Genomic DNA, 40,981 nt, shown 5'->3' on the forward strand with positions numbered 1-40,981 from the left:
CATGTGTGTGTTTTACACAGGTTTCCACTCCCCATGTGGGGGTGTCTGACTTTCTCCCCGCGGGCGGGGGGGGGCCGCCGCCCCCCCGGCCGGCCCCCCCCCCTCGACCTCGGTCAGTTGGTGTAGATGGCGGGGGAGCCGCTGACGCTGCTGTCGACCAGGGGGGCGTAGGAGGCCGAGAAGTAGCCGTTGGCGTTGCACAGCCCGGACCCGGAGACCTTGCTGAAGGGCTGGTTGGTGAAGGTCAGGCTGTTGGTGCCGTTGGAGCTCACCGCGGAGAGGCTGGGGGCCTGGTAGACGCAGGTGACGGAGCCCAGCAGGGTGGAGAGGACCACCGTGGTCTGGATGCTGCCGCCCGCGGCCGGGGTCACGGTGACGCTGCCGTCGGAGGCGGCGGAGGTGGTGTAGGGCAGGCCGTTGACGGTGATGCTGCGCACCCCGGTGACGCCGAAGACGTTGCTGGTGCAGCCGGTGAAGGTCTGGGCCGTCGCGGACTCGGTGGCGGTGCCCGGGGCGGCCGGGTTGTCGGTCACGGTGGCGGTGAGCGTCGAGCCGGTGCAGGTGATACCGGAGCTGCCGCCGCTGCTGGTGGCGAGGGAGGCCTTGGTGCCGCCGGCCAGTGAGCCGGTGATGACATCGCCGACGGCGACGGCGTTGCCGCCCGCGCTGCCGTAGGTGAGCACGGCGCTGTCCGCGGAGGCGGCGGTGGCCGGGAGGAACGTCAGGCCCGCGAGGGCGGCGGTGGCGGCTATGGCGACGACGGTGTGTCTGCGCATGGCAGGTCCTCTGGTACTGGGGGGTGGCGAAGAGAGCGGGTCGTCGCCTCCGCCATGGGGATGCGGAGGCGACGACCCGCGCATGGCAGCTCCCGGAGGGAGGGAGCGGCGGACCGGTGCGGGTGCTGACCCGGCGTAGGAGTGCCGGGCCTCTTGTTGCGGCCTTGCGGGTGCGTGAGACTGACGGCTCCAGCGGTCTGCACCGCAGGTCCGCGCGAGTGGAAAACCTGTGAAGGTTGTAAACCTGACGGGTATTCAACGTCAAGGTGGTGCACGGAAGTTCGCGAGGAAGGACGTGGCATGGCAGAAGCGCCGTCGGTGCCGCCCGCGCTGGTGCTGCCCGGTACCCGCACGGGACGCGACCCCGAGCGCTCGCTGCGGCGGGGACCGCGTCGTGCCGCGCCCGAGGTGGTCGCCGCCAACCAGCGTGACCGGCTCCTGGACGGTTTCGTCCGCACCGTCGCCCAGGTCGGCTACGCCCGCACCCGGGTCAGCGACATCTGTACGGCGGCGGGCGTGACCCGGCCGGTCTTCTACGAACTGTTCAAGGGCAAGGAGGACGCCTTCCTCGCCGCCCACCACCACGGCACCTCCCTGGTCTTCTCCGCCATGGAGGAGGCGCACGCCCAGGCCGCGGACTGGCCCAACCGGGTACGCGCCGGGCTCGGCGCGCTGCTCGGAATCCTCGCCGGGGCACCCGCATTCGCCGCCATGGCCATCGTGGAGATCGACGCGGTCGGCCCCGCCGGCCGGGAGGCGCGCGAAGCGCTCCTGGCCCGCTTCCGGCACTTCTTCACCGACCTGCCCGAACTCGAACTCCCGGTCCCTATCGAGGAGTTGATCGACATGGTCGTCGGCGGGGTCTACTCCGCGATATACCGGCGGATCGCGGCCGGCCGGACCGCCGAACTGCCCGCCCTGCTGCCCGGCCTGACGTACTCCGTCCTGGCCCCCTTCGTCGGCCCGGAACGCGCCGCCGCCTGCCTCGCCGACCCGCCTCCGACGGCCGGCCCCCGTCCGGCCTGCCTCGCTCCGGAAGCCTGACCCGCCGGGACGTCACATTCGCCGCCCCGAACTCCTCTCAGGTGAGAGGAAAGGGGAACGAACGTGAATATCGTCATATTCGGTGCGAACGGACCGACCGGGCGGCAGGTGACCGAGCAGGCGCTCACCGAAGGGCACACCGTCACCGCGGTCACCCGGCACCCGGCGGACTTCCCGCTGAGTCATCCGTCCGTGCGGGTCCGCGGCGCGGACGTACTCGACCCCGTCGCCGTCGAGCGGGCGGTGGAGGGGCAGGAGGCGGTGATCTCGGTGCTCGGGACGCCGTACACCCGTGATCCGGTCAGCGTGTACTCGGACGGCATCACCCACATCACCCAGGCCATGACGAAGCACGGCGTCCGGCGCCTGGTCTGCGTGAGCTCGACCGTACTCTTCGACGTGCCCGCACCCGGCGAGACCTTCTTCTTCCGCAAGGTGCTCGAACCCCTCATCGCGCGCACCGTCGGACGCACGGTGTACGACGACATGCGACGCATGGAGCGGATCGTGTGCGACAGCGGCCGCGCATGGACGGTCATCCGGCCCGCGGGCCTCTTCGACGCGGAAGCCGTCAGCGACTACCGGGTCGCCACCTCCCGCCTGCCCGGCCGGTTCACCTCGCGCGCGGACCTGGGCGACGCGCTCCTGCGTGAGGCGACCGGTGACCTTCATCCGCGTGCATTCGTCGATGTCCGCACCACGGAAGGCGTTCCCCGCATTCTCGACGTGATCCGGAAGGAGGCGTTCGGCGGAAGGAAATGAATCCGGGCAACGAAAGTATGCCTTTGCAAATCTTGTGCTCCTTTCCGCATCGGGTCGCTCATGAAAGCCTCCGACGGCACCAGCTCAAACACTTTACTCACTGATGCAATCGAGCCGCAGTCGAATACCTGTTGATCATTATGAGCAGGAATTTCGTTGGCAAAGTGCTGCGAGTTGTCCAGCAGGCCGCTGTTAACGTCTCTGGCGCCCGATCCGGAACGCAAGGAGCAGGCCAGTGCCCTCGAAGAACCCGATACAGTCACCGCATACCGCACGGCGTGAGCACGCCCGGCGCAGAGCCCGGTCGAAGTGGTCGCTCGCCGTCATAGGTGGGCCGGTGATCCTGGCCGTCGTAGCCGGATCGGTGTTCGCGGCGGGCGCCGGCCACCACCAGCAGGCGCAGGCCGGTGGGAAGCCGGCCTCGCAACCGGCGCAGGACGCCGCGCCCGATCCGAACTGCACGCTGGTGGTGCCCGGCCACCCGCTCACCGCCCGCGGCCTGGCCACGCCCTACAAGCTCGTCGCCACGGACCCCGGCAAGGGCCCCTGCCACGAGGCCAATCCCGACCAGGCGGCCTTCGTCGAAGCGGCCATCGTCACCAGAAGCGGCAAACTGACCGTCTATGACCCGCTGGTGATCGACAAGGGGACGAGGCCGGCCGCACCCACCGTCCGGCCCACCGTCCCGAAGGGATCAACGGTCGGCGTGTGGTTCGGCTTCAACGGCGACCAGCTCACCCTCAAGCCGAGCGGCGGCAGCCTCGCCCAGGGCAGGTGCGTCAACGGCGTGCCCGGATCCGTTTTCGGCCAGTTCGCCTACTGCAACGCCCCCGCCTTCTTCCGCGCCGCCAACGCCCAGACGGCCAAGAAGCACATCCGGATCCCCGCGCTCGGAACCGCCAGGGACGGGCGGCCCTGTCCGACCACCCGGGACTTCTCGGTCGTGGACCAGGACGGAAGCGACAACGTGGTCACCCACTACCTCGCCGACGCACAGGGCCGCATCGCCCAGAACAACGCCGCGAGCAGGGCGGCCCTGCGCAAGGCCGCGCAGTCGGGCGGCGCGTCGTTCACGGACCTGACCAACGGCAGCGACAACCTCCTGCTGACCCACTTCATCGACCCCGCCCTGGGCTGCACCCCGTTCACCGCCCCCAACCAGTCCAGCGACGGCCAGGCCTCCTCGGCCCTGCCCCTGGACGAGCTGTCCGCAGCGGCCCGTCAGCGGGCCCCGATCGCGCTCGTCCCGGAGAACGACCCCATGACGCTCGTCGACGACCACACCAGCGTCCGCAAGACCGACCGCTATCGCGCCGGGGTCGACATGCCCCCGATCGGCGCCGGCCACGGCGGCGACGGAAAGGCCTTCTGTAGCACCCTCTTCGGCGACCCCGCCGGAGTCCAGCGCGTTTTCAAGGACAAGGCGCTCTTCACGAACGCGCCCTCACCCGACCCGGGAACGGCCCCGAACCTCTTCGGATTCCTGGCCTCGCGGGCGAACCAGTCCTTCACCAACCTCGGCTGCGACCGGCTCCTAGGCGTCGCGAACCCCGTCGGTCTCACGACGGGCGCGGAAGGTCTGGTGACCGACGCCGTGCTCGTACCGCTCGGCCAGACGCCGCCGTCGAGCAGCCCCGCGAACAGCCCGTCCCCGGCCGCGGCGCCGAGTACCGCGTCACCTTCGGCGAGCCAAGCCCCGGCGACGCCGGTCACGAGCACGCCCACTTCCTCGCCGACGCCCACCGCCAACGATGGCTCATCTGCGCCGAGTTCGACGCCCCCGAGCCCCTCGCTTACCCCCGTGACACCCTCTTCATCAGTGAACGTTCATTAGTTGTACGGTCGCCGTTCCCGTACCGGGTGATGGGGGTTGTCCCCCGGGAACCGCAGTGCGCGAAGAGCCGTCGACACCGGTCACCTGCCGGTACGGCGGCTCGACGCATTCTCGCCATGGGGAAGGCTGACACGCCGGGGATCCACGAGGTCAGAGTTCCTGGGGAAGGTAATGTGTTCGAGGCTCGAACGGCCCCGCGCAGGAACCTGGTTGGGGATCGCGAGGGGCGTGTCGTCCGTCTGAGCCGCCTGCACGCGACCTCTGAACATGGAGTTGATGAACGTGTCGACCGGCGGCAGACAGCTGCGGAGCCGGGCCGCGTCAGCGGCCCTCGTCTGTGCGATCACCCTGTTACCGAGCCCGAGTTACGCGGCCCCGAGTGAACCCGACCCGCAGAACGACAAGTCGATCGAGGACATCCACACCGAGCTGAACGGCCTCTACCGCGCGGCGGAGGTGGCCACCGAGGCGTACAACACCGCCGACGAGAAGGCCAGCGAGCAGACGAAGCGGCTGAACTCGCTCCGCAAGGACCTGACCCGCACGAAGAGCCGGGTCGACGACCTGCACGACCTCGCCGGCGCGGCCGCCCGGACCCAGTACCGCGGGGGAGACCTGGATGCCACGGGTATCCAGCTACTGCTCGGCGATCATCCCGACCAGGCACTGGACGAGGCGTCCCAGGCCCGCCAGGCCTTGCGGAACCTGGTCAACGTCTCCGAGAGCCAGAAAACAGCCCGAGCCGAACTGAGTCGGCAGACCGACGCCGCCGCCCGGAAGCTGCGAGAGCTGAGGAGCAGCCGCGCCGACAAGGCCGCCGCGAAACAGAAGATCGAGGAGAAGATCGCCGCGGCCGAGCGGATCGAGGCGGGACTGAAGAAGGACCAGACCCGCAAGCTCGACCAGTTGGAGAAGGAGGAGACGCAGAAGGCCAAGTCCGAGTGGACGGGCCCCGATTCCTCCGGCGGCAGGACCAAGGCGACCGGAGCGGCCGCGAAGGCGGTCGACTTCGCCATGGCGCAGATCGGCAAACCGTACGTGTGGGGTGCCGTGGGCCCGTCCTCGTACGACTGCTCGGGACTCACCTCGACGGCGTGGGCGGCCGCCGGCCACCCCATACCCCGTACCTCGCAGGCGCAGTGGCAGGGACTGACCCGGGTCAGCCTGTCTTCCGCGCAGCCCGGAGACCTGATCATCTACTTCAGCGACGCCACCCACGTGGCCATGTACATCGGAGGCGGGCAGATCGTCCACGCCCCGCGGCCCGGACGCACGGTCACGACCGCGCCGGCCGCCTCCATGCCCGTCCTCGGTGTCGTGCGCCCCGGAGCCTGAGCGGATGTCCCAGTCACTGACACCCCGTGGCCAGGGGAACCTGCCCGCGCTCAGCGCACCGCCGCTGATCCGCCTCGACGCCTATGTGGCCGAGGACGGGTCGACGGTGGTCAACGGCCATCTGCTGGAGATGGCCGGTACGCGACAGCCCAACGAGGCGATCCTCGACGCCATCGCCATGTTCGCCCGCACCCTGGGGGCCCCGGTGGCGGCCACGGTCATCGACCGCACCGTGCAGCAGGTGGCACGTCTTCGGGTGTACCCCGACGGCTCGAGCCGGACCATCGGCGACGAGGAGGATCTGCCGCCGGGGCACGAACGTACCGCCGCCGAGGAGGAGGCGTTCCCTCCGCTGGCCCGGGTCGAGCGGATCATCCAGCACGCGCAGCGCGAGGAGATGCACGCGGCGTACGTCCTCGCCAGGGCACTGCGGGAGCACCTCACGCTGCGCAGGGGCGCGGAGGACGAACTCTCGCTGGAGGCACGGGCGATCGAGGCCTACCTCGCCTATCTGCGGGGCGACTACATGCTCTCCACCGTCCTGGCGCTGACCGTCGCCCGCATCCGTTGCCGCACCGACCTGAACCGGGCGGCGCCCGAGGTGGCCCGCGCGACGGCGGCGTGGCAACGGCTGGAGGACGACCGTCAGGTGGCCACCCGGGGACAGGAGTTGCTGCACATGTGGGAGCGCCTGTCCGCCGAGGGACTGCTGCTGGAACCGTCGCATCAGGCGATGGCGCAGGCGGTGCGGAGCCGGCTCGAACGAGGCAGCCAGTCCGTTCCGTCCCCGGCCTCGACGCCGGCCCTGACCCCGGGCCGGGTCCCGGTCGCCCCCGAGGACAAACCCCTCAAGCCCACGCGACGGGGGCTGCGGCGTTTCACCCGCCGGGCCGGCCGGTCCGCGGAGCCCTCGCCCTAGAACACGAGACGCGGGACCTATCGGTGGTCGTCCGGGGGCGTGCCGGTCAGGAAGCGCACCACGTTGGAGCGCTGCCCGAAGTAGTAGGGCCGCACCCGGTACGACGCCTGTTTCTCGCTGGGCAGGGTGATCAGACCGAAGGAGGTGACGTCGGGGTCCAGCGCGGCGACGGGGAGGAAGCCGTGCCTGCCTTGCGGTCGGTCCTCCAGCAGGTAGCCCTGTTCGTCGTCGGCGTGATCGTGCCAGGTGAACCGGATGCCGTTGGCCTGGATGACGGCGGCCCGCAGATCGGTCGGCGCGGCCGCGTCGGTGCCGGACGTACGGCGGATCGAGGCGGTGGTGCCCGGTTGGCCACGAAGGGTGTGCGGAGTGGCCCAGGAGGGGTCGCGCGTCCGCTCACGCGGGGTTCGGGCGCTGTCGGGCAGGTCGACTTCGATCGGTCGGGACGCCGGGCCGTAGTAGGGGCGGACACGGTAGTAGAAGGGTGTGTGCGGCATGAGGTCGGGGTGGTGGTAGCTGTTCCGGCCCGGCGGCAGGTAGCCGAGGATGGTGTAGGGCCCTTTCGGGTCCGTCGCGAACTCGACGACATGCCCGGCGGCGCCGGGCTCCTCGCCCGTCCAGGTCAGTACGACGTCCACGGGCGAGGCCAGCGCCCCGGTGAGCTCGGTGCGGCCACGGTCGGAGGCGGGGCGCGCCTTCGTCGCCGTACCGTGCGATGGGGAAGTGTCGGCATTGGGGGAGGAGCAGGCGGTGACACCGGCGGTGACGAGGAGCGCCACCGCCAGCGTACGGACCAGGACGAGGCCGTTCATTTCTTCCAGAACTTCACGTCGCTCCACACGACGGTCGCCGGCCCGCTCCCGCTGCCGGTGCGGTAGGCGCCGATCTTGTCGTAGAAGCTGCCGCCGGGGCTGTCGTCCGTGTGTTTGAGGGAGCCGTTGATGTAGGTCCGGTGCTCCTTGCCGACCTGGTGCACGGTGTTGACACGGACGGTGGTGCCGATCGTGGCGACGTTCGCGATCGTGTCGCCGTCGTGTACGTCGTAGAGCCTGCCGCCGCGTTCGACCGCCAGCATGAAGTAGGGGCCGGCGTGTCCGCTGGTGTCGTTGAACGTCTGCTTGAGGCTGATGCGGGTGCCGCTCATGCTGGTGATGCGGAAGTATCCCTCGAACTGGTGGGTGCCGCCGCTGTACGTGGCGTAGCGGCGCTCGGCGCGCTGGTCGCCGCTGCCGGTGGAACAGGGCAGCTTGAAGGTCAGGCCGTCGACCTGGCCGCATCCGCGTTCCTGAACGGTGTAGGAGGGCGATTCGGAGGTCCAGCCCCCCGGCTCGACCTCGGCGTGCGCGGCACCCGGTGCGGCCAGCAGTAATGCGCAGGCGGCCGATAATCCTCCGGTCAGTTGGTACTTGTTCGGCATGTCTCCCACTTCCTCTGCGTTTGGCTCCCCTCCCCGCCCGGGGCGGAGGGCAAGCCGGAACCCGTTGGTCCGGACCAGAGGTCACGCTACGAGTGGGATCAAGGTCTGTCCATATCCGTGACCGCAGTTCTCATGCCGGAACCTCCGCGGCGCCGAGTTGCCGAAGCTGCGCGAGCACGTCGACGACGCCCCGGATCTCGGCGATGCGTCCGCCGTCGAAGCGGAAGATGAAGATCTCGCTGTAGGTGACGGACCTGCCGGTGGGCGCCAGGCCCTGGTAGTCGCCGAGGTGGGTCCCGGTCACCGTGTTCCGGGCGACGACCTTGTCGCCCTGCGCGATCGTCTCCTCCAGCGCTACGTGAATGTCGGGATACGCGCGCAGAAGCACCTCCCACACCCGCTTCAGGGCCTGTGTCCCCGTCACGTCCATCGGCACCGGCGTGCGGAAGTCCACGTCAGGCGCGACGAACTCGTCGATGGCCCTGGCGATCGTGGCCGGGTCGTGGCTGTTGACGGCCGAGTGGAAGCGGTCGAGCAGCGCCCTGTTGTTCTCTGTCTCGGTCACCGGCATGGGTCTCTCCTTCGCACTGTCTCGGACGGTGTCCCGGCACTACGACGAGGCAGCGGCCCCGAGTGTGACAACGCAGCCGGACGGGGCAGAGGAATGCTACGGTGCCCGCCGAGGGGCGGGTCCGCCCGCGACGGGGTGGGAGGGCACATGGACGTGCTGGCCCGACTGGACCGATACCAGCGACGCCACCGGCGCGCGGGCATGCCGCTCGCGGTCGTGTACAAGTTCTTCGACGACCAGGCCACGTACCTGGCCGCGCTCCTGGCGTACTACGGCTTCGTCTCCCTCTTCCCGCTGCTGCTGTTCCTGGTGGCGATCCTCAGCGCCGCCCTGCACGGCAATCCTCAGCTGCAGCACTCCGTGCTCCACTCGGCGCTCGGTGAGTTCCCGGTGATCGGCGACCAGCTCGGCCACAACATCCACTCCTTCCACGGCAGCGGTGCCGCCGTGGCGGTAGGTGTCACGGGCAGCGTCTACGGCGCTCTCGGCGTCTCCCAAGCCGTCCAGCACGCCCTGAACAAGATCTTCGCGGTGCCGCGGCACGCCCGGCCCGATCCGCTGCGCTCGCGCCTGAGGGGCCTGTACTTCCTCCTGCTCCTCGCGGCCGGACTCGGCGTGACCACGGCGCTGTCGGCCGCGGAATCCGCGACGGGCGCCTTCGGCACGCACCTGGCGATCGGCCTGCGTATCGCCGTCGGCGTGGCGGGCGTCGTCGTCGACGCCGCCCTGCTCCTGCTGAGCTTCCGCCTCATGACCCGGCGTCGACTGCCGCTGCGCTCGATGCGCGGCCCGGCTCTGGCGGCGGCATGCGCCTGGCAGGTACTGCAGTGGGGAGGCTCGTACTACATCGGGCATGTGCTGCGGGGTGCCACGGCGACGTACGGCATGTTCGGGATCGTCCTCGGACTGCTCGCCTGGATCTACCTGGCCGCGGTGGTCTACCTGGCCACGGCGGAGGTCATCGCCGTGCGACACCTGCGGCTGTGGCCGCGCAGCCTGATGACGCCCTTCACCGACCACGTCCACCTCGCGGCCGGCGACCTGCGCGCCTACCGCTTCTACGCGAACGCCGAGTCGTTCAAAGGATTCGAGAAGATCTCCGTCCGTTTCGGTGAACCTCCGCCGCAGCCCGTGGGTGACAAAGGACCGCTGTGATGTCGGCCGGGATCTTGGCGGTGAACCGGGGTAGTCGAGGGGGGAACCGAGGGAGGAACGCCATGACGACGTACGTCATCTCGGTGCCGGGGACGTTCACCGGCGCAGCAGGGCAGGAGACGCAGAGCGAGCTCGCCCGGGCCCTGCGGCCAGTGGACCCGCACCAGACCCACATGGGGAACGAGGAAGATCTCGACGCCCTCACCGTCAACGACGACGGCACCTTCACCGTCCGGCTCAGGATCGACGCGGACAGCGCTCCCGAGGCCGAACGGGCGGCCCGAAGCTACGCGGAGTCCGCGCTGAACGCCGTAGGCCTGGACGAGGGCAGCGCCCCGCTGGGACCGGCAGCCGTCACGGGCATCGACTCCGCCGGCTGAGCGCTGGCCGGCTGAGCCGTCGGCCGGTCCAGGGCCGTGGGTTCTCGCCGCCGAGAACCATCTCCGAAGGCCCCGGGCCGGTCGAGTCCGGCCGTCATGCCCGCCGACGCGCCAGCACGTGCCGCAGTGCGTCGGCCACGGACCGCGGTACGTCCACTCCCTGGACCAGGTTCAGCACATGGTGGGCCACCACCAGCGCGTCGACGCCGAGACGAAGGGCGACGTCGGCCAGGACCTCCCCGGCGTCCTCGATCGGCAGCGGCCCGAGAACGACCAGCGCGCCTTCCGCCATATGGATGGTGGAGCGCGCGGCGAGAGCGCGTCGGAGCCGGGCCAGCTGCAACTGCTCCAACCCTCCGCCGGCGGCCGGGGCGTGGGGCCGCAACTCCACGAAACGAGGGTGTGGTCTGGACGATCGCATGGCACCGCCTTGTCGGGACTGAGGACAATCCGATACCCGGCTTCCGCGAGGAAATCGCGAGGGGCGACGCATCTTCACACAGCGGTCATCTTCGTTGCGATCGCAGACGAGGTGCGTGTGACACGCGTGATCAGGGGCAACAGCGGGGTGTGCGGCGCCCTCACTCTCCCCGCCGCATTCGCTGCCGCGAAAAGTACGGCCCGGAAGAAGGTGACAGCGTGGCCGAGGCCCTGCCCGACGAAGCGTCCGAAGCGGGTCCGGTGACAAGGCGGAAGACGGTCGCGGAACTGCCCCGACAGGTCCGCGACGAACTCGCCCGCCGACTGAGGCGGAACAAGCGGGCCTTCCGTCCCGACGATGTGCAGGTGGTCGAACCCCCTCTGCTGCGGCGCGCGGTCGGCGCCTCCGCGCTCGGCAACTGCATGGAATGGTTCGATTTCGGCGTCTACAGCTACCTGGCCGCGACCATCGGCAAGGTCTTCTTCCCCGGCGCGTCCCCGGGAGCCCAAGTCGTCTCCTCGTTCGCCACCTTCGCCGCGGCGTTCGTCGTACGGCCCCTGGGCGGGCTCGTCTTCGGACCGCTCGGTGACCGCCTCGGCCGGCAGAAGGTGCTCGCCACCACCATGATCATGATGGCGGTCGGCACGTTCGCCATCGGCCTCATCCCCAGCTACGCGACGATCGGCATCGCCGCGCCGATCCTGCTGCTCCTGGCCCGCATGGTGCAGGGGTTCTCCACCGGGGGCGAGTACGGCGGCGCGACCACGTTCGTCGCCGAGTACTCACCCGACCGGCGGCGCGGATTCCTCTCCAGCTGGCTTGACTTCGGCACTTTCGTCGGATACGCCCTCGGCTCCGCCCTGGTCACGCTGCTGAACCTCGCGCTGAGCGACGATCAGATGCTCGGCTGGGGCTGGCGCGTGCCGTTCCTGATCGCGGGCCCGTTGGGTGTGATCGGTCTGTACATGCGGCTGAAGCTGGAGGAGTCGCCCGCGTTCCAGCAGCAACTGGACGAGCACGAGAAGGGTCTTGCCCAGGAGTCGGCCGGCAGCGAGTTCAAGGCCATCGTCACGCGGCACTGGCGGCCGCTGCTGATCTGCATGGGTCTGGTGCTGCTGTACAACGTCACCAACTACATGGTGACCGGGTTCCTGCCGACCTATCAGACGGAGACCCTGCACCGGTCCGGCGGTTCGGCCGATCTGCTGGTGCTGATCGGCATGGTGTGGATCGTCCTGCTGATCACCTTCATCGGCCGCTTCAGCGACCGGATCGGACGACGGCCCGTCTATGGTGTCTCCGCGGCCGCGATGATCGTGCTGGCGGTTCCGTCCTTCCAGCTCATCAAGATGCACGGGACCTGGCCGCCGATCCTAGGCGTGCTGATCCTCTCCACGCTGCTGGCCTGTTTCGCCGCACCGAGCGCCGCCACCTTGCCGGCCCTCTTCCCGACCGCCGTGCGCTACGCGGCCATGGGGATCGGCTTCAACATCGCGGTCGCGGCCTTCGGCGGTACGACCCCGCTGGTGACCGAGGCGCTGGTCAACCTCACCGGCGACGACCTGATGCCCGCGTACTACCTGATGCTGGCGGGCGCGATCGGCCTGGTGACCGTCAAGTTCCTGCCCGAGACGGCGCAGGTGCCGCTGAACGGATCCCGGCCCATGGTCGGCTCGCGCGAGGAGCAGCAGGAACTGATCTCCACGTCGAAGGAGTTGTACGGCGCCGCGTCGCGCCGCCCGCGGGTCGAGCACTCGACGCCGTCCGCTCAGCCGCGTATGCGCTGAATCCGAGAAGGGCCTTGCCGCACCACGGGGGAACGGTGCGGCAAGGCCATGTCACCCGATTGCCCGGCACGGCCGAACTCATGCGCGCCGGCGGTCGGATCGCCGGCCGCGCGTCACCGGAAGGCCGCGATGTTGCCGGCCGCCCACTGGGCGAAGGCGCGGGGCGGGCGGCCCAGGAGCCGCTCGACGTCCGGGCTGACCCGGCGCAGACCGGCTGAGGGTGCGCCGAGGATGTCGAGGGTGCGTTCCACGACGGGTTCGGGCATGAAACGCACCATCGCCGCCCTGGCCTCCGAACGGCTCTGCTCGACGAAGCTCACCGGCTCGCAGATCTCCGAACTCGGCCGCAGTCTGGCGCCGTTGTTCGCGGCACTCTCCGAGTGGTCGCCCAACCTGGAACATGTCGAGCGGGCCCGCCGGGCCTACGACGCCAGGGATTAGGCCCAGGCCGGGGCGTCGTCCGGCTTTTGCGCCGACGTATTTGCCAACTCCTGACCCAGAAACTCGTGTTGGCCTCGTTGACATGCCGCAAGCGCAGGCGTTTCACTCGACACTCGTGAATGGCAACGTTGTCAGGCCGGTTGGCCGGAACCGTTGCCTGTCGCCGGCGCCGCGTTCTCGCGGCGCCGGCGACCGATGTGCGAGCACGAACTGCTGCGGAGGCAACCGATGGTGAGACCCCGACGTTCAGCTGCACCACGCGACCGAAGAAGACTCCGCCAACGGATGGCGGTTCTCTGCGTCCTGGGCATGGCGGCCCTCCCGCTCACGGCCATGGAGAGCGCCCATGCCGCGGGCACCGCGACGCCGGCCTTCGTGAAGGATCCCGCGTCCCTGGTCAATCCCCTCATCGGCACGTCCGGTGCCGTGGACACCTTCCCCGGCCCCGACATGCCGGCCGGCATGGTGCAGTGGGGCCCCGACACCTCGCCCCACCGCCCCGACGGCGGCGGCTACGAGTACAACGACAGCAAGATCTCCGGCTACAGCCTCACTCACGTCTCCGGCCCCGGCTGCCCCGTCGCCGGCGACCTGCCGATCCTGCCGGTGACCGGCGCCCTGTCGGGCAGCCTGGGCGACACCTCCGTCGGCTTCAGCCACGGCGACGAGCAGGCCGGCATCGGCTACTACCGGGTCACCGACGCGAGCGGCGTCAAGACCGAGCTGACCGACACCACCCGGGCCGGCCTGGGCCGCTTCACCTTCCCGGCGGGCCAACAGGCGAACCTGTTGTTCAAGCTCAGCGGCGGCTCCACCCAGGTGGACGGAACCCGCGTCCAGGTGGTGAGCGACAAGGAGATCAGCGGCGCGATCGACAGCGGTCACTTCTGCGGCGCCAACAACAGGTACACGCTGCACTTCGACATCAAGTTCGACCAGCCGTTCACCGAGAGCGGCACCTGGGTCGGCAGCACCATCAACCCCGACGCGACGTCGCTCAAGGCGGGCAAGGTCCGGCAGACCCCGCAGGCGGCCAGGACAGCGCCGCTGAAGGAGAAGCACTTCACCGTCCCGGCGAAGCCCGCCCCCACCCTCCACGGGAGCACCGCCAAGACGTCCGGCACGCCGTCCCCGACGCCCAGCGCCGGCACCGCCCCCCGCTCCTCGGCCACGGCCGACGCCGCCCAGCCCCCCACCACGGGCGCGAACGGCATGTACCTCACCTTCGACACCTCCGCCAACCCCACGGTGAACGCGAAGGTCGGCATCTCGTACACGAGTGACGCCAACGCGGCGTCCAACCTCGCCTCCGAGATCAGGACCTGGAACCTCGACACCGTCGAACAGGCCAACCACAAGGCCTGGAACGCCGTGCTGAACAAGCTCCAGATCGGCGGCGGCACCGCCAACCAGCAGACGCAGTTCTACACCGCGCTCTACCACGCGCTGCTGCACCCGAACGTCTTCTCGGACGCCAACGGCCAGTACATGGGCATGGACAACCAGGTCCACAAGCTGGCCAAGGGCCAGCAGGCCCAGTACGCCAACTACTCCGGCTGGGACACCTACCGCTCCCAGACCCAGCTGATGGCGATGGTCGAGCCCAAGGTGGCCGGCGATGTCGTCACCTCGATGCTCAACGGCTACGACCAGACGGGTCTGCTGCCCAAGTGGGCCTCGAACAACGGCGAGAGCTATGTGATGGTCGGTGACCCGGCCGCCGGCATCATCACCGACGCATACGCCTTCGGCGCCACGGACTTCGACACCGGCAAGGCCCTCGCCGCCCTCCAGCACGAGGCCACCGTCCCCAACAACGACCGCCCGGGGGAGTCGGTACGGGACGCCAAGGGCTATCTCCCGCTGGACGAGAACGACTACGGCTGCTGCAACTTCTACGGCCCCGTCTCCACGCAGCTGGAGTACGACTCCGCCGACTACGCGCTGGCCGCGTTCGCCAAGTCCCTGGGCAGGACGGACGTCTACACGAAGTTCGCCACCCGCGCCCAGGACTGGATGAACGTCTTCAACCCGCAGACCGGCTACCTGCAGGCCAAGAACAAGGACGGCCAGTTCGCGGGCGGCTTCACCCCCGGCACCTCCAACGGCTTCGTGGAGGGCACCTCCGCCCAGTACACGCCGATGGTCCCCTTCAACCTCAAGCAGCTCATCCAGGCACGCGGCGGTGACCAGGCGTACTCGTCCTACCTGGACAGCCTGCTCGACAACATCACCAACCCCGGCAACAGCGACGCCGACCTCAGCAACGAGCCCAGCGTGGAGATCCCCTGGGAGTACGACTACACGGGCCGGCCGTGGAAGACCCAGGCGGCGGTCCGCCAGGCCCAGCAGGACCTGTACTTCAACGCTCCCGTCGGCTCCTTCGGTAACGACGACCTCGGCGCCATGAGCTCCTGGTACGTCTGGTCCGAGCTCGGCATGTACCCCGAGACCCCGGGCACGGACACCCTGGCGCTCGGCAGCCCGGTCTTCCCGGTGGCCCAGGCGACCCTCGCGGGCGGCAAGACCGTCCGGATCAACGCACCGCAGGCCGCGCCCAACGCGCCCTACGTGCAGTCCCTGAACGTCAAGGGCAAGGCATGGAAAAACGCGTGGCTGACCTACGGGCAGTTCAAGGGGGCGGGCAGCCTCGACTTCACGCTCGGCACCCAGCCCAACACCTCCTGGGCGTCGGACCCGTCGGCGGCACCGCCGTCGGACACCACGGGCGGCAACCGGGTGCTCGCCGCGACCGGCCCCTCCAGCGACGGGCTGGTGCTCCAGCCCGGCGCCTCCGGTGACGCCACCATGGATCTGACCAACCTCGGCAGCCAGGCCGTCACGGTCGACTGGAAGGCCACGGCGCCCACCGGCGTCACCGCGGATCCGGCGTCCGGCTCGCTGACCGTGCCCGCCGCGGGCAGCGCCGAGACGAAGGTCCATGTGACGGCGGGCACGAGCGAGGGGACCTACCCGGTGACCTTCGCGCTGACCGACCACGGCACCGGCGCGACCCTGAGTGGGGCGACCCTCCGCGTCGCCGTCGCCAAGGCCGGGGCGCTGTGGCCGTACAACACCAACGAGGGCGTCTATCCCGACGGAGCCACCTTCTCCGGCGGCTTCGACAACGGCGGCTGGGCGTACTCCCAGAACGCGCTGTCGGCGGCGGGCGTCACGAGCGGCTCGACCCTCACCGTCGACGGCATCTCGTACACCTGGCCGACGGTGACCTCCGGCCGGCTGGACAACCTGGAGATGGCCGGCCAGACCATCCCGATGCCGGCCGGTACGTCGGGTGCCTCGCTGGGTCTGCTGGGCGCGGCGACCAACGCGCCGACCGACGGTGTCTCGGGCACCGTGACCGTCACCTACACGGACGGCACCACGTCGAAGGCGACGGTCGGGTTCTCGGACTGGACGCTCAACGGCGGCTCCAGCAAGCCGATCGCGGGTGACACCACGGCCGTCACGACGGCCTACCGCGACACCGGCAGCGGAGGCCGGGACGGCGTGAAGACCTACGTCTTCGCCACGAAGGTCGCGCTGGATCCGTCGAAGCAGGTGGCGTCGATCACGCTGCCGGTGACGGGTTCGACGGGCACCGACCACCTGTTCGCCTACGGTTTCGGACAGTAGGGGCACTGCCGAGACCCGTCATGCCGAGCCGGTTCCCGGACGTCCGGGAACCGGCTCGGCCAGGCGCGGTTCCTGCGTGTCTCACGGCTCGCGGGTGACGTGCGGCCCAGGGGTGTGGTTCTCCGTGTCGTCCGGGCGCCGGCCCGCATGCCCGTCCGCGGTGTCCGCGGGCGATCGAAAGCAGGCGATGACGGACTTGCCGTGGCGGCAGGGCCGGAACTCCCACTCGTCGGCCAGGGCGTCCACGAGGAACATGCCGCGTCCGCCCAGGCGCTCGGTGCTCGCCGTGCGGGGTGTCGGCGGATCGCTCGAACCGTCATGAACGCTGATGTGCAGACACTGTTCGTCCCAGGTCATGACCAACTGGGCGCTGCTGTGCGCGTGCACGTGCGCGTTGGTGACCAGTTCGGAGACCGTCAGCAGTATGGCGTCCACCGTCTGCGGAGCGGAGGCGGTCCACCCCAGTGTCCTGAGATGATCACGTGCCCAGTCCCGGGCTGCCTTCACTTCGCTGGACAGCGGCAGCGAGCGGGCCCAGCCCACTGCTCGGAGCGAGGAACTTCCTTCCACCGTTGCCCTTCCTCTTTCCCGGGGGCGTGCGCCACGCACGTCCGTCCTGAGGGGATCGCGCCGAACCCGGTCAACGGTGGCCACGAAGCCTGCCCAGCAGCCGCTGCGCCTGGGCCCGGCGCCGCGGATCGGCGGCGGCCCGCCGTGCCTGTTCGGTCACGCGTCGGCCCTGAGGGCTCCTGGCGAACTGTTTGATGCGCTCCATCATGCCGGGCATGACGCTCCTTCCCACGGGGGGTCTTGTCCCTTTCTGTCGGCTCGGTTACCCCCGACGGAGCGGCTCAGCCCTGGCACACGAGTCGGAACCGCCTGTCGAAACACAGGTGCAGGGCGGGTCGGCCGGGGTACTGGGCGCCGCATGGCGATGCACACTGAGTCCTTCACCCCCTGGCCCGTTGCCCGGCAGTTGCGGCGAATGCGGACCCTGTACGCGGCGGGCGTGATGTTGTGGGCGGCTTCGAGTGCCTGGACCGGGTGGGTGTCTCCCGGCAGTCGGCCGATGTGGACGTCCTTGCTGCTGCTGGCGGTCTTCGCCGGCCTTCTCGCGACGGCCAGTTGGTGGCTGCGGCGTGTGGAGTCCGCCGAACCGGCATCCCGCAGCGTCTCGTTCCCAGGGACCGGTCCGCTGCGGGGAACTGACGAGCCGTGATGTGGAAGAGATGTTTGTTCGAGCGCGGACGGTGCACGCGGAGAGCTGACACAACCTTTACATGCGACGAATCGGAGACGCACTGTGGGCATCATCGCGTGGATCCTCATCGGCCTGCTCGCCGGCGCCATAGCCAAGGCCCTGATGCCGGGCAAGGACCCCGGGGGCATCATCGTCACCATGCTCATCGGCATCGTGGGCGGCCTGTTGGGCGGCTGGCTCGGCAAGGTGATCTTCGGGGTGGACTCCATCGACGGATTCTTCGACCTCTCCACCTGGGTCGCCGCGATCGTCGGCTCCCTGATCCTGCTGGTCCTCTACCGCCTCGTCACCGGCAACCGGCATTCGCACCGTCACGCATGACGCTCCGGTGACGTCCGGGCCGGGCGCAACCGCGACAGCTCCTTCCCTTGACGAAAGGGCAGGAGCTGTCGCGTTTTTGGCGAGAGTTCCTGAGTTGCGCACCTTTGCATCGTTTACGGCCAATGGATCGCCGGGGCGAAGTAGAGTGCCCTCACGGCGTCTTGGCCCTGGGGGTTGACGATCTGGGCAGGTTCTGCTGCCCGACGCCGTGAAGATGTGCGGAGAAAGGGGCGTACATGAGCGCCTACTTGTGTCCTCCCGCCGTGTTGCACGGCGAACACGCCGTGGAGACCGGTCAGATCCTGGCGGAGGTGCGTGGCCGACATCCGCACGCGCCCTGGCTGTCGCGCATCAACGGCATCGCCGCGAGCACGGGGATCACCTCCCGCGGATGGATGCTGCCGCTCGAGACGGCCATCGCGCCCAGTGGCGGAAGCGGCCTGCGGACACCGGGAGTTGAGCCCGCCCGTGCGGCACTGGCCCGTGACGGGTTCAGCGACCGGGAAGTGAACCGGGTGATCGCCGCCCTGGAGGCGATACCGGCACAGCAGACCGTCGAGGAGCGCACCGCACCGGCCTGGGCGGCGGTGCAGGCCTACGGCGAGCGGGCCGCCCGCGAGGCAGTGGAGACCGCCGGACTGCAACCCGGGGATGTCGACTGCCTGATCACCAGTAACTCCACCACCCCGGCCCTGCCAGGGCTCGACCTGTCGTTGCTCAACCGCCTCCCCCTGCGCAGGGACGTGTTGCTGCTGCCGGCCACCCAGTGGGCCTGCATCGCCGGGACCCGATCGCTGGCGCTGGCCGCCGATCTCGTCGCCGCGGACCCCGACCGGGCGGTGCTGGTGGTGATATCGGAGGCGCTGAGCACCACCTACCAGCCGGCCGACGACACGCTGGAGTCCCTCATCGTCCGGCTGCTGTTCGCGGACACCGCCGTTGCCGCGGTGGTCACCGGCCGCCCCCGAGCAGAATCGATCCTGCGCCTGGACGCGGCCTGGCATCACACCCTGCCCGGGACCACGGACCTGCACCGCTTGGACACCCGGGCCGACGGGACCCACTTCGTGATGGACCGCCGAGGACCGCGTGCCGTCCAGGAGACGGTCGCCGCGATGTGGGCATGGCTGCGCGTACGCCACCAGGACGACCGGCGCCCGTGGCACCCCGATCTCCTGCTCGCCCATCCCGGCGGGACGCGGGTGCTGGAGTACATGGAACAGACGATGCCCGACGGCTGGCCCGCGGGACTGCTGGCCTACAGCCGGGCCGGGTACACCACGGGCAACCGCGGCGGTGCCGCCGTACTCGACATCCTGCGGCGCGCGTACGACGCCGGCCAGAAGTCCGGCAGTCGCACCGTGCTGTACGCGGCCGCGCCTGGGCTGACCGCCACGGCCGTGGAGGGGGAGTGGTTGTGAGGCGGGGGCCTGGACCCGCCCCGCTCGTCCCGGCGGCCGCCCTACACGTCGAGTTCCGCCCAGACGGCCTTTCCTGCGTCGGTCCACCGCACGCCCCAGCGCGTGGTGAGCTTGTGGACCACGTGCAGGCCGCGCCCGCTGTCAGCGAGCAGCCCGGCGCGGCGCAGACGCGGCCGGCCGTTGCCCACGTCGCCGACCTCGCAGGTGAGGCGGTGGCCGGCTTTGACCAGCCGTATCGTGACGGGCCCGGTGCCGAAGAGGACGGCGTTGGTGACCAGCTCGCTGATCACCAGCAGCGCGCTGTCCCGGCCCTGGTCGCTGATGCGCCATCGCCGCAGCAGGGCGGCGACCAGAGCGCGGGCGCGGGCGGCGGTGTCGTCGGCGGCGGGCAGCCGCCAGGTCGCCGTGTCCCGGCTGCGCCGGCCGGTCGTGCGGGCGAGCAGCAGGGTCACGTCGTCGCGCAGGCGACCCTGCGGGGCCAGCTCGGCGACCACGCGACGCGCGGCCTGCTGCAGATCGTCCCAGGGGTGCACCTCACGCACCGCTTCCTTCAGCCGCCCGATTCCCTCATCGATGGAGTCCACCGGGTCCTCCACCAGACCGTCGGTGTACAGGGCGAGGAGCGAACCGGGCGGTGCGGCGAACGACTGCAGGTCGAACGGCTCGCGCACCGCGAACTCGGCACCCAGTCCGGGGTGCGGCTGTGCGGTGACGGTGGTGGCTGAGCCGTCCGGGTGAACGAGGATCGGGGGCAGGTGCCCCGCGTTGGACATGACGACGCGGTGGTCGACGGGATCGTAGACAGCGATGCAGCACGTCGAGCCCAGCGCGCTGTAGCCGGCCGCCAGGCCCGCGTCCGTGTCGTCGAGGAGCGTGACCGTCTCGTCGAGACGCTCCAGGACCTCGTCCGGGCCCAGCCCCGCCGACAGCAACGCGCGGGCCTCCATGCTCAGCTGACCCATGGCGGCCGCGGCCCCCAGACCGTGCCCGACCACGTCACCGACCACCAGCGCGGTACGGTCGCCCGGCAGCGGGAAGCTGTTCACCCAGTCCCCGCCGACGCCCGCGCTGTCGGGGGTGGTGGGCTGGTAGACGCTGGCGACCTCGATGGTGTCGCTGCCGGTCCGCGGCAGCAGTCGGCGCTGCAGCGCCAGGACCTGGGCGTGCTCCCGCTGATGCTGGCGGGCCAGATCCACGTGCCGGGCGGTCTTGGCCACGAGTTCCTGCAGGTCGAGCAGCTCGCTGTCACGGAAGGGATGCTCCTGCCGGCGCCAGACCTCCGTCACCCCCAGCACGATGGGTCCCGGAGTGCCTTCCGGCCCTCTGACCACCAGCGGTATGCACGCCACGCTCGCGGGCAGGTTGCCGGGCACCAGAGCGCGCACCAGCCGGGGATCGCCGAGCACCCGCTCGATCGCCGCACGGTCGGGAATGACGATGGCCTGCGGCGCGTCGTCGCGCGTCACCGCGCCTACCAGCAGACGGCTCGCCTCGCGGGGGAGGTTGTCCCCGCGCGTCAGATACCCCTCGGGCCAGGCCCGGTCCGGCGCCAGGGCCGCCCGACGCAGCCGGATGCGCTCGTGAGCCTGCTCGATGACCGCCTCTCCCGTCCACACGGCGAAATCGAAGTCGACCGCGGCCACGTCACCCCAGGCCAGCAGGGACTGGGCCAGGGACTGCGCCGTCTCGCCGATGTCCAGGGACGTCCCGATCGCGGCGGCGGAGGCGTACAGATGCAGCCGTCTGGCCATGGCGATCAGGGAGACCGTCAGCCCGCCCTGTGACGCCGCGGCAGGCAGGATGCTCATCGAGACCAGCAGGTCGGTGCCGTCGTCCCGCCGCAGGCGCTGCACCCGGGCGACGTGCGCCTCCTGTGTCTCGATGACGTTGCGCAGCCTCTCGGTGACGGTCGGTACGTCCTCGGGCGGCAGCAGCGCGGAGAAGGCCGTGCCCGGCGCGGCGGTGACACCGGCGAAAGGGGCCGCTTCCAGATTGCAGCTGGTGATCGTCAGATTCCGGTCGAGGTTGACCACCGCGAGGATCTGTTCCTGGCCTCCGCCCTCACGCCCCTCACCTGCGGGTCCCTGGCCGCGGCGGGCGTTCTGCGAGCCGGCGGGGCCCCGGGCCGCCGTGGCTCCCGCCCGGGGGACGTAGTCCGCCAGGGCACCGCTGACCATGTCGAACGGTGAGTCGGGCGAAGAGGAGGATGTGGGGTCCATGCGGCTCACTCAGCTCGCTGACTCCGGCACACGCCGGAGAGGCATTCCCGAGTACGTGCGATCGAGCCCCGAGATCCCTCACCGCACACCTCTTGGATAGCACAAAACGCCGTCCTGACCGTAGGGGGAACCGTCGGTGGAGGAGCCCGGGCGGGGAAAACGCGCACGCCCTGATGTCTCTCAAGGAAATGATCTCCCGGCGGCCCTAGTCTCGGTCCCGTCACCGAGGAGGACATCTGATGCGCAGCGTGACCTATTCGATGAGCATGTCGCTCGACGGCTACATCGTCGGACCGGACGGCCGTTTCGACTGGACGGCACCGGACCCGGACGTCTTCCGCTTCTGGATCGACGAGATCCGAGACGTCGGCGTCCACCTGATGGGACGACGGCTGTACGAGACGATGCTGTACTGGGAGACGGCCGAGCAGGATCCGTCGCTCGGCGAGGCGGAGCTGGAGTGGACCGCGCTGTGGAAGCCGCTTCCCAAGGTGGTGTTCTCCTCCACGCTGCAGGAGGTGCAGGGAAACGCCCGCCTGGCTTCCGGCAGCGTGGCGGAGGAGATCGAACGGTTGCGCAACGAGCCCGGCGAGGGCGAGATCGCGATCGGAGGGGCCACCCTCGCCGCCGAAGTGGCCGCCGCGGGTCTGATCGACGAGTACCGGACCATCGTCTACCCGGTGCTGGTCGGCGGAGGCATTCCGTACTTCCCCCGGCACGAGCGCCGGGTGGACCTCGAACTGGTCGAGACCCGCACCTTCAGCTCCCGGTTCGTCTACCTGCGCCACCGGGTGGTCCGCTAGCCGCCGTCCCCGTCCCGGCCGACACCGACCTGCACGGGTCTTATCAGCACCGCTGTCAACGACATACTCTCGCGCCACTCGCACACCCAACGCGAGCACGTAGGTGTCATCCGGCTTGCAGGGAAACGGAGTTGACATGGCAGCCGCTTCGAAGAGACGACGGCTCGGATCCATACGGCGGCGGGTGGGCGCGGCCGCCGCTCTCGCCATCGCCGCCGCGACGCTGTCGGGGGCCCCGCCGGCGTCGGCCGGGAGTTCGCAGGGGCATCGCATTCCGACGGTCGGGTCGGGGGACGCGCGGTTCGAGATCCTCTCGCCGACGCTGATCCGCACCGAGTACGCGGGCGACGGCGAGTTCACCGATGCCCCGACCTTCAACGCGATCGGGCGCGGCGGCTTCGACCCGGCCGCCTACACGGCCACCACGTCCGGAGGTTGGCTGACCATCAGGACGAGGGCGCTGACCCTGCGCTATCAGGTGGGCTCCGGGCCCTTCAACGCCCGTAACCTGTCAGTGCGCTTGACTGCCGGCGGTACCCCGGTGACCGCCACCCCGTGGCAGCGGCTGACCTGCGAGGTCGGCGCGCTGTGCGAGGCGGAGAGCCTTCAGCTGAACGGGCTGTCCGTGGCGGCCGACCACGCCGGTCACACCGGTACCGGCTTCGCCGCGGGCTTCGAGGGCACCGGCAGTTCGGTATCCGCTGACATCGATGTCAAGCAGGCCGGTGCCTACCAGTTCGGCCTGCGGTACGCCAACTCCCGTGGCGCGGACGGCCAGACCCGCACCCGTACGCTGACCCTCACGGTGGACGGCGGCGAGTCCCGGACGGTGACCCTGCCGACCACGGCCGACTGGGACACCTGGACCCTGGCCACCGCGCACCTCGACCTGACCGCCGGCCACCACACGATCGCCCTGACCCGGACCGCCGCGGACAGCGGCGACGTCAACGTCGACAGCGTCGCCCTGGTCCACCCCGGTGACGCCTATCCGCCGGTCGACAGCACAGCGATCACCGACTGCCTGCTCGGCACGAGCTGCGAGGCGGAAGCCGAAAGAATCGGCGGCAGCGCCGTCAGCGCCACCGACCACACGGGATACGCGGGCAACGGCTTCGTCGCGGAGCTCAACAAGGGCTCGAGCCTTGCCACCCATGTGGTCGGCGTTCCGGCCGACGGCACCTACACCCTGCGGGTGCGCTACGCCAACGGCACCGGCAGCGACGGCCTCCACCAGACCCGTACCGCCTCGGTCTCCGCCGGCAGCGCCACCGCCCCCCTGACACTGCCGGCGACACAGGACTGGGACACCTGGGCGACCGCCTCGGTGCCCATCGCCCTCAAGGCGGGCGACAACGACGTCACCCTCGACTGCCCCGAGGCGGCGAGCTGCCACGTCAACCTCGACACCGTCTCCGTGGCCGCCCGGCAGCAGGCCGCACCGGCGCCGCACCTCGCCCTCGGCGGCTACCGCCGGGGCCTGGACGGCGTGAACGGCGACGGCAGTGCCCCGGTCGCCACCCCCGGTCTGCTGCACCGGGACGGCTGGTACCTGCTGGACGACACCCCCTCGGCGCTCTACGACACCGCCTCCAAGAAGGCCACCCCCCGGCCCTCGCACGGCGGTTCGCCCTACCAGGACGGCTACCTCTTCGGCTACGGCCACGCCTACAAGCAGGCACTCACCGATCTGGCCACCCTGACCGGACCACCCCAGTTGCTGCCGCAGTGGGCCTACGGCGTGTGGTACTCGGAGTACATCGACCGCACCGCCGCGGACTACGAGCACACGATCCTTCCTGCCTTCCGGGCCGAACACGTGCCGCTGGACGTGCTGGTGACCGACACGGACTTCAAGGCCGTCAACACCTGGAGCGGTTGGGAGATGGACCCGGCCAAGTTCCCCGACCCGAAGGGCTTCTTCGACTGGTCGGCCGCGCAGGGGCTGCACAACACCCTCAACGTGCACCCGAGCATCCTCGCCTCCGACCCGCAGTTCGCCCGGGCGCAGGCCACGGCCAAGGGCAAGCTGACGAAGGGCGGTTGCGCCTCGGCAGCCTCGGTCGACGACAACTGCTACACCTTCGACTTCGGCGACCCCGACCAGCTCGAGGCGTACCTGGACCTGCACCGGACCATGGACGAGCAGGGCAACGACTTCTGGTGGCTCGACTGGTGCTGCGACTCCTCCCAGTCGTCACTGCGGGGCGTCACACCGGACGCCTGGATCAACCAGCAGTACGCCGGCCTCACTGGCGAGACCAACAGCCGCGGATTCGTCCTCTCCCGCGCCTACGGCTCCCTCCAGGCGGGCGGTTACAGCGGCCAGCAGGCGCTGCCGACCGGACCCTGGGCGGACAAGCGCACCACCGTGCACTTCACCGGCGACACCGCCTCCACCTGGGGCACGCTGAAGCTGGAGGTCGGCTACACGCCGGGGGAGTCCGCCGCGACCGGGATGGCGGCCATCACCCACGACATCGGCGGGCACAACGACACGACAGGGCTGACCGGTTCGGAGACCTACACCGACGGCGGCCAGACCCGTACCACGCACAAGCTCCCCGACGACCTGTACGCGCGCTGGGTGCAGTTCGGCGCCTTCCAGCCGATCGACCGGCTGCACAGCAACCACAGCGACCGGCTGCCCTGGCAGTACGGCACACCGGCACGGAAGTCGGCCGCCAGGTTCCTCAACCTCCGCGAGAACCTGGTGCCGTACACATACGCACTGGCCGCGGAGGCGAACCGGACCGGTGTGCCGATCGTCCGTCCGACCTACCTGGAGTATCCGGACGAGGCACGGGCCTACGAGACGGCCACCAGCGAGTACTTCTACGGCTCCGACGTCCTGGTCGCCCCGGTGACGACACCGGGCGCGACGGCGACCACCAGCGTGTGGTTCCCGCCCGGCCGGTGGACCGACTACTTCACCGGCAGGACCTACCAGGGCGGCACCACCCAGGACATCACCACCGGTCTGGACGCCATGCCGGTGTTCGTCAGGGCCGGCGGCATCCTGCCGGCCCGCACCCATGACGTCACCGACAACGACCGCAACCCGCTCACCGACGTCACCCTGACCGTCGCCTCCGGCGCGTCGGGCTCGTACCGCCTGTACGAGGACGACGCAAGCACCGGGCGGAGGGGACACAGCGCCACCACGACCGTGCGGTACGAGGACAAGGGCACACGCCACACCGTGTCGATCGGCCCGGCGCGGGGCTCCTTCCACGACCAGGTGCAAAGCCGACGCTGGACCCTGTCCCTTCTGGGCACGACCCATGCGCCGGCCAAGGTGAGCGCGACCGGAGTGCGGCTGACCCCGCGCGACTACCGCTGGGACGGCTCCACCGGAACACTCACGATCACCCTTCCCCGGCACACCGTCCACGGCCCGATCACCGTCACCTACCAGGACTCGGTTGCGAAATCCCTTTCCACGAGGGGAGAGAGGAGTTGACGCTTTTTCAAACGGTGTCATTTACAAGGGAATTGCGGACAGGCACCCCACAGGAAAAGGCTCGCCACTTCCCTTCCGCGGTGTAACTTCTACCCGTCAGTAGGGGCTTGAACAAGGGTGGATCTGTGGCTGCCTCTCCGCGAACCGAGAAATTCGCCGCATACCTGCGGATGCTGAAAGAGCGCAGTGGCCGGGGATACGACCGCCTCGGCAAGGAGGCGGGCGTGAGCGGTTCCAGCCTGCACCGGTACTGCTCCGGCCTCAGCGTCCCGGCGGACTACCGGGTGGTGCACGCCTTCGCCAAGGTGTGCGGTGCGAGTGCGGAGGAGCTGCGCGAGCTGCATCGGTTGTGGGCTCTGGCGGACAGTGAACGGGACACGCCGGAGCCCACTGCCGAGGAGGAGACGCAGGCTGGTCCCGCACCGGAGGACGTCACGCCGCCGACGGCCACCCTCGATGAGGAGCCGCGACGGTCCTGGCTGCCCCGGCAGCTGTCACCCCGGCTCACGATCCTGGCTGCCGTGGTCGCGGTGATGCTGGTGGCCGGCTTCGTGTGGCTGCCCACCCAGGACTCCGCCGGTAACGCTCCCACCGGGGACAAGGTGCTGGACTCCCCGGGATGCGCGACGGTGAGCATGGGAGAGCACGACGAGTGCGTGCGCGAGGTGCAGAGCCTGCTGGTGCGGGCCAAGGGAAAGCTCGCCGTCGACAGTGACTTCGGGCCGGAGACGCTGCGCAGGGTGACCGCCTTCCAGGTGCTGGCGGGCGTGACGGCCAGGGGCGTGGTCGACGAGGACACCAAGAAGGCACTGTACGCGCAGAAGGTGAGCATGGTGACCTGGTCGCCGGACCGGGTGGCGAAGCGGATCCGGGAGGTGTTCGTCGAGGACCCCGGCACCGCCGTGGCCATCGCCCGCTGCGCCTCGTTCCTCGACCCCCTGTACGTCCTGCCCAACACCAACGGCAGCCGCAACTGGGGCGTCTTCCAGATATCCGACGCCCGCCTGCGCGACCTCGGCGGCACACCGCTGCGGGCGTTCGACCCGGACTGGAACATCAAGGCCGCCCACCGGCTGTGGGCCGTACGGCACGACTTCCACGACTGGCCCTCCTGCCAGGCGGCCCTCAAGAACACGCCGAAGAGCTGAAGCGTGGAGCTCCGGGCGCCGCCGCGGCGACACCCGGAGCTCCACTCCCCCGACAGCGGCGTCAGACCGTGCCGTCCTCCCACCACCAGTCACGGCCGAGGTCGGCCCGGCTGTCGACGTGCTGGTGGTCGGTGTTGTACGTCTCCAGCCCGGAGAACCCGCTGGTCTCCGCCTTCTGGTAGACGGTCTTGTTGGCCACGCCGGGCACGTCGAGGTCGGCCGCGGTGCCGTACAGGTGCATGCTGTCGCTGGCGCCGCCGATCTCTGCGTTGTGCGCGATGCTGCGGAAGCCGGAGTTGACGGTGATCGGCTTGTCGCCCAGCTTCTTGCGCAGCGCCTCCAGCTTGTACATGCAACGGCGGACGTTCTCCTTCACCTGCGAGGCGCTGAGCTTGCCGCCGTTGAAGGTGCCGTCCGACTGGTTGACGAACTCGCTCCAGTTGAAGTGGAGCGTCGAACCGTCCGACTGCTCCAGGGAGTTGAGCTTGGCCTGGGTGTTGGGCCCGACGCTGCCGTCGACGGAGAGGCCGTACGCGGCCTGGAACCGGCGCACGGCCGCCGCCGTACCGGGGCCGAAGTCGCCGTCGATGCTGACCCGGCTGTGGCTGGCGCTGTCCGCCGCCCAGCCGGCGACCCGGATCTGCAGCTCGGTCACGTCGGCGCCGCTGTCGCCCTGGTTGAGGGTGCGCGACCACGAATAGGCCTGCGCGGTGCCGGAGAACAGCAGCTGGCCGAACGCGACGCCGGCGCCGGCGGCCAGCGTGCCCCGCAGCATGGTGCGGCGGTTCATGGGACGGAAGGAGGAAGCCATGGTCGTCCTTTCGGGAACGTGAGCGGTGAGAGGCGAGCGGTCAGTAGGCGATCTGGAAGGTGACGTTCTGCGCGTCGATGTCGTAGGCGTGCACGCGCAGGACGAAGTGGGTGCCGTCCTTGACGTCGGTGGCGACGGTGGCCCACTCGGTGCCGTGCGTGGTGTACGCGTCGTCGTTGTTGCACTTGCTGGTGTGGTCGACGAACACCACACAGGCGTCCAGGAAGATGCCCTGAGGACCGTCCGTGAGGAGGCGCATGTTGATGTCGTTGCACCGCGAGGTCGTGGTGTAGGTGCCGTACTCCTTGGCGGCCGCCTGGTAGTGGTACGTCAGGGTCTTGGCCCCGCCGTAGCAGCTGGTGGCGGCAGCGGCCGAGGGCTGCGCCGAGGCGGGCGCGACGCCCGCCGCCAGCAGCGCGGCCGTGGTGAACAGGGCCGAGGCGAACGTCCTTGTGCTGATCATGGTGGTCTCCGTGGATGAGGGGGGTCAGTAGGCGATCTGCATGACGGCGTCGTCGCCCTCCAGGGGCACGCCGGCGGGCACCGTGAACTTGCTGTCGTCCAGGACGTCGGTGGCGATCGTCGTCCAGCTCCGGCCGACCCTGGTCCAGTGGTTGCAGGTGCCGTACTTCGCGAACTTCACGCAGGCGTTGACGTAGTCGGCGGTTCCGCCGATGACGCGCATGTTGATGTCGTTGCAGCGGCTCGTGGTCCAGTAGGGGCCGAACTCGAGTGCGTCGCCGTAGTGCACGGTGACCGCCCCGCCGTAGCAGGAGGTCGCCGTGGCGGCCGGAGCGGCCGAGGCGGAGGCGGTCGTCGGTGCGGTGAGGCCCAGGGCCATGAGCAGCGCGACCGGAAGCGCGCGTGCGAACCTGGTGGTCATAGGGGTTCTCCTGTCGCGGGCGGGGTCAGCGATTGGCCAGACGGTCCAGGTCGGCCTGGGTGCCGTTGAACACGTCCGCGGTCGCCGGTGCCTGGATGCCCGGGAACAGTGCGGCGTCGGTGTACTGCCACATGGCCCAGGTCGTGGAGCCGTTCGGCAGCGGCGGCTGGGTGATCGACTGGCGGTAGTCCGCGAGTTGCATCGGGTAGCGGGCGAAGGCGGTCGTCGAGCCCAGGCAGTCGTCCAGGAAGGACTTCTGGGTGTAGATGATCGGAGTGCGGCCGAAGGCGGCCTCGACCCGGTCGAGCCATGCCTTGATGTCGGCGACCGTGCCGTAGACGGGGCAGCGTCCGCTGCCGTCGTCCATGCGTTCCAGGTCGAAGATCGGGGGCAGGTCGCCCGCCCGCTGCCCGGTGTAGCCGGTCGCGCGTACGGCGGCGATGAACCGGTCGGCCTGCGCGGCACCCGTGTCCGGCGAACTGCCCGTGTAGAAGTGGTACGGCGCGACGGCCAGCCCCGCCGCCCGGGCCGCCGGAAGGTCGGTGGCGAGGTACTCGTCGGTGACGTTCATGCCCCGGGTCGCCTTGACCGTCGCGAACTCGACCCCCGAGGCCCGTACGGCCTTCCAGTCGATCGGCGCACCGCCCGGGTGCTGGTACTTGGCCGTGTCCAGGCCGTCGATCGAGTATCCGGCCGGGCGCGGGGGAGTGCAGTAGGTGTTACGGCTGGACCAGTCCACCAGCCTGGCCCAGGTGTTGGGGCCCACGACGCCGTCGGCACTGAGGCCGGCGCAGTGCTGGAGCTCGATGACGCGGCCCTCGGTCCCGCCCCCGAAGTCGCCGTCGATGGTCAGCGGCGGGTAGTGGAACGGCTCCATGGCCAGGTTCAGCCGGCACTGCAGCTCCTTGACCTCGACGCCGTTCGCGCCCTTGCGCAGCGTCGGCCGCGTGTCGGTGTGCCCGCACACGGTCGCCTGCGCCGTGCTCGACGTGCCCTGGGTGGCGCAGGTGTGCGGCCCGGCGGACCAGGTGTTCAGCGCCGCCCAGGTCTGCGGACCGAGGACACCGTCCACGCCCAGCCCGGCACACCGCTGGAACTCCTTGACCCGCGTCTCCGTCGCCGGCCCGAACGAGCCGTCCGCCGCGATCGGCGTGTACCGGCTCGGTTTCGTCGCCAGGTTGAGCTCGCACTGCGCCTCGACCGCCGCGTCCCCCGTCGATCCCCGCTGCAGTGTGGGCTGTTCGCTCGTGTGCCCGCAGACCGCGACCGCGGTGGCGGCGGACCCTGCCGCCTGCACGACCGCGGAGCCGCACAGGGGCAGGACCGCTGCCACGGCGAGGGTCAGACCCCGCAGAAGCGTCCTTCGTCCCATCTGGTGTTCCCCCTCTGATGAGTGGCCGGGAGCCCCCGGCGCGGATCATGCTGGCAGCGCCCGTCCCCAACGAGACCCCGTCACCCCCGGATTGGGACGCCGGGATGGTCTCAGGGGTGTGAGCTGCGAAGACGGGTCCGTGGTGGGACGAATGTGGGACGCCGACGGTGACAAACGACGCCGGGGTTCCGTCACGATCGGTCACCCGCGCTGACAGAAATGGTCCAGCGGGTTCCGTCGAGCGACAGAAGATGTGTCTTCTCTGTGCAAGCGGGAGCTGGAGGGGTACCTGCGACTGGCGGCCGGTCGGCGGCCGTGTCCGGCGGTGCTGGTTCTGTGAGGCAGGGGGAGATCGAGGTGGGGTTGCGTGAGGCGCACGGTGCCCGGCCGTCCGGGCGCTTCGCCCGGATTCTGGCGGACCGTTACCGTGTGGACGCGCTGATCGGCTCGGGAGGCGCGGCGGACGTCCACCGGGGGTTCGACCTGCGGTTGCGGCGACCGGTGGCGGTCAAGATCTTTCGTGCCGGCACCGGCTTCGACACGGAGGAGGACTTCCGCAGCGAGGCGGTCATCCTGGCCCGGCTGCACCATCCGGGGCTGGTGACGGCGTACGACGCCGGACGTCACGACGGCGAGGCGTTCCTGGTCATGCAACTCGTCGACGGACCCACCCTGAAAGCCCGCCTCGCAAAGAGCCCCCTGTCGAGTGAGGTGACCGCAGCGCTCGGTGCCCAGCTCGCCGACGCCCTCGCGCACGCCCATGAAGAGGGGATCATCCACCGGGACGTCAAACCGTCCAACATCCTTCTGGACGCCTCAGGCCGACCTCATTTGACCGACTTCGGGATCTCCCGGCGTCTGGACGCCACCACCCGGACCGCCACCGGCACCCTGGTCGGCACGGCGGCCTATCTGTCCCCCGAGCAGGTACTCGGCCGGCCCGTGGGTCGCCCCGCCGACATCTACGCGCTCGGCCTGGTCCTCCTCGAATGCCTCACCGGCAGGCTCGAATACGACGGCACGCCCCTGGAGGCGGCCATAGCCCGGGTGCATCGCCCGCCCGCCCTCCCGGACTTCCTGCCCGCCGAACTGGCCACCCTGCTGCGTCAGATGACCGCCCTGGACGAAGAGACCCGCCCCACGGCACACGACTGCGCCCGAACCCTGGCTCAGCTGGCTGCGGTGACGCACGCCGCGGAGCGGACCGCGTGCCCGGCCGTGAGCAGCGTCGTGCCCGCGGCCGCGGAGTACGCGGACGCCGGGGATACCCACCACGGCCTCCTGCCCGACGCGAAGGGGCTTGGTCTCTCCTGGGCGGCACTGCGGCCCGCCTTCGCTCGCAGCCGCCTCAGGATGTGCGGATCCGCGGCCGCACTGGCCGCCGTCGTCACCGCGGGTCTCGTCGTCACCGAAGGCTTCTCGCAGCACGGCGCCACCGGCGAAGCGGCTCCGTCGGCCAGCAGTCCGGCCGTGCCGTCATCCCCCGGCGCTCCCACAGGCGATGACCACAGCTCCGCCACACCGACGCGCTCGTCGACCCCGTCCACCTCGGCCCACCCGATCCGGGACGCGGCTCCGGGCGGCGGCGCTCACCCCTCGTCGGATGGCGGCCCGGGCCGGCATCCGGGCGACCGCGCCGCTTCGGCATCCGGGAAGGGCACACCGGCCGATGCCACGGCACGGGGCAAGAAGAACTCCCCGAGTGATCTGCCCGGGCAGGCCAAAGGAGGGAAGGACAAGAAGGACAACAGCGCACATGGGGATCGCTAGTGGGCCGTCCCCGTCCTCGGGTGCTCGCGATCCTGAGCGTCGGGGTCGCGCAGGCCGACCGCGTCATGCCGCCAGAACGGCTCGGCGTAGACCAGCGTCCCCGTCATCCATGGCTCATGCTCCGGGAACCTGATGACCTGAAAGGCAGCGTCCGGTATGCGCAGGGACGGCTTTCGGAAGCCCAGACCACCGCCGGGCACGAATCCGAAACGCGAGTAGTAGCCCGGGTCGCCCTCCAGGAAGACGAGAGGAACGGCCCGTTCGGCGAGGATCTCCAGTCCGTGCCGGACCAGGGCCGAGCCGATACCGCGCTTGTGGAACTCCGGGATGACGGCCAGCGGGCTGAGGACGTGCACGTCCACCAGCCGACGAGGGGCATCGAGAAGACTGCGGGTGAACATCACGTGCCCGACGACCTGTCCGCCCTCCACGGCGACCAGTGAGAGACCGTCCTCGGGCGTGACGGTGCTCCGCAGGGTGTCGACCAGGTCGGCCACGACGAGGCCATGGTCACCGAACGCCCGCAGGTGAACGTTCCGTACGGCCGGTGTGTCGGTGGGACGTTCTGCGCGAAGATCCATGCCCGCAGGGTAAAGGCCCCTCGGGGCGGCTCGCACACGGTTTTGGAGCAGGAAGGACACGCGGCCCGACGCCTTCCGTCGGGCCGCCCGTCGGTCAGGCGTAGTAGTGGATCGTGCCGTGCAGAGCGGGTCCGCCGCCCTCACAGTGCTGTACGAACGTGGCGGCGAACGCCTTGATGACTCCGTCGTCGCCACGGGCGAGCTTGGTGATCGTGAACTCTCCCGTGACGGTGTTGCAGCCGCGTCCGTTGCCATACACGTCGAGTCCTGCCACGGAGGGGGCGTGGCTGCGCTGCGCCTGGTAGGTCCGTCCGGCCACGAACTGTTCGCCGTCGGGCGGGGTCAGCTCCGCGGTCCAGTACTCCCGCTTGCCGGAGACGCCGTAGCGGACGCCGTCGCCATAGCCGCTGAGCGAGAAGGTGCTGGTGGCGCCCCGATGTGTCTGGCTGGTGCCCTGGCCTATGTAGTCGCCGGCATCGCTGGTGTAGGCGTAGGAGAGCGGGTGGGCACGGTACTTGAGGACGCCCTTGAGGGCGGGGGCGTCAGCGTTCTCGCAGTGCTGGGTGTACGTGGCGTCCAGGACCGTGATCGCCCCGGACGCGTCCGTCTCGATCTGGTTGACCGAGAACTGCCCGTAGACCTCGTTGCAGCCGCGGCCGTCTCCGGAGACGTCGAGCCCGGGTGACCGTCCGGTACGGAACGGGGCGCGCTCCGCGTTGCGGTAGACGCCCGGGTGCAGTTGCTCTCCGGTGGGCGCCGCGAGGTCGACGTCCCACCATTCGTCGGCGGTGCTCACCCTGAACCGCACGTAGCCGGCATCGCCGTCCGCGCTGACGGTGGCCGTGGACGGTGTGTAGGTCGCGCTGCCGCCCTGGCCGATGTAGTCGCCGGACTGGCTGGTGAAGCTGTACTTGGTCACGGCCGCCGGCGTACCGGCGGCGGCCGACGCCGACCCGGCCACGCCGACACTGAGACCGACCGCCACGGCCAGGCTCACTAACGCGCCCAGCAGCGACCGCGGAGAAACCGCGCGTCTGCGCACAGTCATGTTCCCCTCCTCGACACGGGCACCCCCCTTGAGTGCCCACGCCCCGGTTATAACAGGGCCAACTGACATCGATGTCTCAACAGCCCTCCCGGGACATGGCGACCACGCCGCGCCCGGCCATCTCCTGTGGGCTGGGCCGTGGCCGTCGTGGCGGGGAGTCCGGCGTTCGGGAGGGCCGAGGTGGGTTCGGGAAGCAGGCGGGCTCGGCGTTCCGCGGCGGGGCGGGATGGGTCTGCCGGTGGACCACCACCTGGCCCACGACGACCACACCCAGCAGGACGATCACCACGAACGGCGCGAGCCGGTCGAGGGGGCGCACGACCGGCGACTGGACCGCGTTCGCGGCAGGGCTTCCCCCCAGGCGCTAGGTGGCGCCCCACCAGATACCTCTCGAAACCGAACAAGCCGACAAACCGTCACGCCACCGAGTGGCCGAACTACGGGGCGGACAGGGGCCGTTGAGTCGCTCCCCGGGAGCGTTTCGAACACGACGGCCTTGACGGCCATGACGGAAATCACCCGTGCGCCGACAAGGCGCTCAGGCACCGTCGATGGTGATCTCGTCGGACAAGTACATCGCCCCTGTCGAAGGACCCGGCCTCATCCGATGGGGCCATAGCGGAGCGAAGACGTACCGCCTGCGTACGCGGGCGCGTTGCCTCCAGCATGGACCCCACCGTGAGCACCGGGCTCCTCGTCCCCGAGGACGAGGAACAGCGGACGTCGTACGGCACGTGCCTCGCGGCGCCGCAGGAGGATCCGCCCATCTACGCCGCGCTGATCAGGGAGTGGCGGGCTCGCGGTCGCATGGTACCGGGGGCTCGTGATTCCCAGCGGACGCTGCTCACGGCCATCAGTCCCGCGATCACGGTGCACCATCCGGGCCCGGCGCGTGCGGCGCGCTGGGAACGCGTCGCCGAGCTGCGCGTGGAGCAAGCCCGCTGATCATTTGCCCGCACGCGGACGCAGCCTCACAGCGGCGCGTTCACGGCCTCGCGGTGTCCGGCGTGCTGCTCCGCGGGCGACCGACGGCCGCGTCGACGGCCGCGTCGACGGCCGGAAAACCGCCGTCGGGGGTCGGCGCCCCGCACGTGGGGCACCGTCGTGTCCACCGGGCCTGCGAGGAGAGCCGGCCCAGGGCCAGCTGCAGGGCCAGTTCCACGGCGGCCGGCACGAACAGCGCGCCGCTCCCGTTCGGCGGAATCACCCAGCGCAGACGTCCGACGGCGCGGTACGGCGCCGGGACCGCCACCCACGCGCCCTTGCCCGAGTAGCGGATGCCCGAACCGATCCAGCGGCCCGTGGGATCGGGCGGCAGGAAGAACGCCACCCGGCGGGCACACACGTCCGCGAGCGCGGGACCGGGTGGCTGCGGGATGCCCAGCAGGGCGTCCAGGGCGGGCATGGCCAGTTCCTCGGGCACGCTGAGCACGTCCCAGAACCGGCCGCACGCGAGCACCGCGATACCCGACTCGCTGTGCCACTGCCGCTTGCACTCGCGTGGGTCGTTCGCAGCGGCCGCGAGCCACTCGGTGGCCTGCCGCATGGCGGTCTGCATGGTGTCCTCCGGCTTCCCGTTGCCCGCGCAAGCGGACAGACTCCTCCCGCACAGCCGGGACGGCCAGGCCCGGCATATTCATGCTGGTAGATGTTTCCACCTGGCGGAAGGGGTGGCGGACCCTGGCGAATCACTCGCCGGTGTGCGCTGCCGGAGCACGGCGGAACGCAACCCTCCAAAGGCCGGTGTTTTCCGGGCCCGTCAGGGGTGGGCCGGATCCGTTCCGGTCAGCGAGCGTGCGTCCGTGTCCAGCAGTTGGTGACCCATGGCCGTCGCGGAATGCCGTACGAACTGGCCCGCCCGTTGGCTCGCCACCAGTCCTCCGTCCCGCAGGACGGCGAGCTGGTAGCTGGCGCTGGGAAGGGCGATGCCCACCGCTTCGGCCACTTCGGAGGTCGTGCGGGTGCGGCCGCGTGCCACCTGGGCCAGCACGGAGGCCCGGGTACGGCCCAACAGGCGCTCCAGGCCGCCACCGTTGAGGGCGACCGTGTCGAACGGCCGGGCGGTGAGCGGAAGGACGAGCAGCGGGCCGAGGGTGGGGTCGGCGAGCGCGGTGGGCCTGCGCCAGCAGAAGTAGGAAGGGAGCAGCAGCAGACCTCGGCCGTCCAGATGAAGGTCCCGGTCGGCGGGATAGTCCACCTCCAGAACCGGTGGGTTCCACCGGGCGAACGGCCGCAGACTCTCCAGCAGAGCACGGACTCCGCCGTCGAGGAGGGTGCGGGCCCGCAGATCGACCTCGGCGTGCACGGCTCGGCGAACCAGGCCCCACCGCGGTTCGAGCAGGGTCTTGGAAGAGACCTCCAACGCCCTGACCAGGGAACCCATGCTTCGGTCCCCCGGCCTGCCGAGGGTCGTCGTCCACGCCGGGAGCGGGCGGGAACCGCCGAGAATGGCCAACTCCTGTTGCAGCCGGGCGCGGGGTGTGGCCCGCACCTGTTCCAAGGCTGCGGGCAGACCCTCGTCCGAGACGGACGGGGTGAGGAAGTCGGGGATGTAGCCGACGGGCGGGACGAGCGTCCCCAGCAGATGCAGGGCGCGGCGCGCCTCCAGATCGCGGGCCGTCCGCTGCAGGACACCGCGGCGCCACGCGCCGAACTCGAGCGGCCCCTGACGGGTGACCAGTCGGCAGGCGGCGCAGACGAGTTCCCACAGCGGATCGGGGCGACGGGCCACGCGGATGCTCTGTAAGTCGAGGGACGTGAAGTGGATGCGGAGCATGCAGGCCTCATTTCATGGTGGTGGGGGGTTGGTCGAGGCGATGCGTGATACGGGTCCATCAAGGGGGACGAGTGGCCGGTGCCCTTGGTTGACCGCGGCGCCGCCTTGTTCGGAACCTCTGGTTCCGGTCCGGGTGGTGGGCGGCGGTCGAGCGTTCCTTCCCTGCAGCGATCGCGGCTGCATACTGCCTGTCAGGCCCATTCTCCGAGGAGCGCCTCATGCCCGCAGCCTTCCGGCTACTGACCACCGGATACGCCGACACGCGCGTGGCCGGCACGGTCAGCCTGCTCGTCGACGGCGCGACCGTCGTGGTCGTCGATCCCGGCATGGTCGCCGACCGCCGGCTTATCCTGGATCCGCTGAGGGACCACGGACTGAGCCCCGAGGACGTCACCGACGTCGTCTTCAGCCACCACCACCCGGACCACACGCTGAACGCCGCCCTGTTTCCGGCGGCCCGCTTCCACGACCACATGGCCATCTACCGCGATGACATCTGGGAGGACCGGGACGCGGACGGTTACCACCTCTCCCCGTCGATCAAGCTCATGACGACGCCCGGACACACCCCGCAGGACATCAGCACCGTCGTCACGACCGACGAGGGCCTCGTGGTCCTGACCCATCTGTGGTGGACCGCCGAGGGCCCGGCGGACGATCCCTTCGCCCCGGACCGCGAGCAGTTGCGGGCTGCCAGGCAGAAGGTCCTCGCCCTCGGCCCGGCGCTGATCGTGCCGGGGCACGGGGCACCGTTCACGCCGTCGGCGTCGACACCCGTCTGAGCAGCCGGCGCAGCCACCGGTCGCCGGTCTCGCGGTACGCCGCTCATCGGCCCCATCTCGCCAGTTCCGTGCCGTCGGCGGCGAGGACGCGGAAGGTGGGGCCCCCGGTGAGCAGACCGGCCTCGGCGCTGCCGTGCCGCTGTGCGCCGACGGCGTAGGCCGTGACGTAGGCGGGACGTCCGGCCAGCCGCACGATGGGGAGAGTGCGGGCCAGGACGTGGAGCTCGTCTGCGGTTTCACCCACGAGGAGTTCCGGGGTCAGGGTGCGCCGCCCCCGCCGGACGTCGACCTTGCGATCGTGGCGGAGGCAATCGGGCTGGAGAAGCAGTCGGCCGACGACTACCGCCGGGCCCATCCCCACCTGCGACTTCGCCTGGCAGGGCCCCACCCTGGGGGCCGCCCACGGGGTCGACGTCCCGTTCGTCTTCGGCACGACGGCGACTCGCCCGGCGGCCCGCCTGGTGGGCTCCCCGCCGCCCACCGAATGCGCGGCACTGTCCGAACACATCCGGACGGCGTGGACGTCCTTCGCCGCCACCGGCGATCCAGGTTGGCCCCGCTTCACCCCCGACAGCCCCACCACCCGGGTCTGGGACGCGCCGCCCAGCGACGTGCGGTACCCGCCCCCGGCGGGCTTGCCCTGGAGTGCGCTCCAAGTCGTAGCGTCGAAGACACAGCGGCGCACGAGGCCGGTGTCGGCGGGCGGTCTCACCGGGGCGCCGTCTCGTGTCCTTGAACCACGCACGAACGAGTGCAGGAAAGGCTGGACCACGGCATGCAGAAGCGCAGTCTGCGGGAATTGCAGGTATCGGCGATCGGCCTGGGATGCATGGGCATGTCCGCCTTCTACGGGTCCGCCGACCAGGAGGAGGGGATCGCGACCATCCGACGCGCCCTCGATCTGGGGGTGACCTTCCTCGACACGGCGCAGATGTACGGGCCGCTCACCAACGAGTCCCTGGTCGGCGAGGCCATCCGGGGGCACCGTGACGAGTACGTGCTCGCGACGAAGTTCAACTACCGCATGGACGACGCCGTACCGGGCGACATCAGCACGGTCGGTCCGCAGGACGGCTCGGCCGAGCACGTCCGCAGTTCGGTCCACGGCTCCCTGAAGCGGCTCGGGACCGACCACATCGACCTGTACTACCAGCACCGGGTCGACCCGAACGTGCCCATCGAGGAGACGGTCGGCGCGCTCGGCGAACTGGTGGCCGAGGGCAAGGTGCGCTTCATCGGGCTGAGCGAGGCGAGCGCGCAGACCATCCGGCGGGCCCACGCCGTGCACCCGGTCACCGCCGTGCAGAGCGAGTACTCGCTGTGGTCGCGGGACGTGGAGGCCGATGTGCTGCCCGCCTGCCGCGAGCTGGGCATCGGCTTCGTACCGTACTCGCCGCTCGGACGCGGGTTCCTCGCCGGGCGGTTCACCTCGCCGGACGATCTGGACGTCAACGACTGGCGCCGCCAGAACCCCCGCTTCCAGGACGCCAACCTGGAGGCGAACCTGCGGCTGGCGGCCAAGGTGAAGGAGATCGCCGCCGAGAAGGACGTCACACCGGCCCAGCTCGCCATCGCCTGGGTGCTGGCCCAGGGTGAGGACCTGGTGCCGATCCCGGGCACCAAGCGGCGCACCTATCTGGAGCAGAACGCCGCCGCGGTCGACATCGCCCTGACCAAGGACGACCTGGCTCGTATCGAGGCGGAGCTGCCCGAGGTGGCGGGAGAGCGGTACGACGAGGCGGGGATGCGGTCCGTCAACCGCTGACCCGTGGACCGCGGGCGCCAGTTGGATGTCCGAACCGGGCGCGGTGGGAGGTCCTTGCGGCTGGAGTCGAGGTGGGGGAGCCTCTCGTGCCGTGTGCCGCAAGGACCTCCGGCGCGCGGTTTCCGCGGCGGGGGGGAGTGCCGCGAAACCGCGCGTGAGGTGACCGGCTCCGTCACCAGGGGGGAGGTGCGGTCGCCGTGCCACTCGTCACGCGCATGCCCCGCTTTCGGATTCCTAACCCGACCGAATGGGGGAACAGTTGAATTGTGACCGGGGCCACTTCCGCCTTCGCCCCACCAGGTGCCCTGGCGTCCTCAGCGCTCAGCGATCCGGATGACCTCGGCACCACCCCGGCGCGGTACGTCGAGTCGATCCGGTTCGGCATTTCGTCACCGCACGGCGTCCCGAGCAGCGGGCCCAGTAGTTCGCAGCAAAACGGCTGTGAGCAGGCGAAGTTGCGGGAAGAATGGCCGTCATGACCCACGAAGGCTCCTCCATCGACCCGACCAAGCCCAGCATCGCCCGCGTCTACGACTACCTGTTGGGCGGCAAGGACAACTACGCCGTGGACCGGGAGATCGGCGACGTGTTCAAGCGCGACCTGCCCGGCTCGGTGGCCATCGCCTTCGCCAACCGCGCGGCCCTGACCCGGGCGGTCAGGGAGATCGCGCAGACCACGGACGTACGGCAGTTCATCGACCTGGGCAGTGGCCTGCCGACCGCCGACAACGTCCACCAGGTCGCCCAGCGCAACGCCCCCGAGTCCCGGGTCGTGTACGTCGACATCGACCCCCAGGTGCTCGTCCACGGCCGCGCACTGCTGGAGAACAACGAACGGACCCGCGTCGTCGCGGTCGACGTGCGCGACCCCGAAGGCATCCGCACCCACCCCGACACCCTGGAACTGATCGACTTCAACCGACCCGTCGCCGTCATCCTCAGCGCCATCCTCCACCATGTGAACGACGACGAGGACCCGGCCGGCATCGTCCGCTACTGGCGCGAACAGGTGCCCTCGGGAAGCTACTTCTTCGTCAGCCACTTCCGTTCCGGCAACAACGCGGAGACCCTCGAGGCCGAGAAGGTCCTCCAGCAGACCTTCGGCCGGGGCCGCTGGCGCACCGACGAGGAGATCGCAGCTCTGCTGGACGGCCTGGAGATCCTCGATCCCGGGATCGTTCCCGCGTCCCTGTGGCGTCCCGACGAGCACGACAGCCAGTGGAACGGTGACGGCCAACGCGAACTCACGGTCTGGGAACACCTCATCGCGGCGGGACTGGCCCGCAAGGCCTAGCGGTGATCGCCGGACGTGATGCCGTCACCCGATCCAACGGGCGGCGGCCTCGTAAGTGGTGGCCGGGGCGCTGTTGAAGGCGATGGCCGCATCGGGTGCGTGCCGCCGGACCAGGTTGACCACCTGCTCGAGGAGTTCGGCCTGATCGTCCGAGTGCCGGAGGCCACCGCCGAGGACGACACATTCCCACCGACGGGCTCGCAGCGCGTTCGCGACGACCGCGGTCACGTCGTCACTTCCGTCAAGGCCGACCAGGCACGTCTCCACGCCCACACCGTGTTCGGCGAACTTGGCAAGTCCCCCCTCGATCGCCTTGGCCACTGGTTCGGGATCCCACGGCCCCGGCACTCGGTAGGGATCAAGGCCGATGACGAGGACGCGGGGTTCAGCCGTGGTGTCCATGTCCGGACGATACTCGCTTCACCGCTGCCGACGAGACCGCGAGTGTTCCGGGCGGGGGACGCGGCGGCCCATGACTTCCGCGTCGAGCAGGGTGGTCACGTACGTGTGTCCCGGTCGGTGGACACCGCGCGTTTCGCCGGGGGCCGCCAGCCGCCGGTGACTTCCTTGACCGGCTTGTGGGGGAAGCGGCGGCGGGCCGGTTTTCCTGTGTAAGCCCTGGGTGTCCTCGCCTCTCGGGCGGGGCGGGCTGGGCGGGCTCCGGAGCTCGTGCACCGGGCGGGCGTCCCCGTCAGCGCATGCCCGCCGCATCGAGCAGCGTGGTCACCGTGGGGACGACGAGCCCTGCCGCAGTGTCGGCCTTGATTCCCGCGCGGGCGCTGGCG

Annotated in this window: 40 protein-coding genes and 2 pseudogenes; 21 read left to right on the forward strand and 21 right to left on the reverse strand. The window is 70.2% G+C overall.

The genetic code is table 11. The features are described from left to right. Positions 1 to 113: 113 nt before the first annotated feature. A complete protein-coding gene (locus ABZ453_RS12710) occupies positions 114 to 776 on the reverse strand; it encodes a Tat pathway signal sequence domain protein (protein ID WP_359014367.1) in 663 nt (220 codons plus the stop codon). A gap of 300 nt (positions 777 to 1,076) precedes the next feature. Between ABZ453_RS12710 and ABZ453_RS12715 the strand changes: the two genes are divergently transcribed. The 5 genes from ABZ453_RS12715 to ABZ453_RS12735 all read left to right on the forward strand — a co-directional run bounded on the left by ABZ453_RS12715 (position 1,077) and on the right by ABZ453_RS12735 (position 6,670). Then, the gene (locus tag ABZ453_RS12715) at positions 1,077 to 1,820 is read left to right on the forward strand and encodes a helix-turn-helix domain-containing protein (protein WP_359014369.1); all 744 of its coding nucleotides are present in this window, start codon (positions 1,077 to 1,079) and stop codon (positions 1,818 to 1,820) included. Positions 1,821 to 1,883: 63 nt separating this feature from the next. Further along, the gene (locus ABZ453_RS12720) at positions 1,884 to 2,582 is read left to right on the forward strand and encodes an NAD(P)H-binding protein (protein ID WP_359014371.1); all 699 of its coding nucleotides are present in this window, start codon (positions 1,884 to 1,886) and stop codon (positions 2,580 to 2,582) included. A gap of 337 nt (positions 2,583 to 2,919) precedes the next feature. Next, a complete protein-coding gene (locus ABZ453_RS12725) occupies positions 2,920 to 4,416 on the forward strand; it encodes a hypothetical protein (RefSeq protein ID WP_359014373.1) in 1,497 nt (498 codons plus the stop codon). Between the two features lie 276 nt (positions 4,417 to 4,692). Further along, positions 4,693 to 5,751 (forward strand): NlpC/P60 family protein, encoded by a 1,059-nt coding sequence (locus ABZ453_RS12730; RefSeq protein ID WP_359014375.1) that lies wholly within the window; start codon positions 4,693 to 4,695, stop codon positions 5,749 to 5,751. A gap of 4 nt (positions 5,752 to 5,755) precedes the next feature. Continuing rightward, on the forward strand, positions 5,756 to 6,670 hold the full coding sequence (locus tag ABZ453_RS12735; RefSeq protein ID WP_359014377.1) for a hypothetical protein: 915 nt from the start codon (positions 5,756 to 5,758) through the stop codon (positions 6,668 to 6,670). Positions 6,671 to 6,687: 17 nt separating this feature from the next. On the opposite strand, the gene ABZ453_RS12740 is transcribed toward ABZ453_RS12735, so the two are convergent. The 3 genes from ABZ453_RS12740 to ABZ453_RS12750 all read right to left on the reverse strand — a co-directional run bounded on the left by ABZ453_RS12740 (position 6,688) and on the right by ABZ453_RS12750 (position 8,658). Then, the gene (locus ABZ453_RS12740; RefSeq protein WP_359014379.1) at positions 6,688 to 7,482 is read right to left on the reverse strand and encodes a fibronectin type III domain-containing protein; all 795 of its coding nucleotides are present in this window, start codon (positions 7,480 to 7,482) and stop codon (positions 6,688 to 6,690) included. After that, positions 7,479 to 8,087 carry a hypothetical protein gene (locus ABZ453_RS12745; RefSeq protein WP_359014381.1) on the reverse strand — a complete coding sequence of 203 codons (609 nt, stop codon included), beginning with the start codon at positions 8,085 to 8,087 and terminating at the stop codon, positions 7,479 to 7,481. The genes ABZ453_RS12740 and ABZ453_RS12745 overlap by 4 nt, the downstream gene beginning before the upstream one ends. Positions 8,088 to 8,217: 130 nt before the next feature. Next, the gene (locus ABZ453_RS12750; RefSeq protein ID WP_359014383.1) at positions 8,218 to 8,658 is read right to left on the reverse strand and encodes an ester cyclase; all 441 of its coding nucleotides are present in this window, start codon (positions 8,656 to 8,658) and stop codon (positions 8,218 to 8,220) included. Positions 8,659 to 8,805: 147 nt separating this feature from the next. Between ABZ453_RS12750 and ABZ453_RS12755 the strand changes: the two genes are divergently transcribed. Continuing rightward, a complete protein-coding gene (locus ABZ453_RS12755) occupies positions 8,806 to 9,813 on the forward strand; it encodes a YihY/virulence factor BrkB family protein (protein ID WP_359014385.1) in 1,008 nt (335 codons plus the stop codon). Positions 9,814 to 9,875: 62 nt separating this feature from the next. Continuing rightward, on the forward strand, positions 9,876 to 10,193 hold the full coding sequence (locus ABZ453_RS12760; protein WP_359014387.1) for a hypothetical protein: 318 nt from the start codon (positions 9,876 to 9,878) through the stop codon (positions 10,191 to 10,193). 94 nt (positions 10,194 to 10,287) lie between these two features. Here the strand turns inward: ABZ453_RS12760 and ABZ453_RS12765 are convergent, their stop codons facing one another. Continuing rightward, positions 10,288 to 10,584: a hypothetical protein gene (locus ABZ453_RS12765; protein WP_359014389.1), complete on the reverse strand. Its 297-nt coding sequence runs from the start codon at positions 10,582 to 10,584 to the stop codon at positions 10,288 to 10,290. A 248-nt stretch (positions 10,585 to 10,832) separates the two neighbouring features. Here ABZ453_RS12765 and ABZ453_RS12770 point away from each other — a divergent pair, with 248 nt between their 5' ends. Beyond that, positions 10,833 to 12,401, forward strand: a complete 1,569-nt coding sequence (locus ABZ453_RS12770) for an MFS transporter (protein ID WP_359014391.1) — start codon at positions 10,833 to 10,835, stop codon at positions 12,399 to 12,401. A gap of 113 nt (positions 12,402 to 12,514) precedes the next feature. On the opposite strand, the gene ABZ453_RS12775 is transcribed toward ABZ453_RS12770, so the two are convergent. Continuing rightward, positions 12,515 to 12,667, reverse strand: a complete 153-nt coding sequence (locus ABZ453_RS12775; protein ID WP_359014393.1) for a hypothetical protein — start codon at positions 12,665 to 12,667, stop codon at positions 12,515 to 12,517. 61 nt (positions 12,668 to 12,728) lie between these two features. Here ABZ453_RS12775 and ABZ453_RS12780 point away from each other — a divergent pair. Then, positions 12,729 to 12,842, forward strand: a pseudogene (locus ABZ453_RS12780) (transcriptional regulator); the annotation flags it as partial. Between the two features lie 285 nt (positions 12,843 to 13,127). Then, complete coding sequence (locus ABZ453_RS12785) at positions 13,128 to 16,478, forward strand: lectin (protein ID WP_359014395.1); 3,351 nt, start codon at positions 13,128 to 13,130, stop codon at positions 16,476 to 16,478. 81 nt (positions 16,479 to 16,559) lie between these two features. Here ABZ453_RS12785 and ABZ453_RS12790 read toward each other — a convergent pair whose 3' ends face one another. Together ABZ453_RS12790 and ABZ453_RS12795 are read right to left on the reverse strand one after the other, a co-directional pair. Continuing rightward, positions 16,560 to 17,021: an ATP-binding protein gene (locus ABZ453_RS12790; RefSeq protein WP_359014458.1), complete on the reverse strand. Its 462-nt coding sequence runs from the start codon at positions 17,019 to 17,021 to the stop codon at positions 16,560 to 16,562. A gap of 97 nt (positions 17,022 to 17,118) precedes the next feature. Then, positions 17,119 to 17,265: a hypothetical protein gene (locus tag ABZ453_RS12795; protein ID WP_165954836.1), complete on the reverse strand. Its 147-nt coding sequence runs from the start codon at positions 17,263 to 17,265 to the stop codon at positions 17,119 to 17,121. A gap of 141 nt (positions 17,266 to 17,406) precedes the next feature. Between ABZ453_RS12795 and ABZ453_RS12800 the strand changes: the two genes are divergently transcribed. The 3 genes from ABZ453_RS12800 to ABZ453_RS12810 all read left to right on the forward strand — a co-directional run bounded on the left by ABZ453_RS12800 (position 17,407) and on the right by ABZ453_RS12810 (position 19,481). Further along, positions 17,407 to 17,697 (forward strand): hypothetical protein, encoded by a 291-nt coding sequence (locus ABZ453_RS12800; RefSeq protein ID WP_359014398.1) that lies wholly within the window; start codon positions 17,407 to 17,409, stop codon positions 17,695 to 17,697. 84 nt (positions 17,698 to 17,781) lie between these two features. Then, positions 17,782 to 18,060 carry a GlsB/YeaQ/YmgE family stress response membrane protein gene (locus ABZ453_RS12805; RefSeq protein WP_133043849.1) on the forward strand — a complete coding sequence of 93 codons (279 nt, stop codon included), beginning with the start codon at positions 17,782 to 17,784 and terminating at the stop codon, positions 18,058 to 18,060. 236 nt (positions 18,061 to 18,296) lie between these two features. Continuing rightward, positions 18,297 to 19,481 (forward strand): type III polyketide synthase, encoded by a 1,185-nt coding sequence (locus ABZ453_RS12810; protein WP_359014400.1) that lies wholly within the window; start codon positions 18,297 to 18,299, stop codon positions 19,479 to 19,481. Between the two features lie 41 nt (positions 19,482 to 19,522). Here the strand turns inward: ABZ453_RS12810 and ABZ453_RS12815 are convergent, their stop codons facing one another. Next, a complete protein-coding gene (locus ABZ453_RS12815) occupies positions 19,523 to 21,700 on the reverse strand; it encodes a SpoIIE family protein phosphatase (protein ID WP_359014402.1) in 2,178 nt (725 codons plus the stop codon). Positions 21,701 to 21,939: 239 nt separating this feature from the next. On the opposite strand from ABZ453_RS12815, the gene ABZ453_RS12820 reads away from it, so the two are divergent. From ABZ453_RS12820 to ABZ453_RS12830, 3 genes are all read left to right on the forward strand, one after another. Then, positions 21,940 to 22,503, forward strand: a complete 564-nt coding sequence (locus tag ABZ453_RS12820; RefSeq protein WP_359014404.1) for a dihydrofolate reductase family protein — start codon at positions 21,940 to 21,942, stop codon at positions 22,501 to 22,503. A gap of 136 nt (positions 22,504 to 22,639) precedes the next feature. Continuing rightward, a complete protein-coding gene (locus tag ABZ453_RS12825) occupies positions 22,640 to 25,966 on the forward strand; it encodes a TIM-barrel domain-containing protein (RefSeq protein ID WP_359014406.1) in 3,327 nt (1,108 codons plus the stop codon). Between the two features lie 125 nt (positions 25,967 to 26,091). Continuing rightward, positions 26,092 to 27,114 (forward strand): helix-turn-helix domain-containing protein, encoded by a 1,023-nt coding sequence (locus tag ABZ453_RS12830; RefSeq protein ID WP_359014408.1) that lies wholly within the window; start codon positions 26,092 to 26,094, stop codon positions 27,112 to 27,114. Positions 27,115 to 27,175: 61 nt separating this feature from the next. On the opposite strand, the gene ABZ453_RS12835 is transcribed toward ABZ453_RS12830, so the two are convergent. Genes ABZ453_RS12835 through ABZ453_RS12850 form a run of 4 tightly spaced genes read right to left on the reverse strand, consistent with a single transcriptional unit; the run spans position 27,176 to position 30,180 of the window. Continuing rightward, complete coding sequence (locus ABZ453_RS12835; RefSeq protein ID WP_359014410.1) at positions 27,176 to 27,925, reverse strand: D-Ala-D-Ala carboxypeptidase family metallohydrolase; 750 nt, start codon at positions 27,923 to 27,925, stop codon at positions 27,176 to 27,178. A gap of 40 nt (positions 27,926 to 27,965) precedes the next feature. Next, on the reverse strand, positions 27,966 to 28,388 hold the full coding sequence (locus tag ABZ453_RS12840) for a hypothetical protein (RefSeq protein ID WP_359014412.1): 423 nt from the start codon (positions 28,386 to 28,388) through the stop codon (positions 27,966 to 27,968). 24 nt (positions 28,389 to 28,412) lie between these two features. Then, positions 28,413 to 28,808 carry a hypothetical protein gene (locus ABZ453_RS12845; protein ID WP_359014414.1) on the reverse strand — a complete coding sequence of 132 codons (396 nt, stop codon included), beginning with the start codon at positions 28,806 to 28,808 and terminating at the stop codon, positions 28,413 to 28,415. A gap of 25 nt (positions 28,809 to 28,833) precedes the next feature. After that, complete coding sequence (locus tag ABZ453_RS12850; RefSeq protein WP_359014416.1) at positions 28,834 to 30,180, reverse strand: GH25 family lysozyme; 1,347 nt, start codon at positions 30,178 to 30,180, stop codon at positions 28,834 to 28,836. 336 nt (positions 30,181 to 30,516) lie between these two features. On the opposite strand from ABZ453_RS12850, the gene ABZ453_RS12855 reads away from it, so the two are divergent. Continuing rightward, positions 30,517 to 31,950 carry a serine/threonine-protein kinase gene (locus ABZ453_RS12855; RefSeq protein WP_359014418.1) on the forward strand — a complete coding sequence of 478 codons (1,434 nt, stop codon included), beginning with the start codon at positions 30,517 to 30,519 and terminating at the stop codon, positions 31,948 to 31,950. Here ABZ453_RS12855 and ABZ453_RS12860 read toward each other — a convergent pair. The 3 genes from ABZ453_RS12860 to ABZ453_RS12870 form a co-directional block, all read right to left on the reverse strand. Continuing rightward, positions 31,947 to 32,531 (reverse strand): N-acetyltransferase, encoded by a 585-nt coding sequence (locus tag ABZ453_RS12860; RefSeq protein WP_359014420.1) that lies wholly within the window; start codon positions 32,529 to 32,531, stop codon positions 31,947 to 31,949. The two genes, ABZ453_RS12855 and ABZ453_RS12860, sit on opposite strands and share 4 nt — an antisense overlap. A 94-nt stretch (positions 32,532 to 32,625) precedes the next feature. Beyond that, positions 32,626 to 33,579, reverse strand: coding sequence for a hypothetical protein (locus tag ABZ453_RS12865; RefSeq protein ID WP_359014422.1), 954 nt, complete (start codon positions 33,577 to 33,579; stop codon positions 32,626 to 32,628). Between the two features lie 76 nt (positions 33,580 to 33,655). Beyond that, the gene (locus ABZ453_RS12870) at positions 33,656 to 33,898 is read right to left on the reverse strand and encodes a hypothetical protein (RefSeq protein WP_359014424.1); all 243 of its coding nucleotides are present in this window, start codon (positions 33,896 to 33,898) and stop codon (positions 33,656 to 33,658) included. A gap of 359 nt (positions 33,899 to 34,257) precedes the next feature. Between ABZ453_RS12870 and ABZ453_RS12875 the strand changes: the two genes are divergently transcribed. Next, the gene (locus tag ABZ453_RS12875; RefSeq protein WP_359014427.1) at positions 34,258 to 34,524 is read left to right on the forward strand and encodes a hypothetical protein; all 267 of its coding nucleotides are present in this window, start codon (positions 34,258 to 34,260) and stop codon (positions 34,522 to 34,524) included. A gap of 40 nt (positions 34,525 to 34,564) precedes the next feature. Here the strand turns inward: ABZ453_RS12875 and ABZ453_RS12880 are convergent, their stop codons facing one another. After that, on the reverse strand, positions 34,565 to 35,137 hold the full coding sequence (locus tag ABZ453_RS12880; RefSeq protein WP_359014429.1) for a hypothetical protein: 573 nt from the start codon (positions 35,135 to 35,137) through the stop codon (positions 34,565 to 34,567). Positions 35,138 to 35,338: 201 nt separating this feature from the next. Next, positions 35,339 to 36,355: a winged helix-turn-helix domain-containing protein gene (locus ABZ453_RS12885; protein ID WP_359014431.1), complete on the reverse strand. Its 1,017-nt coding sequence runs from the start codon at positions 36,353 to 36,355 to the stop codon at positions 35,339 to 35,341. Between the two features lie 218 nt (positions 36,356 to 36,573). On the opposite strand from ABZ453_RS12885, the gene ABZ453_RS12890 reads away from it, so the two are divergent. Beyond that, positions 36,574 to 37,137, forward strand: a complete 564-nt coding sequence (locus ABZ453_RS12890) for an MBL fold metallo-hydrolase (protein WP_359014433.1) — start codon at positions 36,574 to 36,576, stop codon at positions 37,135 to 37,137. A 43-nt stretch (positions 37,138 to 37,180) separates the two neighbouring features. Here the strand turns inward: ABZ453_RS12890 and ABZ453_RS12895 are convergent, their stop codons facing one another. Further along, positions 37,181 to 37,849: a hypothetical protein gene (locus tag ABZ453_RS12895; protein ID WP_359014435.1), complete on the reverse strand. Its 669-nt coding sequence runs from the start codon at positions 37,847 to 37,849 to the stop codon at positions 37,181 to 37,183. A gap of 63 nt (positions 37,850 to 37,912) precedes the next feature. Here ABZ453_RS12895 and ABZ453_RS12900 point away from each other — a divergent pair, with 63 nt between their 5' ends. Together ABZ453_RS12900 and ABZ453_RS12905 are read left to right on the forward strand one after the other, a co-directional pair. Further along, positions 37,913 to 38,902 (forward strand): aldo/keto reductase, encoded by a 990-nt coding sequence (locus ABZ453_RS12900; RefSeq protein WP_359014437.1) that lies wholly within the window; start codon positions 37,913 to 37,915, stop codon positions 38,900 to 38,902. Positions 38,903 to 39,377: 475 nt separating this feature from the next. Further along, positions 39,378 to 40,196 carry an SAM-dependent methyltransferase gene (locus ABZ453_RS12905; protein ID WP_359014439.1) on the forward strand — a complete coding sequence of 273 codons (819 nt, stop codon included), beginning with the start codon at positions 39,378 to 39,380 and terminating at the stop codon, positions 40,194 to 40,196. A gap of 24 nt (positions 40,197 to 40,220) precedes the next feature. Here the strand turns inward: ABZ453_RS12905 and ABZ453_RS12910 are convergent, their stop codons facing one another. After that, a complete protein-coding gene (locus ABZ453_RS12910) occupies positions 40,221 to 40,598 on the reverse strand; it encodes a hypothetical protein (protein WP_359014441.1) in 378 nt (125 codons plus the stop codon). Between the two features lie 289 nt (positions 40,599 to 40,887). Beyond that, positions 40,888 to 40,981, reverse strand: a pseudogene (locus tag ABZ453_RS12915) (TetR/AcrR family transcriptional regulator); the annotation flags it as partial.

It is taken from the genome of Streptomyces sp. NPDC005799, from assembly GCF_040630525.1.
Taxonomy (GTDB): Bacteria; Actinomycetota; Actinomycetes; order Streptomycetales; family Streptomycetaceae; genus Streptomyces; species Streptomyces griseorubiginosus_B.

Coding starts and splice junctions, on each gene's coding strand:
- ABZ453_RS12840 (WP_359014412.1), bottom strand. CDS start 28,388: ATGATCAGCACAAGGACGTTCGCCTCGGCCCTGTTCACCACGGCCGCG.
- ABZ453_RS12745 (WP_359014381.1), bottom strand. CDS start 8,087: ATGCCGAACAAGTACCAACTGACCGGAGGATTATCGGCCGCCTGCGCA.
- ABZ453_RS12910 (WP_359014441.1), bottom strand. CDS start 40,598: ATGGACACCACGGCTGAACCCCGCGTCCTCGTCATCGGCCTTGATCCC.
- ABZ453_RS12710 (WP_359014367.1), bottom strand. CDS start 776: ATGCGCAGACACACCGTCGTCGCCATAGCCGCCACCGCCGCCCTCGCG.
- ABZ453_RS12785 (WP_359014395.1), top strand. CDS start 13,128: ATGGCGGTTCTCTGCGTCCTGGGCATGGCGGCCCTCCCGCTCACGGCC.
- ABZ453_RS12880 (WP_359014429.1), bottom strand. CDS start 35,137: ATGCAGACCGCCATGCGGCAGGCCACCGAGTGGCTCGCGGCCGCTGCG.
- ABZ453_RS12795 (WP_165954836.1), bottom strand. CDS start 17,265: ATGCCCGGCATGATGGAGCGCATCAAACAGTTCGCCAGGAGCCCTCAG.
- ABZ453_RS12885 (WP_359014431.1), bottom strand. CDS start 36,355: ATGCTCCGCATCCACTTCACGTCCCTCGACTTACAGAGCATCCGCGTG.
- ABZ453_RS12815 (WP_359014402.1), bottom strand. CDS start 21,700: ATGGACCCCACATCCTCCTCTTCGCCCGACTCACCGTTCGACATGGTC.
- ABZ453_RS12760 (WP_359014387.1), top strand. CDS start 9,876: ATGACGACGTACGTCATCTCGGTGCCGGGGACGTTCACCGGCGCAGCA.
- ABZ453_RS12900 (WP_359014437.1), top strand. CDS start 37,913: ATGCAGAAGCGCAGTCTGCGGGAATTGCAGGTATCGGCGATCGGCCTG.
- ABZ453_RS12825 (WP_359014406.1), top strand. CDS start 22,640: ATGGCAGCCGCTTCGAAGAGACGACGGCTCGGATCCATACGGCGGCGG.
- ABZ453_RS12755 (WP_359014385.1), top strand. CDS start 8,806: ATGGACGTGCTGGCCCGACTGGACCGATACCAGCGACGCCACCGGCGC.
- ABZ453_RS12890 (WP_359014433.1), top strand. CDS start 36,574: ATGCCCGCAGCCTTCCGGCTACTGACCACCGGATACGCCGACACGCGC.
- ABZ453_RS12715 (WP_359014369.1), top strand. CDS start 1,077: ATGGCAGAAGCGCCGTCGGTGCCGCCCGCGCTGGTGCTGCCCGGTACC.
- ABZ453_RS12750 (WP_359014383.1), bottom strand. CDS start 8,658: ATGCCGGTGACCGAGACAGAGAACAACAGGGCGCTGCTCGACCGCTTC.
- ABZ453_RS12735 (WP_359014377.1), top strand. CDS start 5,756: ATGTCCCAGTCACTGACACCCCGTGGCCAGGGGAACCTGCCCGCGCTC.
- ABZ453_RS12865 (WP_359014422.1), bottom strand. CDS start 33,579: ATGACTGTGCGCAGACGCGCGGTTTCTCCGCGGTCGCTGCTGGGCGCG.
- ABZ453_RS12800 (WP_359014398.1), top strand. CDS start 17,407: ATGGCGATGCACACTGAGTCCTTCACCCCCTGGCCCGTTGCCCGGCAG.
- ABZ453_RS12850 (WP_359014416.1), bottom strand. CDS start 30,180: ATGGGACGAAGGACGCTTCTGCGGGGTCTGACCCTCGCCGTGGCAGCG.
- ABZ453_RS12835 (WP_359014410.1), bottom strand. CDS start 27,925: ATGGCTTCCTCCTTCCGTCCCATGAACCGCCGCACCATGCTGCGGGGC.
- ABZ453_RS12810 (WP_359014400.1), top strand. CDS start 18,297: ATGAGCGCCTACTTGTGTCCTCCCGCCGTGTTGCACGGCGAACACGCC.
- ABZ453_RS12730 (WP_359014375.1), top strand. CDS start 4,693: ATGAACGTGTCGACCGGCGGCAGACAGCTGCGGAGCCGGGCCGCGTCA.
- ABZ453_RS12775 (WP_359014393.1), bottom strand. CDS start 12,667: ATGCCCGAACCCGTCGTGGAACGCACCCTCGACATCCTCGGCGCACCC.
- ABZ453_RS12740 (WP_359014379.1), bottom strand. CDS start 7,482: ATGAACGGCCTCGTCCTGGTCCGTACGCTGGCGGTGGCGCTCCTCGTC.
- ABZ453_RS12820 (WP_359014404.1), top strand. CDS start 21,940: ATGCGCAGCGTGACCTATTCGATGAGCATGTCGCTCGACGGCTACATC.
- ABZ453_RS12845 (WP_359014414.1), bottom strand. CDS start 28,808: ATGACCACCAGGTTCGCACGCGCGCTTCCGGTCGCGCTGCTCATGGCC.
- ABZ453_RS12905 (WP_359014439.1), top strand. CDS start 39,378: ATGACCCACGAAGGCTCCTCCATCGACCCGACCAAGCCCAGCATCGCC.
- ABZ453_RS12860 (WP_359014420.1), bottom strand. CDS start 32,531: ATGGATCTTCGCGCAGAACGTCCCACCGACACACCGGCCGTACGGAAC.